At 36.4% G+C, this 57671-nt stretch carries 43 protein-coding genes and 3 pseudogenes (2 of these 46 running past the window's edge); 18 read left to right on the top strand and 28 right to left on the bottom strand.

What is annotated here, in order from left to right; genetic code table 11:
- The 4 genes in view from CXF67_RS16470 to CXF67_RS16455 are tightly spaced (at most 34 nt apart) and all read right to left on the bottom strand, a layout consistent with a single transcriptional unit that may run on beyond the window.
- On the bottom strand, positions 1–281 hold the start of the coding sequence (locus tag CXF67_RS16470; protein WP_102089734.1) for a PepSY domain-containing protein. 1915 nt of this gene lie to the left of the window's left edge; only the first 281 of its 2196 coding nucleotides appear in the window; its start codon is at positions 279–281; its stop codon lies off the left edge, out of view.
- Between the two features lie 9 nt (positions 282–290).
- Positions 291–776, bottom strand: a complete 486-nt coding sequence (locus CXF67_RS16465; RefSeq protein ID WP_102089733.1) for a DUF2271 domain-containing protein — start codon at positions 774–776, stop codon at positions 291–293.
- Positions 777–810: 34 nt separating this feature from the next.
- Positions 811–2334 (bottom strand): ankyrin repeat domain-containing protein, encoded by a 1524-nt coding sequence (locus tag CXF67_RS16460; protein WP_102089732.1) that lies wholly within the window; start codon positions 2332–2334, stop codon positions 811–813.
- Between the two features lie 4 nt (positions 2335–2338).
- Positions 2339–3247 carry a DUF6607 family protein gene (locus tag CXF67_RS16455; RefSeq protein ID WP_102089731.1) on the bottom strand — a complete coding sequence of 303 codons (909 nt, stop codon included), beginning with the start codon at positions 3245–3247 and terminating at the stop codon, positions 2339–2341.
- 111 nt (positions 3248–3358) lie between these two features.
- On the opposite strand from CXF67_RS16455, the gene CXF67_RS16450 reads away from it, so the two are divergent.
- From CXF67_RS16450 to CXF67_RS16440, 3 genes are all read left to right on the top strand, one after another.
- Positions 3359–5440: a TonB-dependent receptor plug domain-containing protein gene (locus tag CXF67_RS16450; protein ID WP_102089730.1), complete on the top strand. Its 2082-nt coding sequence runs from the start codon at positions 3359–3361 to the stop codon at positions 5438–5440.
- Between the two features lie 26 nt (positions 5441–5466).
- Positions 5467–6096 carry an HmuY family protein gene (locus tag CXF67_RS16445; protein WP_180957998.1) on the top strand — a complete coding sequence of 210 codons (630 nt, stop codon included), beginning with the start codon at positions 5467–5469 and terminating at the stop codon, positions 6094–6096.
- Positions 6097–6257: 161 nt separating this feature from the next.
- Positions 6258–6488: a hypothetical protein gene (locus tag CXF67_RS16440; RefSeq protein WP_102089728.1), complete on the top strand. Its 231-nt coding sequence runs from the start codon at positions 6258–6260 to the stop codon at positions 6486–6488.
- Here CXF67_RS16440 and CXF67_RS16435 read toward each other — a convergent pair.
- On the bottom strand, positions 6464–6982 hold the full coding sequence (locus tag CXF67_RS16435; RefSeq protein ID WP_102089727.1) for an imelysin family protein: 519 nt from the start codon (positions 6980–6982) through the stop codon (positions 6464–6466). The genes CXF67_RS16440 and CXF67_RS16435 overlap by 25 nt on opposite strands.
- Positions 6927–7523: pseudogene (locus CXF67_RS18990) on the bottom strand (imelysin family protein). Before CXF67_RS18990 ends, CXF67_RS16435 begins: the two are co-directional and overlap by 56 nt.
- A 2057-nt stretch (positions 7524–9580) precedes the next feature.
- Between CXF67_RS18990 and CXF67_RS16415 the strand changes: the two are divergent.
- Positions 9581–12079, top strand: coding sequence for a PAS domain-containing hybrid sensor histidine kinase/response regulator (locus CXF67_RS16415; protein WP_102089724.1), 2499 nt, complete (start codon positions 9581–9583; stop codon positions 12077–12079).
- A gap of 1790 nt (positions 12080–13869) precedes the next feature.
- Positions 13870–14460: pseudogene (locus CXF67_RS16405) on the top strand (DUF885 domain-containing protein); the annotation flags it as partial.
- A gap of 1275 nt (positions 14461–15735) precedes the next feature.
- Here the strand turns inward: CXF67_RS16405 and CXF67_RS16395 are convergent.
- Both CXF67_RS16395 and CXF67_RS16390 read right to left on the bottom strand, forming a co-directional pair.
- A complete protein-coding gene (locus CXF67_RS16395) occupies positions 15736–16521 on the bottom strand; it encodes an amidohydrolase (protein WP_102089721.1) in 786 nt (261 codons plus the stop codon).
- A gap of 3 nt (positions 16522–16524) precedes the next feature.
- Positions 16525–17394, bottom strand: a complete 870-nt coding sequence (locus tag CXF67_RS16390) for a ChaN family lipoprotein (RefSeq protein ID WP_102089720.1) — start codon at positions 17392–17394, stop codon at positions 16525–16527.
- 95 nt (positions 17395–17489) lie between these two features.
- On the opposite strand from CXF67_RS16390, the gene CXF67_RS16385 reads away from it, so the two are divergent.
- The gene (locus tag CXF67_RS16385) at positions 17490–19841 is read left to right on the top strand and encodes a S9 family peptidase (RefSeq protein ID WP_102089719.1); all 2352 of its coding nucleotides are present in this window, start codon (positions 17490–17492) and stop codon (positions 19839–19841) included.
- Between the two features lie 426 nt (positions 19842–20267).
- Here the strand turns inward: CXF67_RS16385 and CXF67_RS16380 are convergent.
- From CXF67_RS16380 to CXF67_RS16370, 3 genes and pseudogenes are all read right to left on the bottom strand, one after another.
- Positions 20268–22321: pseudogene (locus CXF67_RS16380) on the bottom strand (M13 family metallopeptidase).
- Positions 22322–22381: 60 nt separating this feature from the next.
- The gene (locus CXF67_RS16375) at positions 22382–22867 is read right to left on the bottom strand and encodes a nuclear transport factor 2 family protein (RefSeq protein WP_102089718.1); all 486 of its coding nucleotides are present in this window, start codon (positions 22865–22867) and stop codon (positions 22382–22384) included.
- A gap of 12 nt (positions 22868–22879) precedes the next feature.
- Positions 22880–23407 carry a hypothetical protein gene (locus CXF67_RS16370; RefSeq protein WP_257984730.1) on the bottom strand — a complete coding sequence of 176 codons (528 nt, stop codon included), beginning with the start codon at positions 23405–23407 and terminating at the stop codon, positions 22880–22882.
- Positions 23408–23527: 120 nt separating this feature from the next.
- On the opposite strand from CXF67_RS16370, the gene CXF67_RS16365 reads away from it, so the two are divergent.
- Positions 23528–24484 (top strand): NAD-dependent epimerase/dehydratase family protein, encoded by a 957-nt coding sequence (locus CXF67_RS16365; protein WP_102089716.1) that lies wholly within the window; start codon positions 23528–23530, stop codon positions 24482–24484.
- Between the two features lie 537 nt (positions 24485–25021).
- Here the strand turns inward: CXF67_RS16365 and CXF67_RS16360 are convergent.
- Positions 25022–25624, bottom strand: a complete 603-nt coding sequence (locus CXF67_RS16360; RefSeq protein ID WP_102089715.1) for a gluconate 2-dehydrogenase subunit 3 family protein — start codon at positions 25622–25624, stop codon at positions 25022–25024.
- On the bottom strand, positions 25621–27375 hold the full coding sequence (locus CXF67_RS16355) for a GMC oxidoreductase (RefSeq protein WP_102089714.1): 1755 nt from the start codon (positions 27373–27375) through the stop codon (positions 25621–25623). The genes CXF67_RS16360 and CXF67_RS16355 overlap by 4 nt, the downstream gene beginning before the upstream one ends.
- Before the next feature lie 215 nt (positions 27376–27590).
- On the opposite strand from CXF67_RS16355, the gene CXF67_RS16350 reads away from it, so the two are divergent.
- The 6 genes from CXF67_RS16350 to CXF67_RS16325 all read left to right on the top strand — a co-directional run bounded on the left by CXF67_RS16350 (position 27591) and on the right by CXF67_RS16325 (position 36948).
- On the top strand, positions 27591–28568 hold the full coding sequence (locus CXF67_RS16350; RefSeq protein WP_102089713.1) for a sugar phosphate isomerase/epimerase family protein: 978 nt from the start codon (positions 27591–27593) through the stop codon (positions 28566–28568).
- A 16-nt stretch (positions 28569–28584) separates the two neighbouring features.
- The gene (locus CXF67_RS16345) at positions 28585–29811 is read left to right on the top strand and encodes an MFS transporter (RefSeq protein ID WP_102089712.1); all 1227 of its coding nucleotides are present in this window, start codon (positions 28585–28587) and stop codon (positions 29809–29811) included.
- A gap of 3 nt (positions 29812–29814) precedes the next feature.
- Positions 29815–30957: a Gfo/Idh/MocA family protein gene (locus CXF67_RS16340; RefSeq protein ID WP_102089711.1), complete on the top strand. Its 1143-nt coding sequence runs from the start codon at positions 29815–29817 to the stop codon at positions 30955–30957.
- 2 nt (positions 30958–30959) lie between these two features.
- Complete coding sequence (locus CXF67_RS16335; RefSeq protein ID WP_102089710.1) at positions 30960–32015, top strand: sugar phosphate isomerase/epimerase family protein; 1056 nt, start codon at positions 30960–30962, stop codon at positions 32013–32015.
- A 21-nt stretch (positions 32016–32036) separates the two neighbouring features.
- Complete coding sequence (locus CXF67_RS16330; RefSeq protein ID WP_102089709.1) at positions 32037–32840, top strand: 3-keto-disaccharide hydrolase; 804 nt, start codon at positions 32037–32039, stop codon at positions 32838–32840.
- A gap of 655 nt (positions 32841–33495) precedes the next feature.
- The gene (locus CXF67_RS16325) at positions 33496–36948 is read left to right on the top strand and encodes a pyruvate carboxylase (RefSeq protein WP_102089708.1); all 3453 of its coding nucleotides are present in this window, start codon (positions 33496–33498) and stop codon (positions 36946–36948) included.
- 414 nt (positions 36949–37362) lie between these two features.
- On the opposite strand, the gene CXF67_RS16320 is transcribed toward CXF67_RS16325, so the two are convergent.
- Genes CXF67_RS16320 through CXF67_RS16305 form a run of 4 tightly spaced genes read right to left on the bottom strand, consistent with a single transcriptional unit; the run spans position 37363 to position 42037 of the window.
- Positions 37363–38160, bottom strand: a complete 798-nt coding sequence (locus tag CXF67_RS16320) for a hypothetical protein (RefSeq protein ID WP_102089707.1) — start codon at positions 38158–38160, stop codon at positions 37363–37365.
- Positions 38161–38171: 11 nt separating this feature from the next.
- Positions 38172–38903 (bottom strand): MIP/aquaporin family protein, encoded by a 732-nt coding sequence (locus tag CXF67_RS16315; RefSeq protein WP_102089706.1) that lies wholly within the window; start codon positions 38901–38903, stop codon positions 38172–38174.
- Positions 38904–38905: 2 nt separating this feature from the next.
- Positions 38906–40402, bottom strand: a complete 1497-nt coding sequence (gene glpK, locus CXF67_RS16310) for a glycerol kinase GlpK (protein ID WP_102089705.1) — start codon at positions 40400–40402, stop codon at positions 38906–38908.
- A gap of 57 nt (positions 40403–40459) precedes the next feature.
- Positions 40460–42037 carry a glycerol-3-phosphate dehydrogenase/oxidase gene (locus tag CXF67_RS16305; RefSeq protein WP_102089704.1) on the bottom strand — a complete coding sequence of 526 codons (1578 nt, stop codon included), beginning with the start codon at positions 42035–42037 and terminating at the stop codon, positions 40460–40462.
- Positions 42038–42234: 197 nt separating this feature from the next.
- Between CXF67_RS16305 and CXF67_RS16300 the strand changes: the two genes are divergently transcribed.
- Positions 42235–42987, top strand: a complete 753-nt coding sequence (locus CXF67_RS16300; protein WP_102089744.1) for a DeoR/GlpR family DNA-binding transcription regulator — start codon at positions 42235–42237, stop codon at positions 42985–42987.
- Between the two features lie 178 nt (positions 42988–43165).
- Positions 43166–44839, top strand: coding sequence for a glutamine--tRNA ligase/YqeY domain fusion protein (locus tag CXF67_RS16295; protein WP_102089703.1), 1674 nt, complete (start codon positions 43166–43168; stop codon positions 44837–44839).
- Between the two features lie 32 nt (positions 44840–44871).
- Here CXF67_RS16295 and CXF67_RS16290 read toward each other — a convergent pair whose 3' ends face one another.
- The 6 genes from CXF67_RS16290 to CXF67_RS16265 form a co-directional block, all read right to left on the bottom strand.
- Positions 44872–45267 (bottom strand): hypothetical protein, encoded by a 396-nt coding sequence (locus tag CXF67_RS16290; RefSeq protein ID WP_102089702.1) that lies wholly within the window; start codon positions 45265–45267, stop codon positions 44872–44874.
- A gap of 118 nt (positions 45268–45385) precedes the next feature.
- On the bottom strand, positions 45386–46405 hold the full coding sequence (locus tag CXF67_RS16285) for a pirin family protein (protein ID WP_102089701.1): 1020 nt from the start codon (positions 46403–46405) through the stop codon (positions 45386–45388).
- Between the two features lie 12 nt (positions 46406–46417).
- The gene (locus CXF67_RS16280; RefSeq protein WP_102089700.1) at positions 46418–46780 is read right to left on the bottom strand and encodes a YraN family protein; all 363 of its coding nucleotides are present in this window, start codon (positions 46778–46780) and stop codon (positions 46418–46420) included.
- Positions 46781–46782: 2 nt separating this feature from the next.
- Entirely contained in the window at positions 46783–47679 is an 897-nt protein-coding gene (locus CXF67_RS16275) for a S66 peptidase family protein (RefSeq protein WP_102089699.1), read from the bottom strand.
- A 103-nt stretch (positions 47680–47782) separates the two neighbouring features.
- Positions 47783–48394 (bottom strand): hypothetical protein, encoded by a 612-nt coding sequence (locus tag CXF67_RS16270; RefSeq protein ID WP_102089698.1) that lies wholly within the window; start codon positions 48392–48394, stop codon positions 47783–47785.
- Positions 48395–48442: 48 nt separating this feature from the next.
- Entirely contained in the window at positions 48443–48985 is a 543-nt protein-coding gene (locus tag CXF67_RS16265) for a hypothetical protein (protein ID WP_102089743.1), read from the bottom strand.
- A 137-nt stretch (positions 48986–49122) separates the two neighbouring features.
- Between CXF67_RS16265 and metG the strand changes: the two genes are divergently transcribed.
- The 3 genes from metG to CXF67_RS16250 are packed head-to-tail and all read left to right on the top strand — an operon-like array spanning position 49123 to position 52851.
- A complete protein-coding gene (gene metG / locus CXF67_RS16260) occupies positions 49123–51183 on the top strand; it encodes a methionine--tRNA ligase (protein ID WP_102089697.1) in 2061 nt (686 codons plus the stop codon).
- A gap of 30 nt (positions 51184–51213) precedes the next feature.
- Positions 51214–52059 (top strand): mechanosensitive ion channel family protein, encoded by an 846-nt coding sequence (locus CXF67_RS16255; RefSeq protein ID WP_102089696.1) that lies wholly within the window; start codon positions 51214–51216, stop codon positions 52057–52059.
- 33 nt (positions 52060–52092) lie between these two features.
- Positions 52093–52851: a hypothetical protein gene (locus tag CXF67_RS16250; protein ID WP_102089695.1), complete on the top strand. Its 759-nt coding sequence runs from the start codon at positions 52093–52095 to the stop codon at positions 52849–52851.
- A 3-nt stretch (positions 52852–52854) separates the two neighbouring features.
- Here the strand turns inward: CXF67_RS16250 and tsaB are convergent, their stop codons facing one another.
- The 5 genes in view from tsaB to CXF67_RS16225 are tightly spaced (at most 29 nt apart) and all read right to left on the bottom strand, a layout consistent with a single transcriptional unit that may run on beyond the window.
- Positions 52855–53517: a tRNA (adenosine(37)-N6)-threonylcarbamoyltransferase complex dimerization subunit type 1 TsaB gene (tsaB, locus tag CXF67_RS16245; RefSeq protein WP_102089694.1), complete on the bottom strand. Its 663-nt coding sequence runs from the start codon at positions 53515–53517 to the stop codon at positions 52855–52857.
- An 11-nt stretch (positions 53518–53528) separates the two neighbouring features.
- Positions 53529–54974, bottom strand: a complete 1446-nt coding sequence (locus CXF67_RS16240) for a TolC family protein (RefSeq protein ID WP_180957996.1) — start codon at positions 54972–54974, stop codon at positions 53529–53531.
- Between the two features lie 15 nt (positions 54975–54989).
- A complete protein-coding gene (locus tag CXF67_RS16235) occupies positions 54990–56114 on the bottom strand; it encodes an efflux RND transporter periplasmic adaptor subunit (RefSeq protein ID WP_102089693.1) in 1125 nt (374 codons plus the stop codon).
- 29 nt (positions 56115–56143) lie between these two features.
- Complete coding sequence (locus tag CXF67_RS16230) at positions 56144–57403, bottom strand: ABC transporter permease (RefSeq protein WP_102089692.1); 1260 nt, start codon at positions 57401–57403, stop codon at positions 56144–56146.
- A 1-nt stretch (position 57404) separates the two neighbouring features.
- Positions 57405–57671, bottom strand: partial view of an ABC transporter permease gene (locus tag CXF67_RS16225; protein ID WP_102089691.1) — the end only. It continues 978 nt past the right edge of the window; the window shows 267 of its 1245 coding nt (coding positions 979–1245); its start codon lies off the right edge, out of view; it ends in the stop codon at positions 57405–57407.

Below are 57671 nucleotides of genomic sequence, written 5' to 3'. Positions count from 1 at the left end.
ATATAGATATCGAGTATTTCCATTTCCAGAGTAAGAACAGAGGCCTTTACAAAACCCGATGTTTCTACTTCGAGTGCAAATACGTCGTCGTAATTTTTTTTCAGCGCGTCAATGGTAGTCCCTAAAGATATCTTGTCCAAATTTTGAACGGCATAGCCTTTAGCTTGATGCGAAATGGGCTCAATGGCTAAAATCACACCTGTCACCGAGGCAATGATTAAAAACAAAGAAGAAGCAAGGGCAAGTATAAAATGACTGTATCGCCAAATAGAAATTGTCATAGGTAATTTTTACTGCGGAAGCATTTTTATATAGCGTATGAACCCTTTTCCCTCTTTTTTGGATTTAAGATTTTCTGTGGTTAACTCAAATTGAATATCAGCGGCATAATAGTCTTGGTCTTCTACCGAAGTTTCAAAACGCAGGCTGTATCCTTTATCAACTTTATTGGCTGGAATTTGCAATACTGTAACGCTACGTTCGCCACCGCTTATCGTTGCACTCGAAATAGCATCGATATTAGGGCGATATTTCCCATAGAATTTCCACCATTCAGGGATTTCACTAAACCATTCACTGTCTTTGCCTTGAACGTAAAGGGTCTCTTCATAGTTGCCAGATGGATTCATTAAAGAAACAATTACATAAGCACCTTCGCCTGTGTAATTGGTCATTTGTATAAGGCATTTTACAGCTTTATTTTCAGTAGTTGTGAATGCCGAGAGCAATAATATTGCGATGACCATCACAGGAATAATTTTAAATAGTGTTTTCATTAAGCTAAATTTTTAAGGCCCATTATGGGCTTATTTATTTTAAAAAATTCAATGAGGTGTTTTGTTTTTGTAAGAGTTCATTTTCGCTGGCCAAGTCAAAAACTGTTTCTTCAAAATCTGTATTGATTTTTGTATCCGCACCTTTTGAGATTAGGTATTTCATCATTTGGTCATCTTCAGCTTTCATAGCAGCAAGGTGCAAAGCCGTTAACCCTTTTTCATTTTTAGCATTGATGTCAATATCAAAATCTACAAGGCGTTTCAACACCCCTAATTCATTGTCTTTGGTGGCAAGATGAAACAGCGTGTTTCCTTCAGCTTGTATGGTGTTTAATTGTATATTTTTTTCTTGAAGCAATTTTAATTTGGCATCAAATTCATTGTGTTTTCTGCTATCAAAAGAGGCTACCAAATAATAAGCGATGGTATTGCCTTTCTTGTCTTTTGCATTTCGACGGCTCTCACTATAAACTTCAGCATCACTTTTCTTATTCAACAAGAATTCCACCACTTCGGGACTGTTACGCTGAAACGCAAACATAAGAGCCAACTGTCCTTCATTATTTGAAGCATCGAAGTCTTTTACGGTTTTGGAAAGTAGTTTTACCATCGCCAGTTCATTGCGGGAAGCTGCATTGAGAAAGGGTGTATTGCCTTCGGCATCTTTTTGGTTTACGTCTGCACCAGCAGTTAGGAAGAATTCAAAAATCGCTGGATCTCTATTGTTGTACGCCAATCTATGTAAGGGCGTGTAGCCGTCTTTGGTCACGATATTAGGCTCAAGACCAAGACTTTTTAAGTACTCATAAACTGCCAATGGATTACTATAACCACGTGTACCTTGTGTTGCGAATAAAAAGGCATTCCCCCCTTTTTTGTTCGATGATTTATAATCCACACCTTTCTTAATAAGCAATTTTAGAAAATCTATATTTCCTTTTTTGGAGGCGTAATTGAAAATACCGTTGCCATCCTTATCTGTGCTATTAAGTTTTAGACCTTTTCCGGTGAAGAAATTCAACTCTTCTTCAATGGAAAGTGATGGCGCAACCAGTAAAAGTAGGTTCGCACCACTTTCATTTTTCTCATTAAGAAGATTTACACCGTGACTTTCAAAAGCGTTATACAAGGCTTTGTTTTTCTGACCTGCATTTGCTGCAAAGGCAAGTGGCGTATAACCGTGACTGTCTAATTTCGAAACAGAAGAACCCTTATCGAGTAAAAAATTGACCATTTCGGTTTGTCCAGCATAGGCCGCCCAATGCAGATAGATACGGCTATCGTGGGTTTTTTTATCCACAGGATTTCCCTCAAAAGACAAGAGGTGCCATATGATACTATCATCTGCATTTTCAAGTAAGGCATAGATTACGGCATCAAATGCATTATCATTTAAGGCGGTCGCATCATTGCCATCAGCGATTTTTTGCTTTACGGTTTCCAAATCTGGATTGTCCTTCCAAAAGGAACGGTCAAGAAATACATTATCTTGTTGTGCCACAGCAACGATGCTCATAAAGAGCATAGCAAGCAGTGTTATATATTTCAAAATCTTCATCTTACTATTTTTTTACGAAAGATTCAATGACTTCATCAATTTCGGCTTCCTTTTCATAACTTTCTTCTTCAAATAAAAACTTATAGAGCGGCTTATTGTCTACTTTTTCTTCAAGAACAAGGTCTTTATTGCGGCCATAAACTTCATCCCATTTAGCCCGAACTAAAGCCCATTTTTTGTCATTGTCCTTCCACCATTGTGAGGCAGCAGCACATTTGCTGTCCTCTACTTTTACATAGGTGTTATATCCTTTTTCCTTAGCCAATACGATATCTTCCTTGCCAGTCTCACGGATAATTTTGGTATTATCTTGGTCATGTACCCAACCGTAATCTGTAATTTCGTGACGGTTACCGCGCATCAACAGGTTGTAGTCGCTTCTGGTGGTATATTCCCGTCTTGCTAAAGGTGCAGGCGTGGTGTTTTCCCAATAACTTTTACCATCTACATGTACCCAAGAGCCAGACCCTTCATAACGCGGGCTGTCATCTACTTGAAATACTTTCTGTGTCCATTGTCCTGTGACTTCGGGAGAAGGGAATTCTTTAAACTTCCATTCATTTTCTGCGTTGTAAGAGTACAAATCTGTGTTCTCAAACAACCAATCTTGACGCCAATGCTTCATAACCATAGGTTCGGCAGGATTACCTACTTGTAACAAATGCTGAATTTGGATTTTATCATCTGTATCGGTCACTAATTGTGCCCATTCCAAACCTTTGACCATTTTCGTTTTTGAGGGCTTGTAAAGCGAATCGGTGCTGTAATTAAAGGTTTCTGCAAAGTTAAAAGCGACCTCAAAACAGCCACACATATTTTTGATGGCTTCTCGGTCTTCTTTCTTATTTGATGTTTGAGAAATGGCACTTAAAGATAAAAATAGTGCTACTAAGGTGTACAAAGGTGTTTTCATTATCAGTGATTTATTGATTTTAAAATTCATTGACAAAAATAGTAATTTTTATTTATTCTAAATAAGAATAATTTATATATTTGCACTCTATTAAGATTCTTTCTAAATAAAATGACCTACAAACAGCTTATAATTAGCACTTTAACTATTTTATCTTTCTCAAAAGGGCTTTCTCAAAAAGTGGCAGATAGTACGAAAGTCAATAAATTAGAGGAAATTATCTTAACTGCAACACGCACAGAAAGACAACTTTCTTCCCTGCCATTACCTGTTACTTTAATCTCAAAAAAGAAAATTTTACAATCAGGTACGATTCGTTTGAATGAAATACTTAATGAGCAAACAGGAATTATAACCGTGAGTGATGAAAGCGGTTTTGAAGGTGTACAAATTCAAGGTATCGCATCAGATTATATTTTGATACTCATAGATGGAGTACCACTCGTAGGAAGAAGTGCTGGAAATTTTGATTTGAGCAGGTTGACGGTTGGGAATATCAAGCATATTGAAGTGGTAAAAGGCCCATCGAGCAGTCTTTATGGTTCTGAAGCTTTGGGCGGTGTCATCAATATTATTACGGAAAAACCAAAATCTGAAGAACTGCAAGGAAACGTTTCTTATCGCATCGGCAGTTTTACGCAACAGGACATCAATATGGATATAAAGCAACGTTTCAAGAAATTACGATATGGCTTTTTTGCAAACCGTTTTTCAAGTGAAGGTTATGACTTAAACCCTGATTTAGAAGGGCAAACGGTAAATCCTTTTGAAAACTATACAGTAAACGGACGGGTTTACTATGACTTTAATGACAAATTATCTCTGTTCACTTCGGCTCGATTTTATGACCAAGTGCAGGATGCCGGATTTACATTTAACGATGTGCAATTTGAAGGCGATAGTAAGGAACGGGAATGGAACGCCCACGCAAGGCTTGACCAAAAATGGAACGAAAAATTCACTACCTCTTACGAATTTTATTACACCAATTATACCGCTAATGAACGACTTGCTGACCCAATTTCTGATGATGTGTTGAGCGATAGTGATTTTGACCAAAAATTATTACGCCCTGAAATCCGTGGAAGTTACGCTTTCGCTAAAGCGGGAACAATTACCGCAGGTCTTGGCTTACAGTACGACCAGTTGGACAGGACATTTTTTGATGAGACTGTGAGTTTCAATTCGCAATATATCTATGCGCAATACGATGTAAATCCCATAGAGCGATTGAATGTGATTGCAGGGGCACGTTTTGATAATCATTCAGAATATAGTAATCAATTTAGTCCCAAACTGGCCATGCGCTATAAGTTGACCGATGCATTCGCTGTAAAAGGTTCGGTAGGCTATGGTTTTAAGGCACCAGACTTTAGACAGTTATATTTTGACTTTACCAATTCGGCAGTTGGTTATACGGTTCTGGGTTATAATGTGGCTTTGGAAAAATTACAAGAGCTTCAAGAACAAGGACAAATTCTTGATGTGGTAGTTTCGGAAGATGACTTAAACAATCCGTTAGAAGCTGAAAGTTCCGTAGGCTATAACTTGGGCTTTACGTTTAAAGAAGGGAAATGGAACAGTGAGCTGAATTTCTTCAGAAACGATATTAAAAACCTTATTGATACCCGCATTATCGCCAGAAAGACAAACGGTCAAAATGTGTTCAGCTATGTCAATTTCGATGAAATCTACACCACGGGATTTGAAATCAACACAGGTTATAAAATTAATGACGCCATAAACTTGAGTGCAGGCTACCAGCTTTTGTACGCCTACGATAAAAAGAAACAACAAGATGTAGAAAATGGTCAGGTATTTGCCCGCGACCCGGCAACAAATCAGACCGTGGCGGTCACGCAGTCCGATTATTTCGGGCTCGTGAACCGCTCACGGCACAATGCCAACTTCAAGGTTTTTTACGATATCGCTTCCGCGAAAGCGAACATTAATCTAAGACTTCTTTACCGTAGCAAATATGCCCAGTTTGACACTAATGGAAATGGGCTTATCGATTCTTATGACACCAGTTTCATCGATGGTTTTTTAACAGCAAATATAGCGGCCAGCAAAATCTTTTACGAAGATTTTACTTTACAGGTAGGGGCAAACAACTTGCTGGACTATACGGACAATAACATCCCAACGTTACCGGGAATCCAAGGATACATTAAACTCAATTATCAATTTTAACTTTAAATACAATCAAAATGACAACAATGAAAACATTACAAACACTAACAGTAGCAATATTATTTATAGGATTTGCTTCGTGCAGTAGCGACGATGATAATATACCAACGCCAGACCCAGTTCAATCAGAACAAGTCAGCAATCTCTTTGCACCTCAAACTGGTGGTCAAGGACAACCCGTAGGTGGCGATTTCGCAAAGTTTGACTTTGAAACGGGTGCAGAAACTACCAGCGATACCGATTGGGATATTGCCTTTAGAGGAACAACAATTGCCGTCAATGGCGGTACTGTTTCGGGTACGGACGATGAGCCTGTGCGAACGGGCGAAGCTGGTGCAACTATCGCAACGGGAACTTTTGCAAGCGTAACAACTGCGGAAGGACTAACATTTGCCCAAGATGCAAATGCGTCATTTGCCATCCCAACAGGTAGCGATAACGGATGGTATAATTATAATCCGCAGGTAAATATCATTACGCCTATTCCTGGAAAAATCTTAGTCTTTAAAACCACAGCAGGAAACTATGCAAAAGTGGAAATCTTAAGTTATTATGAAAATGCCCCTGCAAATCCAGACCCACAAACTGATGCAGGTCGATATTACACTTTTAATTATGAGTATAATCCGAATGTGGGCGAGACTTCTTTAGAATAAATTATTTATTTAGTTCGACAAGGAAGCTCATCTGTAATGGATGGGCTTTTTTTTTTGACATTAGGTCTCATTTTAATGACTTTAAGTTAGTGTTTAATTTTTTTTATGCTTTTAGATAAATCTTGTAGTGTGAATTTTACAAAAAAAAATAACCAACCGTTATGAAAAAAATAATTTTATTGTTCATCTTTCTTTTTTCTTTGCAACTATTTTCTCAAGAGAAAACACCAGTTCCAGAACTTGTTTATTTTAATTGCGATAATACAGGTAATCAAATAAAACGATTTAAAGAAAACGCTCCAATTATAATGTCAGAAGAAAAGATTGGAAATAGTTCAATACGCTTTTCAGTTTATCCAAATCCAACTTACGGTAATATTACACTTGATTGAACAGCCTCTTGAACCTTGGCTCCTTCTGCAGATGATGCACCCCCAGAAATAGCAAGGTCAAACGGAACGGCAGTTGCCTCGACTTTACTCTGGGCTTCGGTCAACAGATTATCTAATTTAAGGGCAAGGGCACTATCAGCTTCCTCGATAATTTCTTTTAAAGAGCGGCCATTTATGGTGCCGTAGATTCCTTTAAATACATTTACTATCCCTGCTAAATTCAAGCGGATATCTCTATGGGGATTATCACTAAAACAAGAGTGTTTATCTTCTTGGTCTTGGTTTTGGAGTGCTACCGCCATACGTTCAATGGCCAAATCGCTTCTGGAAAGCTCTGCAATACCATCAATAAGTTCTTTTAAAGAAGTATTGGTGTCTTGTGCCAGAAATTTTTCTTTGTAAGGTCCTGACCATTCGTTTATTATTACTTGGAGATGGTCAACAACAAGTTCTGCACAAAGATCTAAATACAGCATTGTTCGCGGTGCCACCATCTACAAAATCTGTAAAAGGGCGCAGACCTGGTTGGTTTGAATCGGGGTTTGTTAAGTCTTGTTCCCAGAGCAAAAATTCAATGGCGTGGTATCCTATGGATATATTTTCTTCTCCACCTTCACCGTTCTGGCTTGCCAAGGTCTCTTTTGTAAGGGTTGGAAAATCTGTAGGATTATTAATGATGCCCGAGTTGGCATTACCATCCACATAATCAACATAAGCCTAGTCAAGGGGCCAAGAGTTCAATAACCCCTCAATTTCCTCTGTATCTCCAGAATCTATAGGGCCGTTTGCGAAACGGTAAGCCTCTGAAGGTCCGTAACTTTCTCTCGCAGTAAGCCAAGCCTGTTTAGCCACTTCAAAAGCCGCTTGTGTAGGTTTAGATATAAAGGTGTTGATGGCTGTTTTCGAGGCTTGTGCGTCAGCCTGTGCATCTTGATAATTTTTTAATATGATGGCCGAATAATTGGATACTACATCATCACGGTCTAAGCTGTTATCTGATAATGTAGTTTTATCATCATCATTGGAACATGACACGAAATCACGCTTGTTGACATGGCAAATAATACGATTGGAAGTAATTCCTTTTTCATTTTAATAAGTATTGAATTTTTAATTAATATGTTAAGTACAGATTTAAAAGTCTCTACAAAAATGATTATTTTCATTAAATCTAAATAATAATAATACAGATATTTGAACTCTATTAAGATTAGTTATAAATAAAGTGAAGTGTAAATGTCTAATTATAAATACTTTGACTATTTTATTTTTTTGAAAGTAGTTTCCTAAGAGGGTGTAGATAGCACTCAAGTCAATAATTTAGAGGAAGTTATACTTACGGCTATGCGTACAGAAAGACAACCTTCATCTTTATCATTGCCAGTCACTTTAATTTTAATTTTTTTACAATAGACTACAATTCGCTTGGATGAAATATTAAGCGAGCAAACAGTAATTATAATCGTGGCCGATGAAAGGGTTTTGAAGGTTTACAAATTCAAGGGATCTCATCAGGTTATATTTTGATTCTTATAGATAGAGTGCCACTTATGTGTAGAAGTGCAGGAAATTTTGATTTGAGAGGGCTTACGGTGGTCAATATAAAACAGATTTAGGTGGTAAAAGGACCTTCGAGCAGTCTTTACGGTTCTGAAGCTCTGGGTGAAGTCATCAATATTATTACGAAAAAACCAAAATATAAAGAACTGCAAGGAAACGTTTTTTATCGCATAGGCAGTTTTGTACAACAAGATATCAATCTTTACATTCGGTCGAGTTTCAAAAAAAGGCATGACTCCTTTTAGTTTTAACTAGTAACGGAACCTCAAACATGTTCTATTTCTTACAACAATTTAAACCTATAATCTTTCAAAAAAAGCCTGTACCGAATTCATTTCGGTACAGGCTTTTTTTGTCTGCTTTTGTCTAAAATAATTACAATAACTAAAGCTACACTCATTATTTTTAACTTCAATCAATCAAATAAATAATTCAACTTATTTATACGACATTATTAATTTAATGTTATAAATTATTTCGGTTGTTCTGTTTGGCAGATGATCTGACGTTCTCCAGTAACAGATGCGTCTAAATGTTGTGACCAAGATTAATTTCTATAAAAAAAAAAAAAGAGAATCAGTGAATACTCCGTCACGGCCTTTATACTTAAACAATATACGCTATCAGAAGGTTACAGAATATGAGTAACACGTCTTAATTCTGTGCGGGTTTTTATTTCAAGAAATTACTTATAGATTAATAAATCTATATCCTTTACTGCCGTTTGGCCTCTAAAAGTGATCTGATAACTATTGGATCACTTTGTGTATATTAGTATCTATAATTCTAATGTAGAGCCACGCAAGTTATTTAGCGAAGCACCCCTAGTGTTGATAATAAGCGTATTATAGAATGCAACTGGTTTACAAAATTAACGTAATTTCGATTTAGACAATAAAACTGGTGTCTGAATTAGACTAAAAAACGAACATTAGGTTTGTATATAACTGAAAATACAGACTAAAAAAAGTAGATGGAAAGATTTATTGGTAGATTGAAAAATAGCACTAAAAATATCTTCGATCTTCTGCCCAATGATCAAAAATAGGGGAAGATTATATTTTACTAGGGAATAACGGCTGAAAGGATTTAACAACATTTTTTCATGAATAAAGAATCTATTTGTTTGCATGAAAACTTACATAACGTGTACCAAGCGAATTTGGAAATAAAATTATCGACGAAAGAATCAACTTTTTTAGCCTTAGCGCTTGACTGGATTTATTTCAGGAATAAATCAGATGGTAATTATCTTGTGCCTAGATGAACTAGTTTTAAAGAGAATCATTAATTGGATTGCTATGGCGACTTATTCATGTCATTAAATTATTATTAGCGATTTGATAAAAAAGAATGGCCAACAAGAGGTCCTAAATAAATAATACCAATTCTGTTTTTAAAAATTTATTCTTTACTCGAAAGAAAATCAGGAAATGAATTTTGGAAATTGCCGTTGTTTAGCCCCCGTCGTTATAGCTATTGCTAAAAGAATCTCGACATATAGAAATTTATCTATTTAAAAAAATATTATTATGGACATTCAGGGCAAAACCAAGAAAGAACTCTTAGCCGAGTTTCAAATCTTACTTAAAGAGAATGATTCTTTAAAGGCTCTAAAAGAAACACTTGTAGCAGAATTGAAAATCGCAAACAAAAAACTTGCTTTTCAAAACAAAGAGAAAGAAAAATGGGAAATTGAGCATAAAGAACTTGAAGCATTCAGTAATTCTGTCAAACGAGCTTCTCAGTATGCACGTAGTTTAATTGAAGCATCACTCGACCCACTCGTTACCATCTCTCCTGAAGGAAAAATCACAGATATAAATGAGGCATCAATAAAATTAACGGGGATATCAAGAAAGAAATTAATTGGAACTGATTTCTTTGATTATTCTACTGAACCCGAAAAAGCGCGTGATGGATACAAAGAGGTTTTTGACAAAGGATTTGTTTCAGATTTTCCGCTTACCATCTACCATCAAAATGGAAAATTAACAGACGTATTGTTTAATGCATCAGTGTATAAAGACGATAAAGGCAACGTACTGGGAATCTTTGCTGCTGCACGAGATATTACAGCACAAAAACGAGCTTCTCAGTATGCACGTAGTTTAATTGAAGCATCACTCGACCCGCTTGTTACCATTTCTCCTGAAGGAAAAATTACAGATGTTAATGAAGCATCAGTAAAAGCAACCGGAGTGCCAAGAGAAAAATTAATTGGAACTGATTTCTCTGATTATTTTACTGAACCCAAAAAAGCACGTGATGGATACAAACAGGTTTTTGACAAAGGATTTGTTTCAGATTTTCCGCTTACCATCCACCATCAAAATGGAAAATTAACAGACGTATTGTACAATGCATCAGTGTATAAGGATGAAAAAGGCAATGTGTTAGGTGTCTTTGCTGCTGCACGAGATATTACAGCACAAAAACAAGCTTCTCAGTATGCACGTAGTTTAATTGAAGCATCACTAGACCCACTTGTTACTATTTCTCCTGAAGGAAAAATCACAGATATAAATGAAGCATCAGTAAAAGTAACTGGAGTATCGAGAAAGAAATTAATTGGAACTGATTTCTCTGATTATTTTATCCAACCTAAAAAAGCTAGTGAAGGATATAAAAAGGTTTTTGAAAAAGGATTTGTTTCAGATTATCCACTTACTATACGTCATAAAAATGGAAAATTAACTGAAGTGTTGTACAATGCATCAGTGTATAAGGATGATAAAGGCAGTGTGCTAGGTGTCTTTGCTGCTGCACGGGATATTACGGCTGAAAAAGCTAAAGAGTTAATTATTGCTAACAAAGAGCTCCTCTTTCAAAACGAAGAAAAGGAAAAACATGCAAAAGAGTTAATCATTGCCAAAGAGCAAGCTGAAGAATCGGACCGCTTAAAATCAGCTTTTTTAGCGAATATGAGTCACGAGATACGGACACCAATGAATGGCATACTTGGTTTTGCCGAATTATTAAAAGAACCTAGTCTAACCGGAGAAACACAGCGCGAATACATTGGCATCATCGAAGAGAGCGGTCAACGCATGCTCAATATTTTGAATGATATTGTTAGTCTCTCTAAAATAGAATCGGGGCTAATTGAAGTTAACACTCAGGAAACGGATATTAACCAGCAAATTAGTTTTATCCATTCCTTTTTTAAACTAGAGATTGAAGGAAAAGGAATTCGTTTTTTAATCAAAAAACCCTTGAAAGGGAAAAAAGCTTATATTCAGTCAGACAGTGAGAAAATCTATGGTATTCTTACTAATATTGTTAAAAATGCTATTAAATTTACGCGTGAAGGAACAATAGAATTAGGATATCGGTTAAGAACAAAAAAAGAGTCTTCAGAATTGGAATTTTATGTAAAAGATACGGGTATTGGGATTCCGAAAGACAGACATTCGTCTATATTTTCTCGTTTTATACAAGCTGATGTTTCTGGTGAAATGGCCTACCAAGGAGCAGGCTTAGGCTTGTCGATTTCTAAAGCATATGTGGAGCTGCTTGGTGGAAAAATTTGGGTTGAGAGCGAAGAAGGAAAAGGGTCAACATTTTACTTCACACTGCCATACCGTTCAGAACTTGAAGCAAATTTTTTATCTAAAGATGAAGATTGGTCGGCAAAATATAATGGAAAGGTTAATCCCGAAGTTTCTGGATTGAAAATATTAATCGCCGAGGACGATGAAATATCGGGAATGCTTTTGTCATTTATGGTTAAAAACGGCAGTGAAAAAGTATTTAGAGCAAGAACTGGTGTTGAGGCGGTAGATATTTTCCATAATAATCCTGATATTGATTTAATTCTGATGGATATGCAGATGCCTGAACTAAATGGGGATGAAGCAACTCGACTAATCCGACAATTTAATAAAGAGGTCATTATAATAGCTCAGACAGGTCTAATTCTGTCTAGTAACGACGAAAGCGCAATTGAAGCAGGTTGTAATGATTTTATTTCAAAACCGATTAACAAACATAAATTACTTGCGTTAATGCAAAAGTATTTTAAGAAATAATGTGTTGACAGAAAAATAAAGCACAAAAATAAAGCACACGGTTGTAGTAATGTATAAAAACATAAGCTGTAATAGTCGCAAACCTCCCCTATGTAGGTTTCTTCAACTTATTTAAAGCTTAACAGGAATAGAGTCTTGAACAGTCATTGAGTTTAATTGGCTTGTAGAAGAAGACCGTTGCATAATCTGATGATTTCGCTGTACTATCTTTTTTATGCTGATTATTTTTGATGTTTTTTCTAAAATCTTCTTTTCTATTTCTAGCCTTTGCAGTTTTTTTTCTTGTTTTTTTTCTCTTAAATTTTATAATTAGACGTAATTATCTCTGGTCTTCGATACAAATTGTAACACATGGCTTCAATAAGATTTTGGGCATGCATTTTTCTATTCCTCGATATCTTGCTAATCCTCCGTTAAACCATCTTTTTATTCCTCCAAATGCACGCTCTACCTTGAATCATGTTTTGCCTATTAATTTGTTGAACTTCCTTTCCCAACGTGATATACCAAGTTAAACCTATAATGTCGTAATAAATCGTTTTACCGATACAAATTCGACAAATGCTTTTTCGCCTGCTTTTTATAAAAAATAGAACCGTAACTATTGCTATGCTATGCTTATATTTTTTGCTCAACTAAGAAAAAAACTTGTGCTGAGCTACGTCGTAGTATAATTCAAATTTTTAATACAACATTTAAAAACTAAATTGGTATTAGTTCTAGATTGTATGGTTCATATAATAAAATCCGAACCTTTGAGTATGGGCCTATCCAAAGAAGAGACAGATTAAATTGAACAAAAACTAAAATTGGAAGGTTGGTAAGTGAGTTCTTTGGGCGGATTAGGTGTTGGATTTACTGTAATGATTGAAGTGAAATAATTGCTGAGTATACAACAAGTTTTCTCTCATATAAATACTATCACCAGGGGTGCAATTCCTAGAATAGGTTCTAGTTAGTCGTCCTTAGGAGTAAAAAAACTTATGTATCCTAATCCAGATGAGATAAAAGACCAAAAAACACTAAAAACAACAAATTCTCTTGTTGTCAAGTCTATGCCTTAAAGTTGGTAGATAAATATACAAAATAAGAGAAGTAAAAATTTTATTAGTGCATTAGTAGAAATTGATTTGGGCAGTAATAAAGTGCTTGATATAAATTTGAAGATGAATGCATTTGAAAATTACAAAAATTAAAAGATAAGAATGAAATGAGCGGTATTCCCCCTAATTTTTATTTAAAAAAAATAACAAAGGCACAACTATTAAAATTGAGGATTAATAAATATTATCCTGAAAAAGGAAAAACAGCAATTACTTCAAAACAGGTAAATAAAATAAATTGGCAATATTATTAAATATCATTTAGACATGAGAATATTGATTGCTATCAAAAAAGGGATCTATCAAACGGTTAATTGCTATCAAAAAAGGGAATATTATTTATTTAAACACACTTTTTGTGTCCACTACCCCTTCAGTTTAAGATGGTTTTCAGACCCCATTATACATATAGAAATCTTGGTTTTCAAATAACCAATCATGCCTCCTATGATTAATAATCATAGGCTGATTTAGTGGCCCAACTTATAATAAATGCTGAATTGAAATTTTATTTTTATCATCTTTTACCCATTGTAACCATTATAGGTCCGAAGTATTACAAGATTTGATGGCTTATACAATGAATTTTTACTCAATTGAAATGTCTCAGCAAAATTAAATCTGATTTCAAAACCACCACATATTTTTTTATAGCTTTTTGGTCGAGCTTTTTCTGCATTTGATGTACGACCAAAAGCAGGTCTAGAAGTAAAACGCGTTCCTGAATTCAAAGAAGAAGGTTCTGCTGGCGCCTATTATAAGGGTCCTGCCATGGATGACTCACGAGGGGGCGTTTTCTATGCTAATCTTAGTAATGTGCATGAATCTGTAAAATTTGGAATGAAAACATTAGCCTACCACGAAGGCATTCTTGGGCATCATTTTCAAATAGCTATTCAGTCTGAACTTGAAGGGGTTCCTGTTTTTAGAACGATAGGCCTTTTTACAGCATATGTAGAAGTTTGGGCATCATACTCCGAGCAATTGGCTTGGGAATTAGGTCTTTATGACAATGACCCGTTTGGAAACTTAGGTAGATTACAAGCTGAAATGTTCAGAGCTGTTAGATTAGTAGTGGATATGGGGATTCACTATAAAAAATGGACAAGAGAAGAGGCCATTGATTATATGGTGCTCAATACAGGAATGACGACGACAGAAGTAACTATGGAAATTGAGAGATATATCGTTTGGCCAGGACAGGCTTGTGCTTATAAGATTGGAATGCTCAAAATATTAGAGCTCAGAGAAAAAGCAAGACAAAAACTTGGTAATTAATTTGATTTACGGGAATTTCATAATGTGGTCTTGAAAAACGGGGCAGTTCTTTTAGGTATTTTAGAAGAGATCGTTGAATCTTATATCAGAGAAACCCTTACAAAAAATAATGGCTAGCTTTTACAAGTTCTTTTTTACAAAAGGCACTAATAATTAGCATAGCCTTAGTTATGGTATTTTTTTTTGATAAAAAGCAGGCGAAAAAAAACGATTTATTGCGACATTATAGGTTTAATTTGATACAAGAATCCATTCTAATAACAAACGACTTAAAAGAGAAGAAGTGACATTTGAGAATATGATTAATAGTTTATTATTAAGTGAGCAAGAGAAGAATATTCTATACGGAGTCAGGCGTTTTATTACGGATATTAAAAGACCTAAGAAAAGAAAAAAACATAAAACGAAGGTCTGGAAATTTTCAATAATGCATTTGACTTGATATTAAAGAATAACCTAATAATAATTTGAAAAAACAGAATACAATAACTCAGTTTTTATGAGCTAGGTAGACCTATTGAAGTAGTATGGGTAATTTAACCGATATAAATGTTTTCGATCCTCGTGGTTGAGAAAACTGAAGCTTAACATTTCAAAAAAACTGCTTAAAAAGGAAAAATCACAATTCCAATAATACTACATATGTTTAGGCCTAATTTTATTTAACATCACCTAAAAGCTAGGGTTAACTGGAGAGACATACAAGCTTTCCATGCTATCAGACGACTAAAACAAAAAAAATCAACGTCCATGTTGCGAAAATATTTTAGTTTAGAACTTTGAAACGGGTATAACACAACATGTTCTGTTATACTTATGTTGCCTTTAATCAAAAAAACACAAACTAAAAATTCAACAAATGGCAGAAATTTGGATAATAGTAATAGCAGTATCTATTTTTTTAACAATCACTCTAATTTATTGGAAGTTTACTCGTGAAACGATCAAAACAAAATATGGGCATAATTGGAAGATATGGGGAGCGAGAACTTTTTATTGGCAAGATGCCATATATATTTGTTCGGGAATTACATTTCTAATATTGGTTCTTTTGAAATGGACAGAGGTTCTCACTTTTTAGAAGTCAAAAAACAATAACAAAAGAGAATACTTTTGCCAATAACTAAGAAGCATTCGTAAGGTAGGCATAGTATAAACTCACAATAATTTAAAGGAGAGTGACCCTTTGGTTTACCGATTATCCTATAAAGATGAGAGATGGTATTTTAGGGAAAGTGTATAAGTTTTTAGCACATTCACGAATTAGAAAACTGTTTATCGCTCAGTAGTGACTTCAAAGCTATCCTTATCTTTTAAAAAGCCTAGTTTTTCTCGAGTCGTTTCAAGGTCAGGTTTTTTTAAAATGACGGTTTCTATGACCTCCTCTTCTGGAAGGTGTGAGCTTATGGGTTCTCCCAATACATCGTAAGCAGCAGAATGACCTATGTAAGGAAAATTATTCCCATCGGTTCCAATTATATTAACGCCAATACAATAACTCATGTTTTCGATAGCACGAGCTTTTAATAAAGTATCCCACGCGGAAATTCGCTTTGCTGGCCAATTGGCAACATAAATCAAGACCTCATAATCATCTTTATTCCTAGCCCAGACCGGAAAACGCAAATCGTAGCAAACCATCAAACAAATGTTCCAACCTCTATAATGCACGACACACCTTTCGTTGCCGGGTGTATACGTCTCCTGTTCTTTTGCTAAAGTAAATAAGTGTTTTTTATCGTATTTTGAGACTTTTCCACTAGGCTCTACAAAGAACATCCTGTTGAAATACTTTCCATTTTCTTTTACCATGGCACTTCCTGTCAGCGCTGCTTGGTTTTTTTTAGAGTGAGCTTTCATCCATTCCAAAACATCCTGTACGTCTTCTGCGTTGGCTTTAGCATTCATAGAAAAGCCTGTGTTAAACATTTCGGGTAAAATAATCACCTCGGTATCCTCTGGGCAAGCGGCTATTTTTTTTTCAAAAACAACTCTGTTAGCATTGGCATGTTCCCAAATTAGTTCGGTTTGTATATAAGAGATCTGAAGGGTATCATTCATTATTTAATACGTTTTGGTCATGTTTTCATCTACAACAATAATAAAATTCGCTAGACCTTTGTGTTCCTCCTTCAACTGATGCACGTTTTTTTGTTCAACCGTAGTTAGGGTTAGGATGTTGAGGTTTTCTCTATAGGTTTTAAGATACCAGTAAATACCTTCAAAAAAATTGGAATGGTAGCTTCCGTTAAGGTGAACAAAGACTTGATTTGGTTTTAAATTTTCTAATATAAAATGAGCCATAGTCGCGTCTTTTATGGCTTGGGCTTTTACGAGATCTTCACCTCCATGTCCTCCCATCATGTCTAGCATATTTTGGTATGAACTTAAATGGATATCAAAAGGAATAGGCAATGGTGCTATCCACTCCAACTCGTTTTTGGGGAGGCTATCTAAAGCTGAGAATCCACCATTTTTGTATACACTAGTAGCGTAAGGTCTTGGGATATTGGTCGCAATGTAGGGGATAGAATCTCGTTTTGCTAGCTCTACCAATGGCTTATAATCTGTGGAATAATTGCTCCAAACTCTGGCCTCTTCCTTAAACTCAGGTTCTGTGAGACTGTCTTTTAAATACAAGTTAAGGACAGATTGCGTGTCGGTTTCAAACATTTCGGCACCGATGGCAAGGTTTGTTTTAGAGGTTTTTAAATCGGAGACAACTTCAAACTGTAACCAATGCGAAATAGGATTGTTATGAAACTCTCCAAACAGAACCACATTGGTTTTGCTTAAACTGTCCAGGACAGTATCATAAGAGATTTTTTCTCCTTCTCGGGTATACAGGGAAAAGGCTTTTTTCTCTTGAGCTTGAATGGAATTAAAAACAAGCAGCAAGAGGAGCGTTAAACTTAAATGGAGTTTTGAAGTCATAAGAATATAATCTAGGCTTAAAATTAATAAGAATTCCGCTTAAAGCTTTACTCGAAAAGCTTTTATATTTGATCTATTCTCAAAACATAAATTCTATGATCTTTTCACTTCGCATTTTTATCTTCATTTTTCTAGTAAGTTGGATGAGTAAAGCCCAATCTGATCTGACTGTTAACCAAATTATGCAAGATCCACAATGGTTTGGGACATTTCCCTCTAATATAGAATGGAACGAGGAGTCGGATATTATTTATTTTGACTATAATCCAGAACAACAGCTTTCTGACTCGTTGTATCAAATTAAGTTGAAAAACAAATCAAACATCGAGAAAGTAGCTCTTGCAGAGCGTATGTCAAAAATTCCTGCCTATGGGGATTATAACGATAAACAGACTCAAAAGCTTTTCGTGAAATCTGGAGATTTATACCTCTACGATAAGAAAAAGAAATCGGTCCTGCTCATCTTGGATCTTGGAGAACGCATCCAAAATCCTAAGTTTATAACGGCGTCAAAGTATGCCTTTATCTCAGGAAACAACCTCTTTATTTATGATGCTGATCTAGGGCAAATTCAGAAGAAAACAAAAATAGAGTCTGGAAGCTCTAACGACAAAACCTCTAAAAAATCTGAAAAAAATCAATGGCTAGAAGATGAAAATTTAAGTCTTCTTGAAGAAGTCCGTATTCAAAAGGAAAACTCCGAACTCAGAGAAAAAAACAGAGAGTTATTTGAGGATGAAAAATTCGTTTTTTATTTAGATAAAAAACGAGCCTTTAATTTCAACATTAGTGAAACAGGTCAGTTTTTAGCCTTTCAGACTTACGAACCTTCAGAATCAGAATCTACAGAAGTTCCAAATTACGTAGACGTTTCCGGCTATACAAAACCCTTGGAGGCGAGAAGCAAAGTAGGAGACCAGACTCAACAAAGAGACTTGTGGCTTTACCATATCGAAAAAGATACGGTTTTTAAGATAGATGTTTCTTCACTGCCTGGCCTCACAGATTTACCTAGTTATACCAAGGATTATCCAGATCGAGAATGGGAAAACAAGGAACGTGGAGTCAGCTTTTCTGATGTAAAATTTTCTTCTACAGATCAACAGGCGGTTTTGTCTATGAGAGCTCAAGACAATAAAGACCGTTGGATTAGCCTCTTGAATTTGGATACGGGAGCTTTGGAAACTTTAGATAGACAACATGACGAAGCTTGGATTGCGGGCCCTGGAATTGGGAGTTATTACGGTGGAGGAACATTGGGTTGGTTAGGAGATAATACTCATGTGTATTACCAGTCTGAAGCGACAGGATATTCACATTTATATGTTCATGATGTTAATAAGAACAAACAAATTCAGCTGACAGATGGCGAGTATGAAATCTTTAACCCCCAATTGTCTTTAGACCAAAACTCATGGTTTTTCACCTCTTCTGAAGTGCATCCAGGGGAGCGTCATTTTTATAAAATGCCGGTCATGGGAGGTGAAAAAATCCAACTGACGTCTATGGAAGGTAAGCACCAAGTGAGCTTATCTCCAGATGAAAAGTATATGGCGGTCTTGTTTTCAGATTTTAATTCTCCAGAGGAACTTTATCTAAAACGGACTAAAGCTAATTCTTCTTTAGAACAACTCACTTCTGGACAGTCTGACGCCTTTAAAAGCTACGATTGGAGGACACCAGAGTTGATTCAATTTACCGCTGAAGATGGCGCCAAGCCTTATGCGAGACTTTATACTCCAGGCGAAGATGTTGATAAGAAAGCGGCGGTAATTTTTGTTCATGGCGCAGGCTATCTTCAAAATGCTCACAAATGGTGGTCGAGTTATTTTAGAGAGTATATGTTCAATAACCTTTTGACCGATCTTGGATACACGGTTTTGGATATAGATTATAGGGGAAGTGCAGGATACGGGAGAGATTGGAGAACAGGAATTTATAGACATATGGGAGGAAAAGATTTATCTGACCAGGTTGATGGGGCTAAGTATTTAGTAGATAACTACACTATAGATCCTGAGAAAATCGGGATGTATGGAGGAAGCTATGGCGGCTTTATCACCCTGATGGCTTTATTTAATGAACCAGATACTTTTGCCGCCGGAGCAGCTCTAAGATCTGTAACGGACTGGGCTCACTATAACCATGGGTACACCTCCAACATTCTGAATGAGCCTCACCTAGATCCAGAAGCCTACCGAAAGTCGTCACCTATTTACTTTGCTGAAGGTCTTGAAGGGCATCTGTTGATCGCTCATGGTGTTATAGATACCAACGTTCATTTTCAAGATGTGGTAAGACTGTCACAACGCCTTATAGAATTAGAGAAAGAAAATTGGGAAATGGCCCTCTACCCAGTCGAAGGTCATGGCTTTACTCAGCCTAGCAGTTGGACAGATGAGTATAGAAGAATTCTAAAACTTTTTGAAAGTACAATTGGGAAGTGATTTTTGAATGGCTTTTTGTGATTTATAATTACAAAACCATAGGGCGTACCTAACGGCCCGCTATTTTTTCGTTGACCTTTTTTTACTGAGAGTGAGTCTCTAACGGGACATGTTGATAACGTGAGTTGAGGGGTTTAAAATTGGGCTTGGCGTTACCTTGTAAAAGAGAACAACACCTCTAATGGTCCCGTCAGGGACTAAAGAGGGGTAACATGTAGCACAATCCTATCAATAGATTGTGCCTTTAAGTACAATATAAAATCAGGAGTTTGTCATTGGGAAGCCGGGAAACAATACAACAGGGTAATCTTAAAAATTTCTGATAACAGGGGGTTAACTGGCTTAAATAAATAAAGCGGTTACAAATGAATTTGCAGCCGCTTTATTATGAATTGACTTAGTTTAAAAGCTAAATTTATGATTGACTTACCAAATTCTCACTCTATCTTTTGGAGCGATATATAAGTCGTCTCCTTCTTTTAAATCAAAAGCTTCATAGAAGGCATCCACGTTCTGTAGTGGAATATACGCTCTATATTGTCCTGGAGAATGAGGGTCTGTTTTGATTTGTGTTCTCAAAGCTTCTTCTCTTACTTTGGTTCTCCAAACGGTTGCCCAAGACATAAAGAAGCGTTGCTCCGGTGTAAATCCATTGATTTTTTCGGGCTTTTTGTCGTTTTCATAATGCAACATTAGGCCATCATAAGCGCCTAAAACACCTCCTAGATCTCCGATATTTTCCCCTAGTGTGAAATTACCATTGATGTAAACACTGTCAAGAACTTCTACACTGCTGTATAAGTCCGCTAATTTATTTCCTCGTTCAGTAAATTGCTCAAGATCTCCATCGGTCCACCAGTTGTTGAGGTTTCCGTCAGAATCAAATCTAGCTCCACTATCATCGAAAGCATGAGAAATTTCGTGACCAATAACAGCACCTATTCCTCCATAATTCACGGCGGCATCTGCCTCATAATCGTAGAAAGGAGGCTGTAAGATAGCAGCAGGAAAAACGATTTCATTATAAAGTGGGTTGAAATATGCATTTACCGTTTGTGGAGACATTCCCCATTCTGTTTTATCCACAGGCTTACCAATTTTACTCAAATTATCTAAATAATTCCAGAAGATACCGCTTGCATGTTTTCGTAAAAGGTATTTTCAGGAACCACTTTAAGATCGCTGTAATCCTCAAACTCATCTGGATATCCAATTTTAACAGTGAATTTGTTAAGCTTTTCAATGGCTTGTGTTTTGGTTTCCGCAGTCATCCACTCCAAATCATTAATTCTGTTTTTGAAAGCTGTAATGACATTCGCTACCATTTTCTCAGCCTTTTCTTTAGCCTCTGGCGGAAATTTTTGATCTACATAGAGTTTACCTACAGCTTCACCAATACTTCCATTTACAACAGAAAGAGCTCTTTCGTCTAGTGGGCGTTGAGCTTTAGCACCGCTTAGGGTTTTGCTATAAAACTCCCAGTTGGTCGTAGCGATATCTGTGCTTAATTGATCTGAAGCGTCGTTAATAGTAGACCATCTCATCAAAGTTTTTAAATCTTCAAGAGAAGTATCGGCCATCAGTTCGTCCAAAGCGGCCATGTATTTAGGCTCCATAACCAAAACGGTATCTGGCAAAGTTTCAATGCCTAAATCAGTCATATACGTTTTTAGATCGATATTTTTAGAGACTTCTCCAAGATCGCTTACAGCATATCTATTATTGAAATTTCTAAAATCTCTTCTAGCAACCTTATCCAATCTAGGTTCTGCTAGTTTAGTTTCTAGAGCTAAAATAGTTTCAGCTTTAAATTTAGCGTCGTCTTGAGATTCGCCAAAATACGTCAACATACTTGCGATATGTTCTTTGTATTTTTCTCTGATCTCTTTTGAATTGTCATCCTCCTCAAGATAATAGTCTCGGTCTGGAAGACCTAAACTTCCAGTTCCTACGTAAGCAACATTCACGTCGCTATCATCTGGGTCTGAATATGAGGAAATTCCAAAAAACGGAGACGACACAGAAGTCGGTTGTTCTGCAAGGCGTTTTTGAATATCTTTCTTGTCCTTAATTTTAGAAATTAAGTCAAGCTTCCCAGTGAGCGGGCTTATTCCAGCACCGTTTCTAGAAACGGTATCCATGATAGAGTTAAACACCTGAATGGCTTTTCCTTGATCGGAATTTGCATCATACTTTCCTGAGCTTTCAGCTTCTTTAAGAATCCCTAAAACATCGGTGTCCGTAGATTTTCTCAAGATTTGAAAACCACCCCAAGATGTTCTATCATCTGGAATCTCTGCAGTTTTCATCCAGCCTCCGTTGACGTAGCTATAAAAGTCGTCTTGTGGATTCACTGCTGTGTCCATGTATTTCATGGTAATCCCTTTCTCTTCGTTATCGGCTTCTTTGTTAGAATCCTGACACGAAAAAAGCAAAGCTAATGCACTGAATGACATCAATAGTATTTTCACTTTATTCATAATGGTTTATTTAATGTGTTGGCTAAAAATACATCTTTTAATGTTTTGGCTCAAAAACTCTTAATCGATTGTTTTTAAGTAGGCCTTATCCAATTCCTCTTTAAGCTTTACGACTTTATCCACATCTGGATTTGGTATAGCGATAGACAAGACATAGTGTGCTATTTTCCAAGTTTCATCTTTCTGCATTGTCAATACACCAGATCCTCTACACACCCCCATGTGTTTTGAATCTAAGGTTTCGTCGAACCAAGCCATTTGTTGATTGGGGCTTAGGTAAACATTTTGATGAACAGGTGTAAATGTCCAGGCTTTACCGGCATCAAAATAGGGCTTCGCAAAAGCTTTAAATTCTTTATAATTCCATACTTCAGAAGCATCAGATCCTACGAATACGGCGTCTTCGGTCATTAAATTGAAATAGGTTTTAAAATCAGCCGTTTCTGCTGCTTTGTGCCATTGTTTGATAGTCTGTTCTATAGCCTTCTTTTGTGCTACAGATGTAAAGCTTAGACAACCGAATAGAAAAGTAAAGAGTAGTTTCATGACCAATTGCTTTTAGGGAGTGTCTTTTTCTCCAAGATTATCTTGGATGATAAAAACTTCATTTAATTGAATATTGAGATTTCTAAAATCAAACTTTAGCTTTGCACTTAATTTTTCAATCTCTGAAAGGACAGGTTCAATTCTAGTCGAGTTTTCCCTTAATAATTCTGAATGTGTTTTTAAGGTGACTACTCTCGCTAGGATGGCATTGGTTTTAAAAATCTCGGGAATAGTTTCAGATAAAGAATCTGTTACCGAGCGAATTGTCATTGAATTATCGATAATGTCTTGAATGCTATAGGTCTCCAACCGTTCAATCTCAGAGTTGAGCGCAACATACATCATCCAATTATCGGTTATTTTTCTAGAGCGTGGAGATAATTTAATAAGCTTAATGCTGTCCAACTCTATTTTCTTAACTAGATCTTGATTGATGTTAGCTTTCCCTTTACTAGAATCTTCTTCGTTCTTTTTGTCTGAACAGGATAAAGAAGAAAGTATAAAAAAGAGAATTCCAATTATTTTAAGTTTATACCGCATACACATGATAAAATGTTTTCAAAATCAAATTTAGAGGTTGATAGGCTAAGTTTTTCATAATTACGGATATTTTATTTTTAAATGCTTTTCAAAGCTTAAATTTGCTAAAAAATATTATTTATGTCATCAAAAATACTAATAGTTGGTGCTTGTGGACAAATAGGTTCAGAATTAACCCTTGCCCTTAGAGAAATTCACGGTAATGATATGGTCATTGCCAGTGATATAAAACGCCCAACATCTCCAGAGTCAAACTCAGGTCCATTTGAAATCTTTGACGCTACCAATTATTCAGATTTTGAAAACGTGGTAAAAACTCATCAGATAGATAAAGTGTATATGATGGCAGCAATGTTAAGTGGCACTGCTGAAAAATTTCCAGACAAAGGATGGGACCTTAACATGACCTCTTTATTTAATGTGTTGAACCTTGCTAAAAACAAGTTGATTTCAAAAGTGTTTTGGCCTTCGAGTATTGCTGTTTTTGGCCCAACAACTCCCAAAAATGATACCCCTCAACGCACAATTATGGAACCGACCACGGTTTACGGTATTAGTAAGCAAGCTGGAGAACGTTGGTGTGCGTATTACCACAAACGCTACGGAGTAGATGTAAGAAGTATTAGGTATCCAGGGCTCATAAGTTATAAAACGCCGCCAGGAGGAGGAACGACAGACTATGCGATAGAAATTTTCCACGAGGCTTTGAAAAACTCTAAATACACTTCTTTTTTATCTAAAGATACAGCGCTTCCTATGATGTATATGGATGATGCTATTAAAGCGACAATTTCCATTATGGATGCTCCTAGCCAAGACATCAAGGTGAGATCCTCATACAACCTGTCTGGAGTGAGTTTTACCCCAGATGATTTATCCAAGTTGGTCAAGCAGCACATTGAGAATTTTGAAATTGATTATGAGCCCGATTTTCGTCAAGATATTGCCGATTCATGGCCAAGTAGTATAGATGACTCTGAAGCTAGAAAAGATTGGAATTGGAAACATAATTTTGATTTGAACATGATTGTTAAAAAAATGCTAGAAGGTGTGAAATCGCTTGAGCATGTCAACTAACGAAATGAAATAATACCGATCCTTACAAACTAAAAGATCTGCTGGATAGTAGGTGTTTTAGTTTATGAGGAATAGGATTAAGTTTTCAGTAAATAATATCTTTTGCTGAAAACTATATTTAATTATTTTTTGATTGATCGAAGTTGAAAATAATTAGCATAGCCTTAGTCATGGTAACTATTTTTGATAAAAAGCCTGTGCCGAATTTGTATTGGTAAAACAATTTGTTGCGACATTATAGGTTTCAATTGGTGTAAGAAACCTGTATATAGTGGTTTCTATATTTAAGGCAGATAACACCACCACAGGAGAGCTACTTAAGCTTTTGAATGAAATAAATAGTATTGTATTCCGGAGGCAATTTCAGCCTGACTTGACATCTAAAGATTAAGCTATTTTAAGTGATAAGGACCAATTAAAAAATATTTTTATAACAAGACATTGTCTAAGCCTCCTCATGAATCTTTCGGTTTTTATTCTTCTCATCCCTCACACACTTTGTTTTATCGGTAAGATTTGAATTTAAACGTAAATTATTCAATCTAAAGACCATGACTTACCCTCTGTAAGAGACTCCAAATCACCACAATAATAAGCACCAGGAACTGGGTCATAAGACAGTACGTCTTCACCTATTTTTTCACTGGTAAGATAGGCTTGTATTGTCATAGTTTTGATAGTATTTAGAAATTCTGAAGTCGTTTTCCCTTTAAAATCTGGATTAGCCTCACGTTCAGTATCAACTTCATCTTTAACCATCAAATGCTCATCCAGAAAAGCTTTGAGCTGAGAGTCTTTAACCTCATCTAATGCTTCTATACCTTGGTGTTTACTAATTTTTGTCATGGTGTTACTAAAAGCAGCCTTGAAGAGTTGTTGATCTTCTATGGTAAAAACTTCATCCACATAACGGTCTATAAATTCGGGAACATTAACATCTGTAGCAGAAGGCAAACTGGTTTTAGGTAAAAAAACGTTTACCAATTTGATTAAAACCTCAGCTTGTTCTGGCATTAAAAATTTAGGAGTCCATTTAGCAACTTCGGTTGTACAGCTATTCAAAATTCCTAAAATAGTTGGTGTAATCACCACAAATCCAGCAGCGTACCCCATGCGTTTTATCGCGTCTCTTCTTTTCATGTGATATCTTTTAAGTTAAGTTCTTTTTGAGTTAAACTCTTTTTGAGATGCTCTGCAGCATGATGAGCTGCTCTAGCTGTAAATGCCATATAAGTCAACGATGGGTTTTGACAACCTGATGAGGTCATAAAAGCACCATCTGTTACGTACACATTTTTACAGGTGTGAACTTGGTTATGTTCATTCAGCACAGATGTTTTAGGATCTCTCCCCATGCGAGCTGTTCCCATTTCATGGATGCCTAGGCCCATAGCTCGTCGGTCCTCAAGGTCGTATCCCTCCACGCTTTTAAAACCTGCTACTTCTAGCATTTTTACGGCTTGCTCTTTCATATCTTTTCGCATTGCTAATTCATTTTTTCCAAAATCAGCATCGAAAGTTATAGTTGGTAAGCCCCATTCATCTTTTATATCGTAGTTCATATACATACGATTACTGCTATCTGGTAAGGTTTCTCCAAAAGCTAATAAGCTAATATTCCACTCCCCTGGTTTAAGTATAGCTTCTTTAAGTTTTGGGCCATATTTTAACTCTGCTACCATTTCAGAAATACTGGATCTGCTTGCACCTCCTTGATATCCGTAGCCTCTTAAAAATTCTTTTTTATCAGTATTACCTCCTAAATTTTGAAAACGCGGAATATATAAACCATTAGGACGTCTCCCTTTGTAATACTTGTCTTCAAAACCATCTGCAATACCAAAGGCACCTACATGAAAATGGTGGTCCATGATATTTTGTCCCAATTCACCACTATCATTTCCTAGGCCTTTGGGAAAACGACTAGACTTAGATTGAAGTAAAATAGAGGCCGAGGCCATTGAAGAGGCACAAAGGAAAATCACTTTGGCTTTAAATTCTATTTTCTCTTTTGTTTCTGCATCAATGATTCGAACGCCAGTTGCAAGTTGTGTGGTTTCATCATAAATGACCTCATAAACAACAGAATGAGTTCTAAGCGTCATATTACCCGTAGCATCAGCTGCAGGTAACGTAGACGAATTACTGCTAAAATAGGCGCCATAAGGACAGCCTCTCATACACTTATTCCTATATTGGCATTGTACACGTCCTAAACCTGGCTTAGTCCCCTCTGTAATATGAGCTGTACGACCAATGGTTAATAAGCGTCCGTCATCAAATTCTTCGCTCATTCGAGCTTTTAAATGCTCTTCTACGCAATTTAAATCCATAGGTTTAAGCAATTTTTGGTCTGGTAATTGGGGTAGGCCTAGATTTTCTCCACTTACACCAATAAATTCCTCTACTTTATCGTACCAAGGGGCAATATCTTTATAACGCACAGGCCAATCTACACCAATACCTTCTTTTTTATTAGCTTCAAAATCTATATCACTTAAGCGGTAGCTTTGTCGTCCCCACATCAAAGATCTACCTCCAACGTGATAGCCACGAATCCAGTCAAACCTTCTTTTCTCGTTATAGGGGTGCTTTATGTCATCAACAAAAAAATGTTGGTTAGGTTCTCGAGTTACATAGCCTGTTCGATGTTGTTTGAATTTTCTTTCTTTGGTTTCTCTTGTTGCGCTTTCACCATTTGGAAAATCCCAAGGATCCTTATGGGCAGTGGGGTAGTCTTTTACGTGCTCTATATTACGACCTCTTTCTAAAACTAAGGTCTTAAGACCTTTTTCACAGAGCTCTTTAGCAGCCCAACCTCCTGAAATACCTGTACCTACAACAATAGCATCAAATTGTTCATTAGAAATATCAATCGTTTTAGCAGCCATAAATTTTTTTTAAATAAATAATCATTCTTTAATTACTTGGGAATAAAAATACACTTTTTAGCTTATTTTACTATTTTGCGGTTATATTTTTTTAGAATAATTTAAAATAATTTAAATACATCGAATGAAGTTTACCCAATTTTTTGGATTGGATAAACTTCAACACAATTTTAAATATGATCTTTTGATATTAAAAACCAAATAATTTAATTTTAATGAAACGTTCTATTTTACTCCATTTTGTTTTTTGTTTTCTGTTTATTACTTTATTGACAAGTTGCAATAAGTCAAAAAATAATTCTGACGAAAATTCAGAAACTAGAATTGTAAAGGCCGAGACTAAACCTTTTTTTAAACTCTCGTTAGCCCAATGGTCTCTTCATCGTTCTTTTAATGAACAAGGAGTAGATCCCTTTAAATTTGCTGAAATAGCAAAAAATATGGGCTTTGAAGGTCTAGAATATGTCAATCATATCTATGCCAAGCAAATCGATTCTTTGGGTTTTATTGCTGTGATTGATTCACTTAAAATACTAAGTAAAAAACAAGGTATGGATAATGTGCTTATTATGGTTGATGGCGAAGGCGATTTAGCAAGCCCAGTTACAGCCATCAGAAATCAAGCTGTAGAGAACCACAAAAAATGGGTAGATGCTGCTCAAAAACTTGGCTGTCATTCTATTCGAGTTAATACTTTTGGAACAAATGACCCAGAGGAATGGTTACCTTCTGTGGTTGATGGTCTCCAAAAACTTTCAGAATATGCTGAGACCAAAAACATCAATATACTTTGTGAAAATCATGGCTGGCTTTCTTCTGATGCTCCTTTGTTGATGGAAGCTATCGAACAGGTAGATATGGAAAATTGTGGAACCTTACCAGATTTCGGTAATTGGTGCACAAAACGAAAAGGAGGGGAAAATTGGGGGGAGTGTCTTGAAGAATTTCCTGATAAATATCAAGGTATTGAATTGATGTTGGCAGAAGCAAAAGCAGTAAGTGCTAAAGCTTATGACTTTGATGAAAATGGAAACGAAACCACTTTAGATTTTATGCGTATCCTTAAATTGGTTAAAGATTCTGGATACAATGGCTATATTGGCGTTGAGTATGAGGGGGATAGACTAAGTGAAAAAGAGGGGGTTGAAGCCATTAAAAATTTATTATTGAAATCATCAGAATCCATAAACTAACTTAATTTATACCACTATGAAAGTATCTAGGTTCATACAATTGTCTATAATGATGTTTTTGGAGTTTTTCATCTGGGGCGGATGGTTCGTAACCTTAGGCTCTTTTATGGGAAATAACTTAGAGTCTTCTGGAGCCGAGACAGCTATGGCTTTCTCTACACAATCATGGGGAGCTATAGTTGCGCCATTTATCATAGGACTTATTGCCGATAGGTTTTTTAATGCTGAACGTATTTTAGCGGTACTTCACCTCATGGGTGCTGTTTTGATGTATCAAATGTCTCAAGCCAGCGGTTTTTCAGAGTTTTATCCTTATATCTTAGGCTATATGATTGTGTATATGCCTACTTTAGCTCTAGTCAATTCAATTTCATTTTACCAAATGAAAGATCCTGCCAAATACTTTCCTTATGTTAGGGTCTTTGGAACATTGGGTTGGATTGTTGCTGGCCTAATTATCAGCTTTGTGTTTAAATGGGATGCCGCAGAGAATATTGCAAATGGTATGCTCTCCAATACTTTTATGATGGTAGCCATTGCTTCAGCAGTTTTAGGGCTATATAGTTTTTCTTTACCCAAAACTCCACCCCAAAATAAAGGGGGTGCTTTAAGTTTATCTGAAATTTTAGGCTTAGATGCACTCAAACTTTTAAAAGACAGAAACTTTTTAGTATTCTTTATGTCATCTGTGCTTATTTGTATTCCATTGGCATTTTACTACCAAAACATCAGCCCTTTTCTTACAGAATTAAAGGTTGAAAATTCTACAGCATGGGCTTCCTTAGGTCAAGTTTCTGAGGTGTTTTTTATGCTTTTATTGCCCTTTTTCTTTAAAAAATATGGGTTTAAAAAGACTTTGCTTTTTGGAATGTTAGCTTGGGGTGTTCGCTATGCCCTTTTTGCCTTTGGTAATTCAGGTGATTTATTTTTCATGCTGATATTAGGTATTGCCCTACACGGAATTTGCTATGATTTTTTCTTTGTTTCAGGTCAAATTTATACCGACTCCAAAGCTGGAGAAAAGTACAAAAATGCAGCACAAGGCCTCATCACTTTAGCCACCTATGGCATTGGAATGTTGATTGGATTTTGGGTCGCTGGACAAATTGTAGATAAGAACGCTTTAGCAGATGGAACACACACTTGGCAAGACGTTTGGTTATTTCCTGCCATTTTTGCTGTTGGCGTTCTCATATTATTTGGATTATTCTTTAAAAATGAAACCATTAAATATAAAGCATAACTTATGTCAAAAAAAATAAGGCTAGGCATTTTGGGTGGCGGTAGCGATTCTCTTATAGGTATCCTTCACCGCATTGCTTCAGCTATGCACGATAAATATCAAATTGTAGGCGGAGTTTTTAATGTAAATTATGCCGATAGCCTCGATTTTGCCAAATCAATAGACTTGCCAAGTCATCGTGTTTACAAAGACTTAGAGACTTTAGTAGATAAAGAGCTAAAGCTTCCTCAGTCTGAACGGATGCAAGTGGTATCTGTGCTTACTCCCAATTTTTTGCATTTCCCCATGGCTAAAAAATTGTTAGAAAATGGTTTTAATGTCATCTGTGAAAAACCCATGACAACTACTCTTGAAGAAGCTAAAATCTTACAAAAAACCTTACAAAATACAAAAAGCGTTTTTGCTGTAACCTACACCTATACAGGTTACCCAATGGTTAGACAAATGCGTGAAATGGTTTTGAGCGGTGCCATTGGAAAAATTCAAAAAGTAGATGCTCAATACTATCAAGGCTGGATAAATCCCATTATTCATGATGTAAAACAGCGTTCGAGCATTTGGCGCTTAGACCCAGATAAATCTGGTATAAGTTGTTGTTTAGGAGATATTGGCACGCATGCTTTTAACATGATTGAATATGTGAGTGATCTTAAGATAGAATCTGTCTTATCTGATTTAAATTTTGTGTACAAGGATAATAAAATGGACGTAGATGCCACCGTCCTTCTTCGTTTAAACAAGCAAGCCAAAGGTGTTATTTGTACAAGCCAGATAGCTACAGGAGAAGAAAATAGTTTTATAGTGAAAATTTATGGAGATAAGGCTGGATTGAGATGGGAGCAAGAAAATCCTAATTACCTCTTTTTGATGGAAGAGGGAAAAGCTCTGCAAGTTCTTAAACCAGGACACACTTATAATTCTGAATTAGCTTTAGACGGTACCAAACTTCCACCAGGACATCCAGAGGGTATTTTTGACGCTATGGGTAACATCTACAAAGGTGTAGCTAAAGCTGTTTCCAACGAACCTTACAATCCTGCAGAATTCCCAACTATTTTAGACGGCACACGAGGTATGAATTTTATTGAAAAAGCTGTAGAGTCTCATCATAAAGGAAATATATGGATTAAAATTGAAAACACTTAATCATGAAAACTATTAAAGGTCCAGCTATATTTTTAGCTCAATTTATGGACGATAAACCACCATTTGATACTTTGGACAACCTCTGTAAATGGGCTAGTAATTTAGGCTATAAAGGCATACAAATACCAACTACAGATACCCGCCTCATCGACTTAGAAAAAGCGGCCAAGAGCCAAACCTATGCTGATGAAATCAAAGGAACAATCAATAGTTATGGCTTAGAGATAACAGAACTATCAACTCATATTCAAGGGCAATTAGTGGCTGTACATCCTGCACACGATTTGATGTTTGATGTCTTTGCTCCAGACCGCTTAAAAGGTAAGCCAAAGGAGCGAACTGCTTGGGCTGTTCAACAACTTAAATATGCCGCTGAAGCTAGCCAACGCCTAAAAATAAATGTACATGCCACTTTTTCTGGTTCACTTTTATGGCCTATGATGCACCCATGGCCACAACAACCTAAAGGTTTAGTAAAAGAAGGTTTTAAAGAACTTGCAGAACGCTGGAAACCTATTCTTAATGCTTTTGATAATGCTGGTGTTGATGTTTGTTATGAAGTACACCCCGTAGAAGATATTCATGACGGGGATACCTTTGAACGTTTTTTAGCTGCCACGGGTAACCATAAAAGAGTAAATATTTTGTATGATCCTTCACACTTTGTTCTTCAACAGTTAGATTATATAGCATTTATAGATCACTATAAAGAATTTATAAAGGCCTTTCATGTCAAAGATTCTGAGTTCAATCCAACAGGTAAGAAGGGGGCCTTTGGAGGTTATAACGATTGGAAAGATCGTGCTGGTAGATACCGTTCACCAGGTGACGGACAAGTTGATTTTAAAACCATTTTTTCTAAATTAACGGAGTATGGTTGCGATGTCTGGGCTGTTTTGGAGTGGGAATGTGTGATAAAAAGCGCTGAACAAGGTGCCAGAGAAGGCGCTCCTTTTATCAATAAACATATTATCGAGGCAACCACTAAAGCTTTTGATGACTTTGCAGGAGGCTCCCAAACTGATGAAGCTTATTTGAGACGCATATTAGGTATTTAATATTTTTTAAACCATTAAACTATGAACAAATATATTTGGATAGGTCTGTTTTGTATTGGATTAACAAGTTGCCAAAATAAAAATTCAGAAGCCCAAACCCAAGACAAACAAAGCAAAGAAACTACAGCTGTAGAAAAAAAAGAATTTACAAAACCTGAAGAAACAGAAGTGTGGAAACCCCAACCCAAACAAATAAACGTTGATCCTATTTCAAAAATTCCTTCAGATGCTCTCGTCTTATTTGATGGCTCAAACTTTGACAGATGGACATCATCTGTAGATTCCACAACTGTAAAATGGATAATGAATGATGACGGGAGTATGACGGTAAAAGACAAAACAGGCGATATCCAAACCAAGCAAAATTTTGGAGATGTTCAATTACATATTGAGTGGCGTTCTAATCCAGAAAGTAGTGTGACTGGTCAAAATAAAAGTAATAGTGGTGTGTTTTTGCAAAATCGTTACGAGTTACAAATACTTGATAATAACAACAATGAAACTTATGTAAATGGCCAAGTCGGGTCTGTCTATAAACAATCTATTCCTCTTGCAAGGGTCTCTGCACCAACTGGTAAGTGGAACACTTATGAAATCATCTATCGCCAACCCATTTTTGATGCCGTTGGTAATAAAATAAAGTCAGCTTATATTACGGCATTACATAATGGGGTGCTTATTCAGGATCATTTTGAGATATTAGGTACTACAGAATACATTGGTCTACCAATAAACAAACCACACGGGAAAGCACCAATCAAATTACAAGATCACCAAGACAAGAGTGGAGTGAGTTTTCGAAATATTTGGGTACGTGAACTCTAATATTTATTCTAATTTATTATAAGTTAAGAAAACGATTTTTTCTCTCTCTAATTATCACGCTTAAACTCAAAATAAAGTGCTTAAATATGTTTGTTTCCATTTATGTTTAAGGTAAATAGTTCTATAAATTAATGATAACTATATCAGAACTTTGTCTAAGCCTAAAAATAAAGCTTTTTTTTTCGATTTCTTAATTGTGCGGCTGCATTTTTTTAATTGCATAAAGACTTTGTAGCCTTGGAAGTTCCTATAAAGAAAAAATGGTGTCAAACATTTTCAAAAGGCTAAGTTTTAGATGTAAATAGGTTTACGAGATCAACCTTGAAAAACGATTGGTTCCCAAAATGGGGATGTATACCTATTAAATCCAGTTTAGGGAACTGCAGAGAAAGCTTGAAGTTAAATGGAATAGTTCTTTCTGTGCAACCTAATCGATAGGCTTTATAGAATAAAACAAATGCCAGTCTTATCTTTTTTGGTGAGTTGAGAAAACGCGAGTTCTTTATTAATTAAGCTAAATGAGGAGTCTTTCATAAGGGATATACGAAATAATTCATCTTTTTTTTCTTAAAAATTAGCAATAAAGTAGGGCTCACCAATTTATTTAATAACTTTAAAGCCAAGCGGAAACATTTTTAAATTAAAGATAAATAGAATGAACATCAATAAAGTTTTAGTTGCTAACAGAGGTGAAATCGCTATAAGAATTTTTCGCGCTTGTACAGAAATCGGTATAAGAACTGTTGGAATTTATACATACGAAGACAGGTATTCTTTACATAGATATAAAGCAGATGAATCTTACCAAGTTGGAGATGATAAGGAACCTTTAAAACCTTATTTAGATATTGAAGAGATTATTCGGGTTGCTATGGAGAATGGCGTAGACGCTATCCACCCTGGCTATGGTTTTCTTTCTGAAAATTCAAAATTTGCTCAAGCCTGTGCCGATAATGATATCATATTTGTAGGCCCTAAAGTGGATGTGCTGAAATCTTTAGGAGACAAAATAACCGCCAAAAAAGTGGCGATTAAAAGTGATGTCCCTGTTATAGAAAGCAATAAAAAAGAGTTAGACACTTTGGAGATTGCGACCGAGGAAGCTGAGCGAATTGGTTTTCCTTTAATGCTCAAGGCAGCTTCTGGTGGTGGTGGACGAGGTATGAGAGTGTTGAGAAGCATGGGAGAGCTTGAAAAAGCTTATGGTGAATCTAGGAGAGAGGCCAAAAATGCATTTGGTGATGAAACCGTGTTTCTGGAGAAATTTATCGAAAATCCAAAGCATATTGAAATCCAAATTGTCGCAGATAATTTTGGAAATACCCTACATCTATTTGAAAGAGATTGTTCTGTACAAAGGCGCTATCAAAAAGTTATTGAATTTGCACCATCTAAAGACTTGGATGAAACCGTTAAGAACAAACTCTATAGCTATGCTATAAAAATTTGTAAAGCTGTAAATTATAACAACATTGGTACGGTAGAATTTCTTGTGGATGATGATGGTAGTATTTACTTTATAGAAGTCAATCCCCGGGTGCAAGTGGAGCACACCGTTACTGAGGTGGTCACAGGGATAGACCTCATCAAAACACAATTATACATAGCCGATAACTATAAACTATCGGATGAAGAAATTAATATTCCCAATCAAGAATCGGTATCTATCACTGGTTTTGCTGTACAATGTAGAATCACTACAGAAGATCCAAAAAATGATTTCAAACCAGATTATGGAATTATCTCTACCTATAGGAGTGCATCAGGTTTTGGGATACGGCTAGATGCAGGGAGTGTTTACCAGGGGGTTAAGATTTCTCCGTTCTTCGATTCTATGCTGGTAAAAGTTTCTGCAAGTAGCAGAACTTTGGACGATGCGTGTAAGAAAATGCGTCGTGCTCTAGCGGAGTTTAGAGTGCGAGGTGTTAAAACTAATATGGCCTTTTTAGATAATATTCTAAAGGATGCCACTTTCAGAGAGGGAAAAGTCACGGTCAACTATATTAAAAATACCCCAGAGCTCTTCGATATCAAGGAGCCAAGAAACCGAGCAACCAAAACGGTGAATTTTCTAGGAGATATTACCGTGAATGGAAATGCAGATGTAAAGAATACGATTAAAAACCCAAGGTTTTTAATCCCAGAAGTGCCTAAGAGTATACTAAAATCACCCTATCAAAAAGGGACTAAAGATTTATTAACCGAATTGGGTCCTGAAGAATTTTCTAAATGGTTAACCAACGAAAAGAAAATTCACTACACAGATACGACCATGCGAGATGGGCATCAAAGCTTGTTGGCCACTAGAATGCGAACCTTTGATATGCAAAAAGTAGCGGCCAATTTTGCTAAAGATCATCCCGAAGTTTTTAGTATGGAGGTCTGGGGAGGAGCAACCTTCGATGTCTGCATGCGATTTTTAAAAGAAAATCCCTGGGAAAGACTTCGTATGTTTAGAGAAGCTGTGCCCAATATTTTATTACAAATGCTGCTGAGAGGTTCCAATGGAGTTGGTTATACCGCTTATCCGGACAATCTGATAGAACGTTTCGTTACCGAATCTTGGAATAATGGGGTGGATATTTTTAGAATATTTGATTCTCAAAACTGGATGAAATCTATTGTCCCATGTATCGAGTATGTAAGAAAAAACACGGGAGGTCTGGCAGAAGCATCCATGTGTTATACAGGAGATATCATGGATCCAAACCGAACCAAGTATACGCTTAAGTACTATATACAACTAGCCAAAGATCTTGAAAATGCTGGTGCTCATATTCTTGCCGTTAAAGATATGGCTGGTTTATTAAAACCAAAGGCAGCAACAGAGCTTATTTTAGCCTTAAAATCTGAAATTAAAATCCCAATCCATTTGCATACTCATGATACTTCTTCCATGCAAGGGGCCACTTATATGAATGCTATAGAAGCTGGGGTAGATGTCGTAGATGTGGCGCTTGGGGGATTATCTGGGCTTACGTCCCAACCTAATTTTAACTCTCTGGTTGAGATCATGAAATACCATCCTAGAGAAAATAAAATCAATAATGAGAAGTTGAATGAATATTCTATCTATTGGGAGCAAGTGAGAACTTATTATTATCCGTTTGAGTCTGGCCTAAAATCTGGAACAGGAGAAGTCTATACTCACGAAATCCCAGGTGGACAGTATTCCAATCTTAAACCACAGGCAGAATCTTTAGGGTTATCAGATCGTTTCCACGAAATTACAGATATGTACGCCAAAGTAAATCTGCTTTTTGGAGACATAATTAAAGTGACCCCAAGTTCAAAAGTGGTGGGCGATATGGCTCAATATCTTGTGAGTAATAATTTGACTATTGAAGATGTGCTGGAAAATGGTGAAAACTTATCCTTCCCTCAATCGGTTGTTAGCTTTTTCAAAGGAGACTTAGGACAGCCTGTTGGTGGTTTCCCAAAGAAAATTCAGAAAATAATTTTAAAAGGAGAAAAGCCATATACAGACCGACCTAACGCCCATTTAGATCCTGTAGATTTTAAAAAAGAATTTAAAGATTTTCAAGACATGTTCTCTGATGGAATTGACAGAATCTTAGATTTTGAAGATTTCATATCGTATAAACTCTATCCTAAAGTTTTCACAGACGCTTATAACCATCATACAAAGTACGGAAGTGTACACAATATTCCAACGAAAAATTTCTTCTACGGAATGGAAGCTGGTGAAGAAATTGTGGTGGAGTTGGATAGAGGAAAAACCTTATTGATTACGTTAGTTTCAATAGGTGAAACGGATGAAGATGGAATGGTCACTGTATTCTTTAAGGTTAACGGTCAAACTCGAAATATCCTTGTGAGAGATAACAATGTTAAGGTCGAAAAAGTAGCTCATCAAAAAGCTGATAAATCGGATGACAAACATGTAGGTGCTCCGCTGCAAGGTTCATTAACTGAAGTTTTGGTGAAGAAAGGAGACAAGGTCAAAAAGAATCAACCTTTATTCATTATTGAAGCTATGAAAATGGAAACGACTGTAACCGCTAATACTGACGGAGAAGTTAGTGATATTATACTAAATTCAGGAATAATGGTATACTCAGATGATTTGGTAGTGAAATTTAAATAAATATCTAATATTAAAAAAAGTAAAAGTCCCTTTCAGCTGTAGAAAGGGACTTTTACTGTTTAATACAGAAACGTGAAAACGGCTAAAAAATAATGTTCAAATGATTTCCTAGTGCCTTCAATTAGATCTTATACCAAATTAAATTTATAATGTCGTATAAATAAATTGAATTATTTTTTGACTAATTGAGGTTAAAAATAATTAGCATAGCCTTAGTTACGGTAATTATTTTTAATAAAAAGCAGGCGAAAAAGAAATGATTTATTGCGACATTATAGGTTTAAATTGGTATTAATCCCCAGCTAAGGGTTCCAGTGAATGCTAAGGTTTATGCTAACTTATTCTACACTTGAACTTTTTCGATACCCAAAATCAAAAGAAATCTGATGTGATATTCTGATCTAGTGAGCTGCGTTAAAATAAATCAACAGCGATTTGTAAAGCACCATAATCTTGTAAATTGTTCCACATGACAGTAGCGGCTAAAGGAAGAGTATACTTATCTAGGATCTTTAAATCTTTTGTATAAGATAATCCAAAATTGTTGAAACCGGTTTCATCTCCATAAAAGTTAGCATCACTTACAAATGAAAATGCTGCGCCAACATACGCACTTAAATTCCAGTTTTTACCATCGGCAATACTGTAGGAAGCTTCTACGTAATTTGTGAAAGCATTTCGTAAGTCACCATTGGAATTTATATAGGTATCCCGACCTTGAACTATGGTACTCCAAGAAAACTGTAAGGGGGTTTGTTCTAATCTATGAGTTATAGAAACATCTATAAAGTGAGAGGTTTCAGCTCTGTCGTAGTTGAAAATTTTAGCATTTGGAAAATCGGTGTAATTGTTGATATCCCAAATAGCAAACGTCCAGTTGTTGTGCTCGTAAGACAGGTAGTAGTCAAATTCAGTATAATTTCCTGCAAATCCTACACCTCCCCAAAGTCCAGCCTTAAATTTTCCATTCTTGGATTCATAATATACATTAGCGGCAGTCATAGCTTCATCTGTCACACGATACCCTCGCCATAAGTGCATGTTTTTTACCGTTAAGTTAAAATTAAATGGACGATAGGAGTCGTTATCCTCTTTGGTCTCTAAATTCTTTTTAGGTAAATTAAGAATTCTTCCATAATCTTTTTGACCATAAGACAAAGCAGTAGTGTTTAGGACTATAAAAAGTCCTATTATTTTTATAAAATGTATCATCATTTGGGTTTTTAGCTAAGCATTAAATGAAGTAAAGTAGCCAGTGATGCACCTATAAATGGTCCTATAACAGGGATCCACCCATACGACCAGTTGCTATCAGTCTTTCCTTTAATAGGAAGGAGGAAGTGCATAATTCTAGGTCCTAAATCTCTTGCAGGATTTATGGCATATCCTGTAAGTCCCCCTAAGGATAAACCGATACTCCACACGACAAACGCAATAGGAACTGCACCAACAGCTCCAAGTCCAACGGGAGCACCATTTTCACCATGCAACTCTGCACCAGTGATATAAAAAACAGCGATAATCAGTACGAAAGTCCCCACAATTTCACTTAATAAATTCCTGAATGTATTCGAAATCGCTGGATCTGTACAAAAGATGGCCCGTTTTCCTAAAGCATCTTCTGAGGCGTCAAAATGATCTTTAAAAAGGACATAAACGGTCCCTGAACCTATCATTGCTCCAATAAGTTGAGCTAAAATATACACAGGCACATCTTTCCAAGGAAAGCTTCCTTCAAGAGCTAAGGCTAAAGTTACTGCTGGGTTAATATGCGCTCCGCTATAAGGAGCAGCAACAAGCACTCCTATAAAGACGGCCATAGCCCAACCTGTGGTAATAACGATCCACCCAGAGCCGCTGCTTTTGGTTTCTTTTAATACACAACTAGCAACCACTCCTCCTCCAAGAAGAATAAGTATAGCTGTCCCTAATATTTCTGCTATAAATGGTGTCATAATTATTTAGATTTACTCCAAAATTGGAGGGCATTAATCGCTCTGTACCAACCCTTGATACCGTCTTGGATTTTATCTTGGTCTTTTGTTGGTTGAAATTTGACATCTTCTTTCCAGGTGGCCTGAATTTCTTCCATATCTTTCCAAAAACCAACCGCCAATCCCGCTAAATAGGCAGCCCCCAAAGCAGTGGTTTCAGTTACTTTTGGTCTTATAGTAGTGGTATTTAAAACGTCCGATTGAAATTGCATCAACATGTCATTAACAGTGGCTCCACCATCCACACGTAATTCTTCTATATCGATTTCGGAATCGGCCTCCATTGCTTTTAAAATGTCCATAGTTTGATAAGCTATAGCTTCTAAAGAAGCTCTTGCAATATGGGCATCAGTGGTTCCTCTTGTAATTCCAAACATAGTACCTTTCGCTTCTTGGTCCCAATATGGAGCACCAATACCAGCAAATGCGGGAATAAAATATACACCGTCTGTAGACTCTACAGAAGTCGCTAAGTTTTCAATATCACGGGATCTTTTAATAATTCCCAAACCATCTCTTAGCCATTGGACCACAGCACCCCCTATAAAAATACTCCCTTCTAGTGCATACTCAGTTTTACCATTTATTCTCCAAGCAACAGTAGTCAATAATTTGTTTTTAGAAATAATAGGTTTATCACCAATATTCATCAGCATAAAACAGCCTGTTCCATAGGTGCTTTTCACCATTCCTTTTTCTGTACACATTTGGCCAAACAAGGCAGCCATTTGATCTCCAGCAATACCCGCAATAGGAATTTTGGAAGCAAATACTGTGGTTTTGGTATGGCCATACACGTCACTTGAATCTTTAACTTCTGGCAGCATACTTTTTGGAATGTCAAATAATTCCAATAAATCGTCATCCCAGTCCATAGTATGAATGTTAAAAAGCATGGTCCGAGAAGCATTGGTAACGTCTGTTACATGGAGTTCTCCTTTGGTAAAGTTCCAAATTAACCACGAATCCATTGTTCCAAGAATAAGATCACCAGCGTTTGCTTTTTCTCTTGCTCCCTCAACATTATCAAGAATCCATTTGACCTTAGTTCCTGAAAAATAGGAATCTATCACAAGACCTGTCTTTTCTTGTATCATCTTTTCTTTACCGTCTGCTTTAAGCTGGTCACAATAGTCAGAGGTCCGTTTATCTTGCCAAACAATTGCGTTATAAATAGGATCTCCAGTGTGTTTATCCCATATGACCACTGTTTCTCTTTGGTTGGTGATTCCTATGGCGGCAATATTTTTACCGTTTAGTCCTTTTTTGGTTGTTGCTTCAGCAGCAACACCTGCTTGTTTAGACCAAATTTCTAAAGGGTCATGTTCCACCCAGCCTGGTTTTGGAAAGTATTGAGTGATTTCTTTTTGAGCAACAGAATAGATTTCACCTTTCTTGTTAAACACAATTGCTCTTGAACTTGTTGTTCCTTGGTCTAAGGCTAAAATGTATTTCTCCATGGAATTATATGTTTTAGGGTTACTGGTTAAGGTTGGTATTTTAGATTTGCTAAAAGATTACATGAGGTATCCTTTAGCGAGTTGAGTATAGTCTTCAACTTGATTGGATATCCACTGCTTATCTTTATTGAGCTCTTTTGCTAAAATTTCTGCAACTTTAGGAGCCATTTCAATAGATCGCTTAGCATCTAGAAATAAGACTCTTACTCTTCTTGCTAAGACATCCTCCACAGTTCTTGCCATTTCATGCCTTGCCGCCCATAAAACTTCTACATTTTGAAACTCTAGGTCTGGGTGTATTTTTTCTTCTAGACTTGGGTCTTCTATTATTAAGGTTTTAAGATGGACCTGATCAGTACCATAAACGTAAAGGTGATTCCCTCTTTCTTCTGTTTCCATAGCGCCATGAATCGAAAGGCGTTCTGTGACACATTCTTTTTTAGGAAGCTTATTTAAAGCGATTACTTTATCGAGGGTATCTTCTGCCATTTTTCTGTAGGTAGTCCACTTCCCTCCCGTAATAGAAACAAGACCAGTATCTGAAACGAAGATTTTATGTCCTCTGGAAATCTCTTTTGTCTTTCCGCCATCATCTTCTGGTGCAGCAAGTGGTCTAAGACCAGCATATATGCTTTTTACATCTGCTCGTGTGGCTTTCTTTTCTATAAAACGGTTGAAGGTTTCTAGGATAAACTCAACCTCTTTTTCTGAGGCATTAGGCTCTGTGGTGTGAGAATCTACCATTTCGTCTGTAGTCCCTACAATCACTTTATCATGCCAAGGGACTGCAAAGAGAACTCTCCCATCATCGGTTTTTGGTATCATTAGAGCATCTTCTCCAGGAAGAAACTCTTTATCAAAAACTAAATGAACTCCTTGGCTAGGTTGTATTATATTTTTGGAGCCAGGCTCGTCCATTTGCAAAATATCATCTGCAAAAACTCCTGTGGCATTGATAACAGCTTTTCCTTTAAAGAGATGTTCCTCTTTCGTTTCTTGATCGATGGCTAGAACACCAGATACTTTATTATCAGTGTCTTTTGTTAAATTTTTAACCTTAAAATAATTGAGTAAAGAGCCCCCTTTTTCAATGGCTGTTTGTGCAATATTTACGGCTAGTCTGGAATCGTCAAATTGACCATCTTGATAACTAACACTCCCCCTCAATTTATCTCTTTTAATCGTTTTTAACTTACGAATGGTTTCACTTTTATTCAGATGTTTAGAAGCGCCTAAACTTAATTTTCCAGCAAGAAAGTCGTAGGCTTTTAAACCCAGCGTATAATAAGGACCTTCCCACCAAGTGTAGTTTGGAATCAAAAAGGTTTGGTTTTTAACCAGATGCGGAGCATTTTGCTCTAGTAGGCCTCTTTCTTTCAAGGCTTCTGTAACTAGAGAAAAATTGGCTTGTGCAAGATAACGCACACCACCATGGACAAGCTTAGTACTTCTGCTTGACGTTCCTTTGGCATAATCTAACTGTTCCAGAAGAAGAGTTCTATAACCTCTAGTGACGCTATCCAATGCAATTCCAAGACCAGTGGATCCTCCGCCGATTACAATGACATCCCACTCCTTTACTTTTTTTGCGTTTTCAATGAGATGTTTTCTGTCGAAAAGTTGTTGCTTTATCATTTTTTCTTATTTCGAATATAAACCAAATATAATAAAATTATAATAAAACGAAAGAATAAGTATATAAAATAGTTTAAAACGAAACATAATGAAGCTATATTGGTAATAATAATGCAGGGGATGTAGTTATAAATACTAGCCTAGCGACCTTAGTGTTTTAATATCCTTTATATTAGTAATCTCAAAATGAAATGCAAATGAAACGACATCAAGCTATTTTAGATTTATTACAGAAGGAAGGTTATATAGGTGTTTCCGAACTTTGTGACATGTTTAATGTATCAGCTGTAACGATAAGAAAGGACCTAAAACTGCTTGAAAACAAAGGGCTTCTTTTTAGGACACACGGTGGCGCTACTTTCGAAAATCCATATATTAATGACAGGAACGTTAGTGAAAAGGAAAAAATTCATGTTAAAGAAAAAAATGCAATAGCAGAGGCTGCTGTAAAATTAATCAAGCCAGAGGATTCTATTATGATAGGTTCTGGGACAAGCATGCAATCCCTTGCGAAAGCTATTAATATTGAGGGTAATCTCAATATAACCACTTCTTCACTTAATGTTTCGCTAGAGCTTACCAAGTCTCCTTATTATGATATTCTTCAGTTGGGAGGAAATGTAAGGCATAGCTCTTCATCGGTAACTGGTCATTTTTCTCAGGCGATCTTGGAAAATATTTCCTGTAACTTATTATTTCTTGGGGTAGACGGTATCGATATGAGTTATGGGTGTACTACAACAAGCCTTAGTGAAGCGATGCTGAATAAGAAGATGATTGAGTCGGCTCAAAAAATAATTATTCTAGCAGACTCTTCTAAATTCAACCGAAAAGGGTTTGGAAAGATATGTGATATTTCTGAAATTCATCATATCATTACCGATTCCGCAATCAGTAGCCCCTTGGCTCAAGAAATCAGAGACCATGGTATCCAATTGACTTTGGTATAAAGTCTTCAGAAGAATAGCTGAATGGGCGAAGGTTGAAATTAGTTTTTCAGCCTTAAGCTAATTAACTTTAGTATAGAATAGACGATTTCTAAATTCAGAATAAACCCTTCAAAATCTTATTTATACCCTTCTATATATGAAGGTGAATTTGAGTAAATTTGCAACTTAATATTGAATTATGTCTGAAGAAAAAAAATCGTTGAACTTCATCGAGCAGATTATTGAAGAAGATTTGAAAACCGACTATAAAGTAAGTGATCTTAAATTTCGGTTTCCTCCAGAACCTAACGGATTTTTGCATATAGGTCATGCTTCATCAATTTGTTTGAACTTTGGTTTGGGATTAAAGTATAAAGCGCCTGTCAACTTAAGATTTGATGATACCAATCCTATTAAAGAGGAAACGGTTTTCGTAGAGTCTATCAAGTCCGATGTTAAATGGCTTGGTTTTGAATGGGCAGAGGAATGTTATGCTTCAGATTATTTTCAGAAATTGTATGACTGGGCTGTCGAGTTAATTAAAGCTGGTGATGCTTATGTGGACAGCCAATCGTCTGAAGATATTGCGACTCAAAAAGGAACTCCTACTCAGCCAGGAACTGCCAGTCCGTATAGACTGCGTTCTGTTGAAGAAAATTTAGAGCTTTTTGAAGCGATGAAAAATGGGGGAACCGCAGAAAAAGCTCATGTACTTCGCGCTAAAATTGATATGGCGTCTCCCAATATGATTATGCGTGATCCTGTGATGTACCGGTGTTTACACAAAGCACATCATCGCACAGGAGAAGACTGGAAAGTCTATCCAATGTACGATTGGGCTCATGGGGAATCGGATTTTATAGAATCTATTTCTCATTCTTTCTGTACCCTAGAATTCTTACCTCATCGTGAGCTTTACAATTGGTTTGTCGATCGCGTAAGTCAAGCTGGTGAACTCATCCCAAAACAAAGAGAGTTTGCACGACGTAACTTAAGCCATACCATGGTTAGTAAACGAAAATTAGCACAGCTGGTTGAGCAAAATATCGTTAAGTCTTGGGATGATCCTAGAATGCCGACTATTTCGGGCTTGCGACGACGAGGCTATACTCCAGAATCTATCCGCAATTTTGCAGAGAGTATAGGGATAGGTAAGCGAGAAAATATGATAGATGTAGCGCATCTGGAATTTTGTGTAAGAGATGATCTCAACAAAAAAGCACCACGAGTAATGGGTGTGATGGATCCTTTAAAAGTGATTATCACCAATTATCCTGAAGGGAAAGAAGAGTGGCTTGCTACAGAAAATAACCAAGAAGATGAGTCTGCTGGAGAACGCGAAGTTCCCTTTTCTAGAGAACTATATATAGAACAAGAAGATTTTAAAGAGGAAGCTAATCGTAAATTTTTTCGCTTAAAATTAGGTAAAGAGGTGCGCTTGAAAAGTGCTTACATCATCAAAGCTGAAGAGGTAGTGAAAGATGAAGATGGAACTATTTTAGAAGTGCATTGCACCTATGATGCTGACACCAGAAGCGGGAGCGGCACAGAGGCTTCTCAAAGAAAAGTGAAAGGGACTCTGCATTGGGTGTCTATTCCTCATGCCAAAGAAGTAGAGGTTAGGCTTTACGATAGGTTGTTCTCTGTGGAAGATCCCGCAGCAGATAAAGACAAAGACTTTTTAGATTTTGTGAATCCTGATTCTTTACAGGTCAGCAAAGCTTATGTAGAGCCCAGCTTAAAGTCTGCAAAAGTGGAAGACAAATTCCAATTTCAGCGTATTGGATATTTCTGTGTGGACAGAGAGTCTACAGAAGATAATCTTGTTTTTAATAGAACGGTGACTTTAAGAGATAGCTGGAAGAATAAGTAGAAAAAAGCGAGATGAGAGTCTCGCTTTTTTATTTAATCATGCACTTTAATATAAAACTCAAGAGTTTTACTTTCAAAAATTTGATTTCCACCTCCATCTGTTGGGGCGATGATTTCAACATAGTCTTCGCCTACAAAACCTCGACGAGGTTGGTATCTAAAAATAATTTCTCCAGTATCTGGATTTTGGTCTAGCTCACTTACCATGTAATGCTGACCCCTAATTTGAAAAATGGCATTTCTGTTGTCCTCGAAATTGCCTAAGCTCGTTTCTGCAACACGATGACCAGAGCTCCCTATATTGATTTCAAACAAAGTGATTGGTTCTTCAGGAAAGGGATAATAAAGACCGTCATCATCATTATTCCATAAGGCCTCACAGGAGATTAAACTTAGACTAACAAATAAAAGGAAAACTAGTTTTTTCATTATAAAGGGTTTAATTTTTTGATAGCTTGATATTGAGTTGCTTGCCTGCTCTGCTTTCCCTCTGTAGAGATTGCCTTTGCCGGTCGAGCTTGGTCAAAACTGCTAGTTAAGGCAGTTCTTACTTAGGCTTCTCTATCAAATTTCCATCGGAAAATAAAGCAAAACGACCTTTGTTTCCATGCGTAAATTCTGCTTTGGGCCACGGCCAACCCCCAAATTGTGTCCGTTGGTACTCTCTTATGATGCTGTTCATATCTTCAGTAGAATTGGCCACAAAAGGTCCTTGCTGAACAACAGCTTCGTTGATGGGCTTCCCTTGAAGTAAAAGAAGCTCAGCTTTTTTATTACCATTTACAAGCTCGAGTTTTTGAGAAGCCTTTAGGTCTAAAGAATGACCATAAGGAATTTCAAAACCTTCGGTTTTAATTTGATCTCCTTCATAAAAAAACAAAACGCGATTACTTTCTTCCTCTCCTGGAGGAAGTGTAAACTCCGCACCTGCTTCTAAACTAATTCTCCAGATTTGGATATCGGTATTGTCTTCTGCAGCCAAGGAATCTGGAGTGGGATCCAAAGCTTTTTCTGACTTGTATTTCCCAGCGATAATTTTGATACTGATGGCGTTTCCATGTTCATCTTTTTCTTCAATAACAGGAATGTCTTCGTGCCAAAGCATCTTGTAATGAGGCTCTACTTTTTTGGAACGCTTGGGTAAATTCAACCAGATTTGAAATAGTAAAAGCGGATTTTCTTTGTCCTGATTTATAAGTGGAAACATTTCAGAATGCAAAATGCCTTTTCCTGCGGTCATCCATTGTGCATCACCTTGGCCAAATCGCCCTTTGGCTCCCATAGAATCTGAGTGATCTGCAAAGCCTTTTTCTACCAAAGTAATGGTTTCAAAACCTGCATGGGGATGGTAAGGAAACCCTGGTATTTCTTGCCCATGGTACATCCGCCAGCCGTCTTTTTTATGAAAATCGTTTCCCAAGAACCGATCTTTTAAGCCTTCCTTGGAAGGACCAAGATTGGTTCTTCCCTTCGGAAATTGATCCTCATGAAAAGCACAAAACAAAAAAGGATCTTTAGTTTCCCATTGAAAACCAAGCTCCTTAATTCTTAAAATAACATCACTCATCCTCTTTTATATTTATTCAAAATAATAAAAAGCATCTTCCAAATGCTCTATATGTTTTCCTGATTTATTTTTAATAATAGCAACAATATCAAACCTTACGTCTAGGTCGAGGTCTTTATCATTGATGTAAAAATCAATGGCTTTTACCAATCGTTTGATTTGAGCGGGTTTTACAAAATCTTGTGGGTCACCAAACTCTGGCGTACTTCTGGTTTTGACTTCCACAGCGACTAAGGTTTTACCAGTTTTGGCAATAATATCGACCTCTGCTCTATCGAAGACATAATTAGTTTCTAAAATAGTGTAGCCTTTTGCTCGAAGAAACTTTACCGCTTCTTTCTCTCCACTTTTCCCAAGTTCGTTGTGCTCTGCCATGCTTAGTAAATAAGTTGAACGCGATTCAAAGTTACGCTAAGATGGGCTGTTTCCCCAAATATCAAAGGCAAATTCGTCTCCGCGTGACCTGCTGGAAAATTGAAAGCTACAGGAATGTTGAGATCTTTCACCACTTCAAAAATGATCTCTTCAGCGGTTTTCCCGAAGGGTACGGCATTATCTTTCATATCGGTCATTCCCCCCACAATCAATCCAGAAATTTGGCTCAGCAGCCCACTGCGTTTTAGATTCTGCATCATTCTGTCGATGTGGTAGAGGTATTCATCGAGATCTTCAAGGAACAAGATTTTCCCTTCAAAGCTAGGAGTAGACGAACTCCCTAATAAGGAATAGAGCACAGATAAGTTTCCTCCAATGATTTCACCAGAAGCTGTTCCGTTTTTTTGTAAGGGATGAATGTTTTGTGAGGAGATACCGGCATTTTCTCCAAATACTACTTTTTGAAGCTGAGTTGAGGTAGAGCTTGATTTGGTCTCAATGTCAAGTGCCATTTGGGCATGAAGACTGGCGAAGCTTAAACTTTGCAAATGCAGATGAATAGCCGTCACATCCGAATAACCAATAATCCACTTGGGTTTCTTTTTTAAACTAGAAAAGTCAATATGATCAAGGATTCTCACAGAACCATAACCGCCTCTTGCACACCAAATAGCTTTCATGTCTGGATGATTCAGTTGGTTTTGAAAATCCTTTGCCCGCTCTTGGTCGCTTCCTGCAAATTGGTGTTCTTGTTGACCAATGCTAGAGCCTAAAATAGGTTTGAGTCCCCAATTTTTTAATAGATCAAGCGCAGGTTGTATCTCTGCTTTAGAAATATATCTTGCGGTGGCTATGATAGCGACTTGGTCGCCAGTTTGGAGTGGAGGTGGAAGACTCATAATCGAATTCGTTAATTGTTTATAACTTCTAGTGCTTCTATGGTTTCATTAAAGCTATAGAAACACTAAATGTTATAAATCTATCACTTAAAAGTAATAAATTTTATAGATCAAACCCAATTCTTAAGTGAATATCGACTGTGAAATCACTATTTCTTTCATCTCTAAAGGGGAAAAACCCAGTTCGTTCTGTGTTATTCAAAAAGAAAGCGTAGCCAAATCCAAAACCGGCTTCGTAAGAAATATGCTTTCCTAAACTACGACGAATGCCCCATTTCGGGACAAATCTGATCTGATCAAGACTTTCAATTCTATCGTTTGAGGTAAATGAAACACTTTCTAGATTTGAGGATACTAGTAGCGCTATAAAATTTCCACTATTTCGATCTATGGTTTTTCCTTTTTTCAATCTCTTCTCTAAATTATAATACCATCTGGGTTCAAGGCTTAAATGAAGTATTCCATAAAAACCATCGTTAGGTCCAAAGGACTCAAATTCTCCAAAGCCTTCTATTCTAAAATCGAACCCAACCTGACTTCGCAAAGCAAATTCGTTTGAAAGGCGGCTTTCGTTATATAGCCAAGCCCCTAGAAACCCGGTTTGAATTCCATAAATTGATTTTTCTACGCTTGCAGGGGCTAAGTTACTTTGATCTTGAGCAGATGCTTGGTATACAAATAATAGGCCAAAAAATGTGATAAAAATTATTCTCATAATAAAGATGGGGTTACAGATGAATTTTAAAAATCAGGAAACAATAGTTTAATTTTCAAACAAAGTTAGAGGGCCTCTAAAGTTCATCGAGATTTCATTATCTTCCTCATCAATACCTGTAAAATTAAGTACATACTCATTTTCATTTTCTACAATTTCTAATATACCAACTTCAATTTCAATAGTTTCCCCTGTTTGGTTTTCAGCATTTATGTTGGATAAAATTGATGATGAGGCAAGCGTATCTTCACCTGGATTGGAAGCTCCTGTAAAAATGTATTCACCAAGTTCTGGCTTAGTACTGTTACCTGTATAAATTTCAAAAGAAATACCATTAACTATATCATCTTCTGGTTTTGGCTCACCATCTACTACACTTACATTGGTGTCGTATATAATAATTCCAAAAGCATAAAGTCCTTCCTCTAAGGTATCGGTTTGATATAACCCAGATTTGAGTTCAAATTGTTCATTTTCAACTTTTAAAAAGTTTTCATTTTCAATGGGAGGAGCAGAATCATCATCACTGCTACATGAAAAAGAAAACATAAGGATTAGCGCTATAAGGCAAAGTTTTGAGATAAGCTTCATAATAGGATGTTTTTGGTTAAGTCTAAATATATTCATTTCTGTATAATTCAAGAGCTTTTTCACTCATATTATACAATAGCCTTAGTCTTTTAATGTAAAGGGGTTTATTACATTTGTGCTTTAGAAATTTTAAACTCATGAAGAATCCAAAACGCTATACAGTTACCGCAGCATTACCCTATACCAACGGACCTATACATATAGGACATTTGGCGGGGGTTTATGTACCAGCAGATATTTACGTTCGTTACTTAAAACTTAAGGGAGAAGACGTCGCTTTTTTGTGTGGAAGTGATGAGCATGGCGTCCCTATTACTATCAAAGCCAAGAAGGAAGGCATAAGTCCTCAAGATGTTGTCGATAAATACAATGCGATCATCAAGCAATCGTTTCAAGATTTTGGAATTCAATTTGATAATTATTCAAGAACTTCTGCTAAAATCCACCATGATACGGCGACTGAGTTTTTCAAGAGTATGTACGATAAGGGAAAGTTTATTGAAGAAACAACAGAACAACTCTACGATGCCAAAGCCAATCAATTTTTAGCCGACCGATTTGTAACAGGGACTTGTCCTAAATGTGGCAATGAAGAAGCTTATGGCGATCAATGTGAAAAATGTGGTTCTTCTTTGAATGCTACAGATTTAATAAATCCAAAATCTGCTATCACAGGAGACGTCCCTACGTTAAAGTCAACCAAGCACTGGTTTTTACCTTTAGATCAATATGATAGCTTTCTGAAAGAGTGGATATTAAAAGATCATAAAAAGGACTGGAAGGCTAATGTGTATGGACAATGTAAATCTTGGATAGACGAAGGTTTGCGAGCAAGAGCAGTTACTCGAGATTTAGACTGGGGTATACCAGTTCCTGTAAAAGGAGGTGAAGGTAAAGTCCTTTATGTTTGGTTCGATGCTCCAATTGGCTATATTTCTTCTACCAAAGAATGGGCAGAACGGGAAGGCAAAGATTGGGAGCCTTATTGGAAGGATAAGGACACCAAGCTTGTTCATTTTATAGGCAAAGATAATATTGTGTTTCATTGTATTATTTTCCCAGCGATGCTGAAAGCAGAAGGGAGCTATATCTTACCAGATAATGTACCCGCTAATGAATTTTTGAATTTAGAAGGCCGTAAACTATCCACTTCTAAAAATTGGGCAGTTTGGTTGCACGACTATTTAGAAGATTTCCCAGGTAAAGAAGACGTGTTGAGGTATGTGCTTACAGCAAATGCTCCTGAAACCAAGGATAATGATTTTACGTGGAAGGATTTCCAAACCCGAAATAACAGTGAGTTAGTCGCCATCTATGGGAACTTTATCAATAGAGTGGTGGTTCTAACGCATAAGTATTATGAAGGAGTAGTGCCAAAAGCCTCTGAATTTAGTGAAACTGATCTTAAAGTATTTGAAGATATTAAAACATTTCCTTCACAAATTTCAGCTTCTATCGAGAAGTACCGCTTTAGGGAAGCCCAAGGGATTATGATGAATCTGGCGCGTCTAGGCAACAAATATCTAGCTGATGAAGAGCCCTGGAAACTGCAAAAGACAAATCTTGAGCGCACATCTACTATTATGTATGTGGCTTTGCAAGTGTCAAGTGCTTTAGCGGTCTTAAGTGAACCTTTTTTACCTTTTACCGCTTTAAAATTGAAAACTATGCTCAATTTTGAAGGTTTTTCTCATCCATTTTGGAATGATATTTCGAAACTAGATGAATTGCTCCCTTTTAATCATAACATCAATTCAGCTGAATTCCTTTTTAGTAAAATTGAAGAGGAGGAGATACAAAAGCAAGTCGATAAACTTGAAGCTTCCAAAATAGAAAATGAAGAGAAAGAGGTAGAACCCCAAAAAGAAGTAGCCACTTTTGAAGATTTCTCCAAACTCGATCTTAGAGTAGGAACCATAATAACAGCAGAGAAAAAGGCAAAGACCAAAAAATTAATGGTGTTAACCGTGGATACGGGTTTAGATCAAAGAACTATAGTTTCTGGAATTGCAGAACATTATAAGCCAGAAGAGCTTATTGGTCGTAAAGTAAGTGTTGTCGTCAATCTTAAACCTATTACACTTAAGGGCACTTTAAGCGAAGGGATGATTTTAATGACTGAAGATTCCTCTGGAAAATTGACCTTTGTGAATCCAGATCCATCTGGAGAAGTTGAAAATGGTTCAACAATTAATTGATATATTTATACTATTAAAAAATCATTGCTTATGGAAAACATTTCAATTGACAGTGTTGGTGAATATGCCAATTATTTGTTAGACAGTATCTTAACTTATCTTCCAAGTATCATCGCTGCTCTAGTTCTCTTGATCTTAGGGTTATGGGTCATAAAATTGATTATAGGTCGTTTAAGAAAAATAATGGAAAAAAGTGAGGTAGACCGAGGCGTAAGAGGTTTTGCCTTAAGTATCTTGGGTATAGTGCTCAAAATCCTTTTGTTTATTGTCATTATTACAAAACTTGGTGTAGAAACCACATCGTTTGCAGCGATTTTGGCAGCAGCGGGTTTAGCTATCGGTCTTGCTTTACAAGGATCGCTTTCCAACTTTGCAGGAGGTGTTCTCATTATCATACTGAAACCATTTCGGGTTGGCGATTTTATTGAAGCTCAGGACGAATCAGGTTCAGTGACTGAGATCAGTATTTTTTATACGTTTCTAACAACCCCAAACAATCAGCGCATTGTTATTCCAAACGGTCAATTAAGCAATAATAAAGTGACCAATTATTCTTATGAGCCTATTCGCAGAAATGTAATGACCGTTGGAATTTCCTATGATAGCGACATTAAAAAATCTAGAGAAGTTTTATTAAATATCGTCAATTCTGATGAGCGCGTTTTAAAAGATCCTGCTCCTGTTGTTTTTGTAGGAGGTTTAGGAGATAACTCCGTAAATCTGTCTTTGCGTTTTTGGGCTAATCAAGCCGATTATTGGGGATTACACTTCGATACGATCGAAAAGCTAAAAACAGAACTTGAAGGTGCAGGAATTTCCTTCCCATTTCCACAACGCGATGTACATTTATACGATATGAGTAAGAAATCTGAATAGTTTTTAATATATTTATTAAAAAATAAAAAAATTATGAAAAATTACATTCTTTTAAGTTTATTAATTTTGGTTTTATTTTCTTCCGAAGTTAATGCTCAATATGCTGGTCAGGGTGAATTTCTCCGAGAACAAGTCGTACGTCAATCTGGCGAGATCTTTACTATCGATACTGAAGATGGAAAAATGGATTTAAAAGATATTGAGGGTTCTCCATTTCTTACTGAAGAATTCAAGTCAGGAGTTATTATCGATAACTCCAAAGAAAATTCTGCAATAAAGACAAATTTGAGGTATAATATATTTTATGATCAAGTTGAGGTTAAGTACGAGACTGATTTGAAACGTGATCTAGAACAAATAAGAGTTTTAAAAAGAATAGATATTTACGAATACCTAATTGAAGGAAAGCTTTTCAAACTTTATTTTAATGACGAAATCTTTTTTCAGGGAGATAGCGGCTATTTAGAGGTCTTAAACGGTGAAGACAAAAAAATTATGTTATTCAAAAAATACTATCAGGAATATATCTCACCAAGATCGGCAGAAACTTCTTACCAAAGAGATACTCCTCCCCAGTTGATTACAAATTTTACTTATTATATTTCTAAAGATTCAAGTCAAACCTTTTCTTCTATAGAAGCCGATAGATGGGATATTTTAGATTCTTTTGAAAATAATAAAAAAGAGGTAATGAAAGATTTTATTAAATCTAACAAATTCAAGTTTAGAGGAAACGAAAAAGAAGTTGAAAACGAACTAAAAAGAACGATATTTTATTATAATTCACTATAGTTACTAATTATTACTCACAAAATCTTTGAGGTAATAGGGTTCAAAGTAAGCCACATCCTCAAAATCACCATTATCAAACTTCCGTTTTGCAATAAGGTATTGCTCCTTTGCAGACGGGAGTTTTTTTTTGTGAAAAACAGCGTTAGGATGGTGACAGATCGCTTTAAATTTTTCCACTCCATTCCCTATAAAGTGGACTTTGCGAGTTTCTAATTCATCATGGAAAGAGGTTTCCTCCAATATTTCAGCCTTAATTCCTCGCTTACTTTCAAAGCTAGCATTAAAAATTTCAGAATAGACTTCCATTCTTCTAGCATCTATCATTGGGATGATGACCGCTTTATCGACATCGATCTGCTTTGCTAAACACAACAAGGTCGATGCAGAAATCAGAGGAATGTCTAGGGCATAGGCTAGACCTTTCGCCGCAGAAACGCCTATTCTTAAACCTGTATAAGAGCCAGGACCCTTACTTATAGAAACGGCACTAAGTTCTTTGATAGATATATCTTCAGAGTTTAGTAGCTCTTTAATAAACGTATGTAGCTGTTCAGAATGTGAAAAGTTTTTACTGTTTATTTCCTTTAAGGCTAGCAGCTGTCCCTCTTTTCCAATGCTTATAGAACAATTGGTTGTAGAGGTTTCAATACAAAGAATCAAACTCAATAAATAAGGGTTTAATAGTTAATAATTCGAATTCCAAAAAACAATTCTAAGACTTTTAAGTTGAAAATATAGTCATATTTAGAATTAATTAATCTGTTTTCTGCGTTGGTTAATCTAAATTTAGATTGACTTAGTTCAAAAGCATTAGACACCCCCACTTCGAAGCGTTGCTGAGCATATTCAAAAGCTAGTTCTTGAGACTCGACAGCTTTTAAGGCTGCCTCATAAGCCTTAGCCGATCCCTGAGCGTCAACATAAGCTTGATATACATTGGATTCCAAATCCAATTCAGCTTGTTTCAGCTGAAATTCTGCACGTCTGGTATTCACTTCCGCTCTCTTAATAGAGTTTCTTGTTGCAAAACCATTGAAAACGGGGATATCAAGTTGTACACCATAAGTTAAACCGTCATTTCTCCACAATTGGTCTATAAAATTTCTTGGCCCTATGGTTTGGAATTGAAAATTTGGAGTGACTACAGCTCCTCCTGTAGATTCTAGAATTCCAATTTGTCTGGTGGGACTGTTTGGATCTAGACCGCCTTGAACTGTTCTGTCTCTATCTGTTTCTCTGGTGTTGTAGTTGACAAATCCGCTTAATGACGGGTAAAGCTGTGATCTAGCTATTTGAACATCTTTTACAGCTAAGTCTACATTTTGCTCTGCCACTTTAACTTCGAAACGCTCTTCCCTTGATTTTGCAATAATCTCTTCAGGTGTTTTAGACATGATATCTGTGATAGGGACGTTATACTCCTCATCTGCAATATCAAAATTTTGATAATTTTTTATAAGTAGTGTTTGCGCTAAGCTGATTTTAGAGATTCTTAAATTATTTTCAGCGACAACGATTTGTTGTTCTTCATCTGCATTTGTGGCCTTAATTTCTAATAAGTCTCCCTGAGGGGCAGTTCCTATCTCTACAGTTTTTCGTGTTTGTTCAATTTGCTCCTGAGTTACATTATTCTGCTCTATTAAAACTTCAAGTTGCTGTTTATTGACAAGGATTTGTAAATAAGCATTTGCTACAAATAACGCAATATCATCTTTCATCAATTGAAGTGAATATTGACTTGCCAATTTCTCTAATTTAGCTCTTTGGAATACTCTTAAATTTCTTAAACCGTCAAATATGGTTATTCCTGAGGTTGCATTTACAGAAAAGTTACGAGTCACTTGACTCTCCAGTACTCCTGTGGTTATATTTTGAGTTAAACCAGAGTTCCAGGTATTGCTAGAATTTCCATTAAGTGAAGGCAGGTAGTTTCCTATAGCTTCACTTTTACTGATGTCTGCAGTTTCTAGATCGAGCATAGATTGCTTAATGGATATATTATTATCCATGGCATACTTTACACAAGCCTCAAGAGTCCATCTTGCAGGTATATCGGTTTGTGCTTTAAGACCAGTAAAACATCCTAAGAGTATAAGGCTTAATATTGATAAGGTAAGTTTCATTTTTATCATCTTTAATTATCTTCTACTAGGGTTTCCTGCAACAGGTTCTTCAACTCTATTCCATACTTTAATTTTATCACTTTCTTCTAGGCCAGAAATCACTTCAACATTTATTCCATCGCTTAGTCCTAGTTCTACCATTTTTTTCTCAAACTGCTGATCACCAACTTCGACCTCAACAAAGGGCTCTTTTGTTTCCTTTTCAAACTGCACTAAGGACTCACTTATCGCTAATACATCTGTAGATCGTTCCAATATAATAGAAGCATTTGCACTAAGCCCAGCCCTTATAAAAATCCCCTTAGTCTCTTTTAAGCTGCCCTCGATATCAAATTGAACAGCACCATTCTCTTCGGTTCCTTTAGGGGAAATGTAATCTAACATGGCATTGAAGGTTTCATCTTCAATAGCTCCGACAGTAATTTCCAAAGGAAGTCCTTCTTTTATTTTACCTACTTCAGATTCGTCAACTTTTCCTTGAAAAATCATATCATCTGTTTTAGCAATAGTAGCAATTGTGGTTCCTTCATTGAAATTATTGGCTTCAATAACTTGGTTTCCTACTTCAACAGGCACGTCCAAGACCATTCCAGATATTCTCGCCTTTATTTCTGTAGTGGCTGCATTTCCAGCATCTTGAGTAGTTCCTGTACTTATGATCTCAAGATTCTCCTCGGCTGCTTTTACAGTTTGCAATGCATTGTCATATGAATTTCTAGCAAGATCAAAATCATTTTCTGAGATGACGCCCTTTCCATATAATTCTTCTTGCCTGCTAAAAACTTTTTTCTCGTTATCAAGATTGATTTTAGACTGTCTAACTTGGTTTTTTGCAGAATTTAAGCTGGTAATATTGGGAACTACTTTAAGTTGAGCTATCATATCTCCAACCTCCACGTTATCCCCAGCTTCTACAAAGAGTCTGTCCACAACCCCAGAGATATTGGGTTTGATATCAACTTCTTCTCTTGGCACAAGTGTTCCCGTAGCCATTGTTTTTTTAACGATGGTTTGAGTCTTAGGAGATTCCGTTTTAAAAACTTCTGGATTTTCTTGATTTTTTTGGTAGAGGTAATATAGAGACCCTCCAAAAAGAGAGACAATAATTAGCAATACAATAATGGTGACAACTTTTTTCATGTTTAAATACTATTAGGTAAGTTTATTTTTTATTCGGTTCTTAAGGCATCCACAGGTTTTACACGTATTGCGTTCTGAGCAGGAATAAATCCAGCTAAAAGACCTGAGATGATGAGTATACTTAATGCTATAAAGACGGTTACTAAATCTACGCTAGGATTGGCAAAGGGGATATCTGCACCTTTGGGCAGGAGTGCATTAACTATCGCTAACACTCCAGTTGCGAATATTATACCCGTCATACCTGCAATAATAGTTAAAAATACAGATTCAAATAAAATCTGTCCTCTTATTTGCCAAGGGGTTGCTCCTAGGGCTCGTCTAACTCCAATTTCATTAGTTCTTTCTTTCACCACGATAAGCATTATATTGCTAATTCCTATAACACCTGAAAGTAAAATAAGAATACCTACAAAATAGGCGACAGCATTTAAAGCAATGAAAAGCCCAGAAACTTTGGAATATTGCTCGTATAAATCGAAATTTCCAATAGCTCTGTCATCCTCTGGAGCAATATCATGATTCCTTTTTATAATTTCAAACACTTGTGACTTTAGTCTGGTAATCGAATTATCATCCTCCGCGGTGATAGCCATCCAACCTACTTTTTGTCCCATATTAAAGGCTTGCGAATAGGCTGTAAATGGAACATAAATTTGCTTTTGGTCTTCCTCTGCATTACCTCCTCCAAAGCCTCTTTTTTTATAGACGCCAATGACCATAAAGTTCACCCCTTGTACTTTTACATAAGTTCCTATGGGATCTTCGTCAAAATCATAGAGCCCTTTAATAACGCCTTCCCCAATGACTGCCACTTTACGCTTATTTTCAATATCATTCTGATTTAGAAATCTACCTTTTAAGATTTTCATTGGCTCTTGAAACTGGATATCTGGATAATCTCCATAAACATTGAACGCACCACTTTTAAGGCCTCTTACAACATTATTATTTCCACCAAAACCTCCAAGCTGGTTTCTTGGGGAGACATACTTTAGACCATTAACTTCTCTCTTAATTTCCGCAACATCATTAAGCTCAAAATTATATCTACGGCCTTTTGATAAGCCATTGTAGGATTTTGAAACCGTCTGAGACCACATAAACATGGAATTAGAAGAAATTCCATCAAATATCTGTTTGACTCCGTTCTCTAGGCCATTCCCAGCAGCTAGTAAAATCACAAGAATGAAAATACCCCAGAATACTCCAAAGGCAGTCAATATCGTTCTAAATAAATTAGACGTTAAGGACTCAATGACTTCATTCCACTTGTCTCTATTAAACATATTATTCGTCTCTTAAAGCATCAATCGTTTTAATTCTTGCTCCTCTCCATGCAGGAAAGAAACCAGCAATTGCTCCGGCTGCTATTAATAATACCAATGTGGAAACCGCAATACTAAAGTTTACACTTGGGTTTCTAATAAAATCTAACTCTATATAAGGTCCTACAATTTCTAAAAGGGCAAGACCAAATATCAATCCAAATAGACCAGACACAGAAGTAACAAATATAGATTCATGTAAAATCATGCCCACTATAGAGATGGGTTC

The organism is Psychroflexus sp. MES1-P1E, from assembly GCF_002836055.1.
In the GTDB taxonomy this organism is placed as follows: Bacteria; Bacteroidota; Bacteroidia; order Flavobacteriales; family Flavobacteriaceae; genus Psychroflexus.
The sequence above is the reverse complement of the archived record's forward strand: the minus strand, read 5'-3'. Positions and strand labels throughout refer to the sequence as shown.

Coding starts and splice junctions, on each gene's coding strand:
- CXF67_RS16465 (WP_102089733.1), bottom strand. CDS start 776: ATGAAAACACTATTTAAAATTATTCCTGTGATGGTCATCGCAATATTA.
- CXF67_RS16460 (WP_102089732.1), bottom strand. CDS start 2,334: ATGAAGATTTTGAAATATATAACACTGCTTGCTATGCTCTTTATGAGC.
- CXF67_RS16455 (WP_102089731.1), bottom strand. CDS start 3,247: ATGAAAACACCTTTGTACACCTTAGTAGCACTATTTTTATCTTTAAGT.
- CXF67_RS16450 (WP_102089730.1), top strand. CDS start 3,359: ATGACCTACAAACAGCTTATAATTAGCACTTTAACTATTTTATCTTTC.
- CXF67_RS16445 (WP_180957998.1), top strand. CDS start 5,467: ATGAAAACATTACAAACACTAACAGTAGCAATATTATTTATAGGATTT.
- CXF67_RS16440 (WP_102089728.1), top strand. CDS start 6,258: ATGAAAAAAATAATTTTATTGTTCATCTTTCTTTTTTCTTTGCAACTA.
- CXF67_RS16435 (WP_102089727.1), bottom strand. CDS start 6,982: ATGGTGGCACCGCGAACAATGCTGTATTTAGATCTTTGTGCAGAACTT.
- CXF67_RS16415 (WP_102089724.1), top strand. CDS start 9,581: ATGGACATTCAGGGCAAAACCAAGAAAGAACTCTTAGCCGAGTTTCAA.
- CXF67_RS16395 (WP_102089721.1), bottom strand. CDS start 16,521: ATGAATGATACCCTTCAGATCTCTTATATACAAACCGAACTAATTTGG.
- CXF67_RS16390 (WP_102089720.1), bottom strand. CDS start 17,394: ATGACTTCAAAACTCCATTTAAGTTTAACGCTCCTCTTGCTGCTTGTT.
- CXF67_RS16385 (WP_102089719.1), top strand. CDS start 17,490: ATGATCTTTTCACTTCGCATTTTTATCTTCATTTTTCTAGTAAGTTGG.
- CXF67_RS16375 (WP_102089718.1), bottom strand. CDS start 22,867: ATGAAACTACTCTTTACTTTTCTATTCGGTTGTCTAAGCTTTACATCT.
- CXF67_RS16370 (WP_257984730.1), bottom strand. CDS start 23,407: ATGCGGTATAAACTTAAAATAATTGGAATTCTCTTTTTTATACTTTCT.
- CXF67_RS16365 (WP_102089716.1), top strand. CDS start 23,528: ATGTCATCAAAAATACTAATAGTTGGTGCTTGTGGACAAATAGGTTCA.
- CXF67_RS16360 (WP_102089715.1), bottom strand. CDS start 25,624: ATGAAAAGAAGAGACGCGATAAAACGCATGGGGTACGCTGCTGGATTT.
- CXF67_RS16355 (WP_102089714.1), bottom strand. CDS start 27,375: ATGGCTGCTAAAACGATTGATATTTCTAATGAACAATTTGATGCTATT.
- CXF67_RS16350 (WP_102089713.1), top strand. CDS start 27,591: ATGAAACGTTCTATTTTACTCCATTTTGTTTTTTGTTTTCTGTTTATT.
- CXF67_RS16345 (WP_102089712.1), top strand. CDS start 28,585: ATGAAAGTATCTAGGTTCATACAATTGTCTATAATGATGTTTTTGGAG.
- CXF67_RS16340 (WP_102089711.1), top strand. CDS start 29,815: ATGTCAAAAAAAATAAGGCTAGGCATTTTGGGTGGCGGTAGCGATTCT.
- CXF67_RS16335 (WP_102089710.1), top strand. CDS start 30,960: ATGAAAACTATTAAAGGTCCAGCTATATTTTTAGCTCAATTTATGGAC.
- CXF67_RS16330 (WP_102089709.1), top strand. CDS start 32,037: ATGAACAAATATATTTGGATAGGTCTGTTTTGTATTGGATTAACAAGT.
- CXF67_RS16325 (WP_102089708.1), top strand. CDS start 33,496: ATGAACATCAATAAAGTTTTAGTTGCTAACAGAGGTGAAATCGCTATA.
- CXF67_RS16320 (WP_102089707.1), bottom strand. CDS start 38,160: ATGATACATTTTATAAAAATAATAGGACTTTTTATAGTCCTAAACACT.
- CXF67_RS16315 (WP_102089706.1), bottom strand. CDS start 38,903: ATGACACCATTTATAGCAGAAATATTAGGGACAGCTATACTTATTCTT.
- glpK (WP_102089705.1), bottom strand. CDS start 40,402: ATGGAGAAATACATTTTAGCCTTAGACCAAGGAACAACAAGTTCAAGA.
- CXF67_RS16305 (WP_102089704.1), bottom strand. CDS start 42,037: ATGATAAAGCAACAACTTTTCGACAGAAAACATCTCATTGAAAACGCA.
- CXF67_RS16300 (WP_102089744.1), top strand. CDS start 42,235: ATGAAACGACATCAAGCTATTTTAGATTTATTACAGAAGGAAGGTTAT.
- CXF67_RS16295 (WP_102089703.1), top strand. CDS start 43,166: ATGTCTGAAGAAAAAAAATCGTTGAACTTCATCGAGCAGATTATTGAA.
- CXF67_RS16290 (WP_102089702.1), bottom strand. CDS start 45,267: ATGAAAAAACTAGTTTTCCTTTTATTTGTTAGTCTAAGTTTAATCTCC.
- CXF67_RS16285 (WP_102089701.1), bottom strand. CDS start 46,405: ATGAGTGATGTTATTTTAAGAATTAAGGAGCTTGGTTTTCAATGGGAA.
- CXF67_RS16280 (WP_102089700.1), bottom strand. CDS start 46,780: ATGGCAGAGCACAACGAACTTGGGAAAAGTGGAGAGAAAGAAGCGGTA.
- CXF67_RS16275 (WP_102089699.1), bottom strand. CDS start 47,679: ATGAGTCTTCCACCTCCACTCCAAACTGGCGACCAAGTCGCTATCATA.
- CXF67_RS16270 (WP_102089698.1), bottom strand. CDS start 48,394: ATGAGAATAATTTTTATCACATTTTTTGGCCTATTATTTGTATACCAA.
- CXF67_RS16265 (WP_102089743.1), bottom strand. CDS start 48,985: ATGAAGCTTATCTCAAAACTTTGCCTTATAGCGCTAATCCTTATGTTT.
- metG (WP_102089697.1), top strand. CDS start 49,123: ATGAAGAATCCAAAACGCTATACAGTTACCGCAGCATTACCCTATACC.
- CXF67_RS16255 (WP_102089696.1), top strand. CDS start 51,214: ATGGAAAACATTTCAATTGACAGTGTTGGTGAATATGCCAATTATTTG.
- CXF67_RS16250 (WP_102089695.1), top strand. CDS start 52,093: ATGAAAAATTACATTCTTTTAAGTTTATTAATTTTGGTTTTATTTTCT.
- CXF67_RS16240 (WP_180957996.1), bottom strand. CDS start 54,974: ATGAAACTTACCTTATCAATATTAAGCCTTATACTCTTAGGATGTTTT.
- CXF67_RS16235 (WP_102089693.1), bottom strand. CDS start 56,114: ATGAAAAAAGTTGTCACCATTATTGTATTGCTAATTATTGTCTCTCTT.
- CXF67_RS16230 (WP_102089692.1), bottom strand. CDS start 57,403: ATGTTTAATAGAGACAAGTGGAATGAAGTCATTGAGTCCTTAACGTCT.